Source organism: Streptomyces sp. NPDC046881, from assembly GCF_040645015.1.
Taxonomy (GTDB): domain Bacteria; phylum Actinomycetota; class Actinomycetes; order Streptomycetales; family Streptomycetaceae; genus Streptomyces.
Map to the genome: position 1 here is coordinate 1 of NZ_JBEYXJ010000042.1, position 56981 is coordinate 56981.

General features: G+C 73.2%; 46 protein-coding genes and 2 pseudogenes (1 of these 48 running past the window's edge). 31 read left to right on the top strand and 17 right to left on the bottom strand.

Annotated features, from left to right (window positions below; translation table 11 throughout):
- The coding region (locus tag ABZ923_RS20860; RefSeq protein ID WP_361473773.1) for a hypothetical protein at nt 1–764 on the top strand (764 nt) is incomplete at its 5' end.
- A 139-nt stretch (nt 765–903) separates the two neighbouring features.
- Here the strand turns inward: ABZ923_RS20860 and ABZ923_RS20865 are convergent.
- Nucleotides 904–1086, bottom strand: a complete 183-nt coding sequence (locus tag ABZ923_RS20865) for a hypothetical protein (protein WP_030340126.1) — start codon at nt 1084–1086, stop codon at nt 904–906.
- Between the two features lie 242 nt (nt 1087–1328).
- On the opposite strand from ABZ923_RS20865, the gene ABZ923_RS20870 reads away from it, so the two are divergent.
- From ABZ923_RS20870 to ABZ923_RS20880, 3 genes are all read left to right on the top strand, one after another.
- A complete protein-coding gene (locus tag ABZ923_RS20870; RefSeq protein ID WP_361473902.1) occupies nt 1329–4190 on the top strand; it encodes a DEAD/DEAH box helicase in 2862 nt (953 codons plus the stop codon).
- Entirely contained in the window at nt 4190–5467 is a 1278-nt protein-coding gene (locus ABZ923_RS20875; protein ID WP_361473776.1) for an SWF or SNF family helicase, read from the top strand. Before ABZ923_RS20870 ends, ABZ923_RS20875 begins: the two co-directional genes overlap by 1 nt.
- A gap of 130 nt (nt 5468–5597) precedes the next feature.
- Nucleotides 5598–6938: an esterase-like activity of phytase family protein gene (locus ABZ923_RS20880; protein ID WP_361473779.1), complete on the top strand. Its 1341-nt coding sequence runs from the start codon at nt 5598–5600 to the stop codon at nt 6936–6938.
- 83 nt (nt 6939–7021) lie between these two features.
- On the opposite strand, the gene xylA is transcribed toward ABZ923_RS20880, so the two are convergent.
- Entirely contained in the window at nt 7022–8188 is a 1167-nt protein-coding gene (xylA, locus tag ABZ923_RS20885; RefSeq protein ID WP_361473782.1) for a xylose isomerase, read from the bottom strand.
- Nucleotides 8189–8343: 155 nt separating this feature from the next.
- On the opposite strand from xylA, the gene xylB reads away from it, so the two are divergent.
- The 6 genes from xylB to ABZ923_RS20915 all read left to right on the top strand — a co-directional run bounded on the left by xylB (nt 8344) and on the right by ABZ923_RS20915 (nt 16185).
- On the top strand, nt 8344–9789 hold the full coding sequence (xylB, locus tag ABZ923_RS20890) for a xylulokinase (protein ID WP_361473785.1): 1446 nt from the start codon (nt 8344–8346) through the stop codon (nt 9787–9789).
- A gap of 51 nt (nt 9790–9840) precedes the next feature.
- Complete coding sequence (locus ABZ923_RS20895) at nt 9841–11049, top strand: ROK family transcriptional regulator (RefSeq protein ID WP_361473789.1); 1209 nt, start codon at nt 9841–9843, stop codon at nt 11047–11049.
- A 459-nt stretch (nt 11050–11508) separates the two neighbouring features.
- Nucleotides 11509–12522 carry an acetamidase/formamidase family protein gene (locus ABZ923_RS20900; protein WP_361473792.1) on the top strand — a complete coding sequence of 338 codons (1014 nt, stop codon included), beginning with the start codon at nt 11509–11511 and terminating at the stop codon, nt 12520–12522.
- Nucleotides 12523–12592: 70 nt separating this feature from the next.
- A complete protein-coding gene (locus ABZ923_RS20905; protein ID WP_361473905.1) occupies nt 12593–13192 on the top strand; it encodes an N-acetylmuramoyl-L-alanine amidase in 600 nt (199 codons plus the stop codon).
- Between the two features lie 105 nt (nt 13193–13297).
- Nucleotides 13298–14605, top strand: coding sequence for a GAF domain-containing protein (locus tag ABZ923_RS20910; RefSeq protein WP_361473795.1), 1308 nt, complete (start codon nt 13298–13300; stop codon nt 14603–14605).
- A 56-nt stretch (nt 14606–14661) separates the two neighbouring features.
- Entirely contained in the window at nt 14662–16185 is a 1524-nt protein-coding gene (locus ABZ923_RS20915) for an aldehyde dehydrogenase family protein (protein WP_361473798.1), read from the top strand.
- 84 nt (nt 16186–16269) lie between these two features.
- Here ABZ923_RS20915 and ABZ923_RS20920 read toward each other — a convergent pair whose 3' ends face one another.
- On the bottom strand, nt 16270–16869 hold the full coding sequence (locus tag ABZ923_RS20920; protein WP_361473801.1) for a hypothetical protein: 600 nt from the start codon (nt 16867–16869) through the stop codon (nt 16270–16272).
- An 89-nt stretch (nt 16870–16958) separates the two neighbouring features.
- Nucleotides 16959–17600 (bottom strand): L,D-transpeptidase, encoded by a 642-nt coding sequence (locus ABZ923_RS20925; RefSeq protein ID WP_361473804.1) that lies wholly within the window; start codon nt 17598–17600, stop codon nt 16959–16961.
- A 152-nt stretch (nt 17601–17752) separates the two neighbouring features.
- On the opposite strand from ABZ923_RS20925, the gene ABZ923_RS20930 reads away from it, so the two are divergent.
- From ABZ923_RS20930 to ABZ923_RS20955, 6 genes are all read left to right on the top strand, one after another.
- On the top strand, nt 17753–20596 hold the full coding sequence (locus ABZ923_RS20930) for a BTAD domain-containing putative transcriptional regulator (protein ID WP_361473807.1): 2844 nt from the start codon (nt 17753–17755) through the stop codon (nt 20594–20596).
- A gap of 581 nt (nt 20597–21177) precedes the next feature.
- Nucleotides 21178–21288 carry a keywimysin-related RiPP gene (locus ABZ923_RS20935; RefSeq protein ID WP_107047813.1) on the top strand — a complete coding sequence of 37 codons (111 nt, stop codon included), beginning with the start codon at nt 21178–21180 and terminating at the stop codon, nt 21286–21288.
- Between the two features lie 26 nt (nt 21289–21314).
- A complete protein-coding gene (locus ABZ923_RS20940) occupies nt 21315–23165 on the top strand; it encodes a lasso peptide isopeptide bond-forming cyclase (protein WP_361473810.1) in 1851 nt (616 codons plus the stop codon).
- A gap of 37 nt (nt 23166–23202) precedes the next feature.
- On the top strand, nt 23203–23457 hold the full coding sequence (locus ABZ923_RS20945; RefSeq protein ID WP_361473813.1) for a lasso peptide biosynthesis PqqD family chaperone: 255 nt from the start codon (nt 23203–23205) through the stop codon (nt 23455–23457).
- The gene (locus ABZ923_RS20950; RefSeq protein WP_361473815.1) at nt 23454–23891 is read left to right on the top strand and encodes a lasso peptide biosynthesis B2 protein; all 438 of its coding nucleotides are present in this window, start codon (nt 23454–23456) and stop codon (nt 23889–23891) included. Before ABZ923_RS20945 ends, ABZ923_RS20950 begins: the two co-directional genes overlap by 4 nt.
- A gap of 77 nt (nt 23892–23968) precedes the next feature.
- Complete coding sequence (locus ABZ923_RS20955; RefSeq protein ID WP_361473908.1) at nt 23969–25753, top strand: ABC transporter ATP-binding protein; 1785 nt, start codon at nt 23969–23971, stop codon at nt 25751–25753.
- Here ABZ923_RS20955 and ABZ923_RS20960 read toward each other — a convergent pair.
- The 5 genes and pseudogenes from ABZ923_RS20960 to ABZ923_RS20980 all read right to left on the bottom strand — a co-directional run.
- A complete protein-coding gene (locus ABZ923_RS20960; protein WP_361473911.1) occupies nt 25734–25844 on the bottom strand; it encodes an SHOCT domain-containing protein in 111 nt (36 codons plus the stop codon). The genes ABZ923_RS20955 and ABZ923_RS20960 overlap by 20 nt on opposite strands.
- A 128-nt stretch (nt 25845–25972) precedes the next feature.
- Complete coding sequence (locus ABZ923_RS20965) at nt 25973–28357, bottom strand: phosphoketolase family protein (protein WP_361473818.1); 2385 nt, start codon at nt 28355–28357, stop codon at nt 25973–25975.
- Between the two features lie 792 nt (nt 28358–29149).
- On the bottom strand, nt 29150–31900 hold the full coding sequence (locus ABZ923_RS20970) for an alkaline phosphatase family protein (protein ID WP_361473821.1): 2751 nt from the start codon (nt 31898–31900) through the stop codon (nt 29150–29152).
- 4 nt (nt 31901–31904) lie between these two features.
- Nucleotides 31905–33275 (bottom strand): ABC transporter permease, encoded by a 1371-nt coding sequence (locus ABZ923_RS20975; RefSeq protein WP_361473914.1) that lies wholly within the window; start codon nt 33273–33275, stop codon nt 31905–31907.
- Between the two features lie 81 nt (nt 33276–33356).
- Nucleotides 33357–33845, bottom strand: a pseudogene (locus ABZ923_RS20980) (ATP-binding cassette domain-containing protein); the annotation flags it as partial.
- Between the two features lie 384 nt (nt 33846–34229).
- Here ABZ923_RS20980 and ABZ923_RS20985 point away from each other — a divergent pair.
- The 4 genes and pseudogenes from ABZ923_RS20985 (at nt 34230) to ABZ923_RS21000 (ending at nt 38259) form a co-directional block, all read left to right on the top strand.
- The gene (locus tag ABZ923_RS20985) at nt 34230–34814 is read left to right on the top strand and encodes an SUKH-4 family immunity protein (RefSeq protein ID WP_361473824.1); all 585 of its coding nucleotides are present in this window, start codon (nt 34230–34232) and stop codon (nt 34812–34814) included.
- Between the two features lie 175 nt (nt 34815–34989).
- Nucleotides 34990–36501, top strand: a complete 1512-nt coding sequence (locus tag ABZ923_RS20990) for a glycoside hydrolase family 43 protein (RefSeq protein WP_361473827.1) — start codon at nt 34990–34992, stop codon at nt 36499–36501.
- A 308-nt stretch (nt 36502–36809) separates the two neighbouring features.
- Nucleotides 36810–37388: pseudogene (locus tag ABZ923_RS20995) on the top strand (X2-like carbohydrate binding domain-containing protein); the annotation flags it as partial.
- A gap of 232 nt (nt 37389–37620) precedes the next feature.
- Nucleotides 37621–38259 carry a DedA family protein gene (locus ABZ923_RS21000; RefSeq protein ID WP_361473830.1) on the top strand — a complete coding sequence of 213 codons (639 nt, stop codon included), beginning with the start codon at nt 37621–37623 and terminating at the stop codon, nt 38257–38259.
- A 161-nt stretch (nt 38260–38420) separates the two neighbouring features.
- On the opposite strand, the gene ABZ923_RS21005 is transcribed toward ABZ923_RS21000, so the two are convergent.
- Nucleotides 38421–40022, bottom strand: a complete 1602-nt coding sequence (locus ABZ923_RS21005) for a TROVE domain-containing protein (RefSeq protein WP_361473832.1) — start codon at nt 40020–40022, stop codon at nt 38421–38423.
- A 342-nt stretch (nt 40023–40364) separates the two neighbouring features.
- Between ABZ923_RS21005 and ABZ923_RS21010 the strand changes: the two genes are divergently transcribed.
- Both ABZ923_RS21010 and ABZ923_RS21015 read left to right on the top strand, forming a co-directional pair.
- Entirely contained in the window at nt 40365–40724 is a 360-nt protein-coding gene (locus tag ABZ923_RS21010) for a DUF779 domain-containing protein (protein ID WP_361473835.1), read from the top strand.
- A 141-nt stretch (nt 40725–40865) separates the two neighbouring features.
- Complete coding sequence (locus ABZ923_RS21015) at nt 40866–42038, top strand: phosphodiester glycosidase family protein (RefSeq protein WP_361473917.1); 1173 nt, start codon at nt 40866–40868, stop codon at nt 42036–42038.
- Between the two features lie 42 nt (nt 42039–42080).
- Here ABZ923_RS21015 and ABZ923_RS21020 read toward each other — a convergent pair whose 3' ends face one another.
- From ABZ923_RS21020 to ABZ923_RS21045, 6 genes are all read right to left on the bottom strand, one after another.
- Nucleotides 42081–42275 carry a hypothetical protein gene (locus ABZ923_RS21020; RefSeq protein ID WP_361473838.1) on the bottom strand — a complete coding sequence of 65 codons (195 nt, stop codon included), beginning with the start codon at nt 42273–42275 and terminating at the stop codon, nt 42081–42083.
- Nucleotides 42276–42378: 103 nt separating this feature from the next.
- Nucleotides 42379–43236, bottom strand: coding sequence for a phosphatidylinositol-specific phospholipase C/glycerophosphodiester phosphodiesterase family protein (locus ABZ923_RS21025; RefSeq protein WP_361473840.1), 858 nt, complete (start codon nt 43234–43236; stop codon nt 42379–42381).
- Between the two features lie 159 nt (nt 43237–43395).
- Nucleotides 43396–44469 (bottom strand): acyl-CoA dehydrogenase family protein, encoded by a 1074-nt coding sequence (locus tag ABZ923_RS21030; protein WP_361473843.1) that lies wholly within the window; start codon nt 44467–44469, stop codon nt 43396–43398.
- Nucleotides 44466–45647: an acyl-CoA dehydrogenase family protein gene (locus tag ABZ923_RS21035; RefSeq protein ID WP_361473846.1), complete on the bottom strand. Its 1182-nt coding sequence runs from the start codon at nt 45645–45647 to the stop codon at nt 44466–44468. The genes ABZ923_RS21030 and ABZ923_RS21035 overlap by 4 nt, the downstream gene beginning before the upstream one ends.
- Nucleotides 45644–46615, bottom strand: a complete 972-nt coding sequence (locus ABZ923_RS21040) for an NADPH:quinone oxidoreductase family protein (protein WP_361473849.1) — start codon at nt 46613–46615, stop codon at nt 45644–45646. The genes ABZ923_RS21035 and ABZ923_RS21040 overlap by 4 nt, the downstream gene beginning before the upstream one ends.
- Nucleotides 46616–46701: 86 nt before the next feature.
- The gene (locus tag ABZ923_RS21045; RefSeq protein ID WP_361473852.1) at nt 46702–47274 is read right to left on the bottom strand and encodes an XRE family transcriptional regulator; all 573 of its coding nucleotides are present in this window, start codon (nt 47272–47274) and stop codon (nt 46702–46704) included.
- A 65-nt stretch (nt 47275–47339) separates the two neighbouring features.
- On the opposite strand from ABZ923_RS21045, the gene ABZ923_RS21050 reads away from it, so the two are divergent.
- The 8 genes from ABZ923_RS21050 to ABZ923_RS21085 all read left to right on the top strand — a co-directional run bounded on the left by ABZ923_RS21050 (nt 47340) and on the right by ABZ923_RS21085 (nt 55132).
- Complete coding sequence (locus ABZ923_RS21050; protein WP_361473854.1) at nt 47340–48278, top strand: NAD(P)/FAD-dependent oxidoreductase; 939 nt, start codon at nt 47340–47342, stop codon at nt 48276–48278.
- A 115-nt stretch (nt 48279–48393) separates the two neighbouring features.
- A complete protein-coding gene (locus tag ABZ923_RS21055) occupies nt 48394–49932 on the top strand; it encodes an ATP-dependent DNA ligase (protein WP_361473857.1) in 1539 nt (512 codons plus the stop codon).
- On the top strand, nt 49929–50417 hold the full coding sequence (locus tag ABZ923_RS21060; protein ID WP_361473860.1) for an NUDIX domain-containing protein: 489 nt from the start codon (nt 49929–49931) through the stop codon (nt 50415–50417). The genes ABZ923_RS21055 and ABZ923_RS21060 overlap by 4 nt, the downstream gene beginning before the upstream one ends.
- 87 nt (nt 50418–50504) lie before the next feature.
- Complete coding sequence (locus ABZ923_RS21065; protein WP_361473863.1) at nt 50505–51890, top strand: NADP-dependent succinic semialdehyde dehydrogenase; 1386 nt, start codon at nt 50505–50507, stop codon at nt 51888–51890.
- Nucleotides 51891–51916: 26 nt separating this feature from the next.
- Nucleotides 51917–52150 (top strand): DUF6213 family protein, encoded by a 234-nt coding sequence (locus tag ABZ923_RS21070; protein WP_030340034.1) that lies wholly within the window; start codon nt 51917–51919, stop codon nt 52148–52150.
- A 174-nt stretch (nt 52151–52324) separates the two neighbouring features.
- Nucleotides 52325–53389 (top strand): type III polyketide synthase, encoded by a 1065-nt coding sequence (locus ABZ923_RS21075; protein WP_361473866.1) that lies wholly within the window; start codon nt 52325–52327, stop codon nt 53387–53389.
- Entirely contained in the window at nt 53386–54603 is a 1218-nt protein-coding gene (locus tag ABZ923_RS21080; RefSeq protein WP_361473869.1) for a cytochrome P450, read from the top strand. The genes ABZ923_RS21075 and ABZ923_RS21080 overlap by 4 nt, the downstream gene beginning before the upstream one ends.
- A gap of 7 nt (nt 54604–54610) precedes the next feature.
- Nucleotides 54611–55132, top strand: coding sequence for a cupin domain-containing protein (locus tag ABZ923_RS21085; protein ID WP_361473872.1), 522 nt, complete (start codon nt 54611–54613; stop codon nt 55130–55132).
- Between the two features lie 18 nt (nt 55133–55150).
- Here the strand turns inward: ABZ923_RS21085 and ABZ923_RS21090 are convergent, their stop codons facing one another.
- Nucleotides 55151–56374: an acyl-CoA dehydrogenase family protein gene (locus ABZ923_RS21090; protein ID WP_361473874.1), complete on the bottom strand. Its 1224-nt coding sequence runs from the start codon at nt 56372–56374 to the stop codon at nt 55151–55153.
- Nucleotides 56375–56544: 170 nt separating this feature from the next.
- Between ABZ923_RS21090 and ABZ923_RS21095 the strand changes: the two genes are divergently transcribed.
- Nucleotides 56545–56981 carry the 5' portion of a TetR family transcriptional regulator gene (locus ABZ923_RS21095; protein WP_361473877.1) on the top strand. Its footprint extends 208 nt past the window's final position, so only the first 437 of its 645 coding nucleotides appear in the window; its start codon is at nt 56545–56547; its stop codon lies beyond the right edge, outside the window.

The window sequence follows — 56981 nt, forward strand, 5'->3', positions numbered from 1 at the left end:
CGGCGCTGTTTCCGTGCGGGCTGGGCGACCACTCCCCGGGGGCGTGCGCGGGGGTGGATCTCGCGCCGCGCGCCGACGGGTACGGCCTGGTGCTGGGCCAGGACGGGGAGGGCGCTCGCTGGACGGTCGTCATCGACGACGTCTCGCTGGTCGCCGTGGCGATCGCCTCCTGGGACTGCGGCATGGAGTACGAGCTGTCGCCGGACGAGCGCGCGGTCGTGACCGCCCTGCCGGGGTGGCCCCTGGCCGTCGCCGTCGCGGCACCCGGCGTGCCCGCTCCGCACGACCCCGCTCCGGAGGAGGCGGGCCGGCCGGCGCTCAGCCCGCCGGACACCGGCTCCTGGGGGCCCGCGCAGCGCCGTCTCGGTGCCGACGAGATCGCGTTGCAGTGGGCCGCCTGGCGGGAGCAGATCGACGACGCCGACTTCCCCGCGCCGGGTGGGCGGGCGGAGGCCACGGAGTCCGCGCCGAAGACCGATGGGGCTTCGTCCGGCGGGCACACCGGTGTCCGCCGGGTGCTCTCGGAGGCGCGCGCCTATGTCGACTCCCCGCCGCCGCTCGGCCGGGTGCGCTCGTCGTTCGCCCCGGGCGAGGCCCGGACCCTGCGCGCCGACGGCCCCGGCTGGTCGATCGTGGCCCGCACCGACGACATCGCCTTCGTCCTGCTCGACGAGGAGCCCGGTGAGGTCCTGCCGGTGGGCCGGGGCCCGGAACTGCCGGGACTGCTGGAGGCGCTCGACAAGATGGCCGTACGGCCCCTGTGAGCCGTGGCGGCCGGGCGGTGCCTCCCGTGCCGCCGCAGGAACCGTGCCGCGGGTGGCGGCGCGGCCCCCGACGGCTCGGCCGGCCCGCGCGGGCGCCCCGGCGACCGGTCCCGCGCCGTGCGCCGGTGCCTCAGCTGCCTCAGCGGCCGAGTTCCTTGCGGGTGACCCGGCGCAGCCTGCGCCGCTGCGAGGGGTCCAGGGCGAGGTACGCGGCCACTGGGACACCCACGACGATCAGGAATGCCACCCACCAGGGCAGCCATATCAGCAGGATCAGCCCGACCGCCACGCCACCTGCGGCGATCTTCGCGTTCATCGACATGAGCGTCGCCTCCTTCGCGGCCACTGCCGCTCTCTGATCTGAGAACGGCCTCCCCCTTCCCGCGGTTCCACGCCCCGCCCCTGAGACATCCCTGAGACCCGCCCCTAGGAGCTTCTGCCCCGTCGTACCGGGCCCCCGCTCACCCCCGCACTCGACAGCGGCAGCGGCAGCGGTCATCGTGCTGTACCCTCGGCGACTCCGTCCGAGTAGTCAAATTTGAGGAGTGCGGCAGAGCTGTGCAGATGATCCCCTCGGCACCACCCTCCGACCTGTCCGAACTGGCCCAGTGCTGCATGGTTTTCCTGCCGTCCGACCCTGCGCGGGCGGGCCGGATCGGGTTCTGGCAACCGGACGGCGGGACCCCGCCCACGCCCGCGGACGGCTCCCTGACCGATCTGGAGCCGGCGTTGCCCTCGGCGGACGGCGGCGTCGAGCGCGTTCCGGTACCCGCCCTCCTGCTGCCGGTCCGCGACGCCCTTCCGGTGCTCACGCGCGCGCGTGCGCTGCCGCGGGAGCACCGGAGCGCGGCCTTCTGGCGGACCGCCTACGAACTCGCCCTGGGGTTCCTGGCGCGCGGTCAGCTCCTGCCCGGCCTGTCCCCCGGCGACCACGACACCTGGCGCGTGGGTCCGCTGTCGGCACGCGATGCGGAGCTGGTCCGGGAACTGGCCGCCGCCATGCCTCCCGAGGCTCATGCCGTGCCGCTCCCGGGGGACGGACCGCCGCTGCTGCCCGACCCGGAACGGCTGCTGCGCGCCTTCCTCGACGCGGTCGCCGACGTGCTCCCCCGCTCCCCCGCCGCGCCGCTGGTGACCGGTGGCCCCGCGTACGCGGCACCCGAGCCGCGGCGTCTGCCCGCACTGCGCGCGTGGGCCGACGACATCGCCGCCGCCCACGACGCGGGAGTGCGGCTGTCGCTGCGCGTGGAGGCGTCCGGCCTCGACGACGCCATGCCCCGGGACGACGCTCCGGTCCGCTTCCGCGCGGTACTCCAGGTGCACGGCGGGAGCGGATCGGACGACGTCATGGATGCCGCCGGTCTGTGGACCGGTGCGGACGCCGGGAGCGCGGCGTCCGCTCCCCGCGCGCGTGCGGACGCCCTGCTGGCACTGCGGCGTGCCGCCCGGGCCTGGCCCCCGCTGACGCCCCTGCTCTCCGCCGCCGTGCCCGACGCGGTGGACCTCGCCGACGAGGAGATCGCCGAGTTGCTGGGTGAGGGCGCGCGGGCGCTGGCCGCCGTGGGAGTGGAGGTGCACTGGCCGAAGCACCTGGCGCGCGGCCTCACCGCGCACGCGGCCGTCGGCCCGCCGGACGACGGCGCCCCCTCACCCGGAGCGGCCCCGGCCCCGCCGTCGCTCCTCTCCACGGACACGAAGGTCACGTTCCGCTGGTGGTTCGACCTGGGCGGGCGGGAGTTGTCCCGGGAGGAGGTCGACCGGCTCGCGGAGGCCAAACGGCCGCTGGTGCGGCTGCGCGACGGCTGGGTCCTGGTCGATCCCCGGGAGGCGGAGCGGGCCCGGACCGAGCCGGATCGCTCCCTCGCTCCCGTCGAGGCGCTGGCCGCGGCGCTGACGGGTGCGACGGAGGTCGACGGCCGACGGGTCGACGTACGGCCCACGGGATGGCTCGCGGGGCTGCGCGAGCGGCTCACAGCCACCGAGCCGGTCCCCGGCGTGGCACAGCCGCCGGGCCTGGCCGCGACCCTGCGGGACTACCAGCTGCGCGGTCTCGACTGGCTGGCCCGCACGACCTCCCTCGGCCTGGGCTGCTGTCTGGCCGACGACATGGGTCTCGGCAAGACGGTCACGCTGATCGCGCTGCATCTGCACCGGCAGACGGCCCCTGCGGCGGCCGGTCCCACGCTCGTCGTCTGCCCGGCCTCGCTGCTCGGCAACTGGCAGCGTGAGATCGAGCGGTTCGCCCCCGGCGTGCCGGTGCTCCGTTTCCACGGACCCGGGCGCGACCTGGGGGTGCCGGCGGACGGGGAGTTCGTCCTGACGACGTACGGGACGATGCGCCTGGACGCGGCGCGGCTCGCCGGGGTGCCCTGGGGGATGGTCGTGGCCGACGAGGCCCAGCACGTGAAGAACCCTTACTCCGCGACCGCGCGGGCCCTGCGCTCGATCGGCGCACGCGCGCGCGTGGCGCTGACGGGCACCCCGGTGGAGAACAACCTCACCGAACTGTGGGCGATCCTCGACTGGACGACACCGGGCCTGCTCGGCGGTCTCGGCGGCTTCCGCGCGCGGTACGCGCAGCCCGTCGAGGGCGGCGGCGACCCCGCCGCCGCACAGCGGCTCGCCCGGCTCGCCGGACCGTTCCTGCTGCGGCGGCGCAAGTCCGATCCGGGCATCGCCCCGGAGCTTCCGCCGAAGACCGAGACCGATCATCCGGTGGCGCTCACTGCGGAACAGGCGGGTCTGTACGAGGCGTTGGTGCGCGAGACCCTGGCGGATCTCGCGACCGCCGACGACATGACCCGTCGGGGCCGGATCGTGCGGCTGCTGACCGGCCTGAAGCAGATCTGCAACCACCCGGCGCAGTTCCTGAAGGAGGAGGACGCGCGGCTCGCGGGTCGATCTGGGAAGCTGGAGCTGCTGGACGAACTGCTCGGCACCATCCTCGCGGAGGGCTCGGGCGTGCTGGTCTTCACCCAGTACGTGCGCATGGCCCGGCTGCTCGAACGGCACCTGGCGGACCGCGGGGTGCCCTCGCTGCTGCTGCACGGCGGGACGCCGGTCGCCCTGCGCGAGGAGCTGGTCCGGCGCTTCCAGGCGGGCGAGGCGCCGGTGTTCCTGCTGTCGCTCAAGGCCGCCGGGACGGGACTGAACCTCACCCGGGCCGAGCACGTCGTGCACTACGACCGCTGGTGGAATCCGGCGGTGGAGGCACAGGCCACCGACCGCGCGTACCGCATCGGGCAGACCCGTCCGGTGCAGGTGCACCGGCTGATCGCCGAGGGGACCCTCGAGGACCGGATCGCGCAGTTGCTGGGCCGCAAACGGGAGCTGGCCGAGGCCGTGCTCGGCAGCGGCGAGGCGGCCCTGACGGAACTGTCGGACGAGGAACTGGCCGCACTGGTGGAACTGCGCGGGGAGGCATGATGAGCCGCTACGACGACGAGCACGGCCGCGACGAGGAGCGCACGTTCGCCGCACTGCCGCCCGCGCGCGGGCGTGGCTTCGCCCGCAGCTGGTGGGGGCAGGCCTGGCTGCGGGCCCTGGAGGACGCGGCCCTGGAAGGGGCGGCGGTCAAGGCGGGACGCCGGCTCGCGCGCGCGGGCGCTGTGGGCGCGGTGACCGCGCGGCCGGGCCGGGTCACGGCCGTCGTACGCGATCCCGGAGGCGCGGCGCACCGGGCCGATGTGCTGCTGCCGGAGCTGTCCGACGCGGAGTGGGCGCGGTTCCAGGATCTCGCGGTGGAGCAGGCCGGGCACATGGCCGCGCTGCTCGACCGGGAGCTCCCGCCCCATCTGGTCGAGGACGCGGCGGTGGCGGGGATCGATCTGCTGCCGGGTCTCGGCGATCTGGAACCGGAGTGCGACTGCGGTGCCTGGGACCACTGCGGGCACACGGCCGCGCTGTGCCACCAGGTGGCGCGGCTGCTGGACGAGGATCCGTTTCTGCTCCTGCTGGTGCGTGGGCGGGAGAAGGACGCCTTCCTCGCCGAGCTGCACGTCCGCGGCACCGCGCAGCCGTCCGGGGAGGCGCCGGCGGCCGCGGGCGTGGACGCGGCCGAGGCGTGGGCGGCTGCCGACATCCTGCCGCCGCTGCCCGGACTGCCGGGGCTCCCGGAGGGCACCGGCACACCGCCGTCCCTGACGGCCGGGGCTGTCGAGGCGCCCGGGATCGACCCCGCGGCACTGGAGCACCTGGCCGGCCGTACCGCCGCGGAGGCTTACCGGCTGCTGGCGGCCGCCCGAGGCGTTGCCCCTGAGCCGTGCCGTGAGCTGACGGCCGCGCAGGACGCCGTACGGCTGGCCTGCGGGCCGGCGCCCGCCGTCGTCGCCGAGCGGCTCGCCGCGGGGTCGGGGCGTGGCCGTGCCGGGCTGGCGGCGGCCGTCCGCGCCTGGCGGCTGGGGGGTGCGGCGGCGCTGACCGTGCTGGATAAGGAACGGGAGGTGGAGGGCGTGGCACTCGCACGCGCGCGTGCCGCCCTGGAGGCGGCCTGGGACGCGGACGAGCGGCCGGAGTTCCACCGGAGCGGCAACCGGTGGACCATCCAGGGTGCGGGCGTCCAGCTGCGGGTCGACCGCGCGGGCCACTGGTGGCCGTACCGCGACGAGGCGGGCCGCTGGGTGCCGGCGGGCGGGGCGGACCCTGATCCCGCGACGGCCCTGGCCTCGGCACGGACCGGGGGAGGTGAGCCGGCAGACCTCTGAGTTCCGGTCCTCGCGAGACCGGCACGATCCGATGAGCCGCGGTCGCCGGCCGTTCACCGCGCGGTCGGCGGGCGTTCCCCCGGGGGCCCGAGGGTGGCCGCAGCCAACGACCTTGTTCCCAGGAGGCCCGATGTCCCCGCATGCCGCCGGACGGCGCCGCGTCCACCGTTCCGTCGCCACCGGTCTGCCGCTGGCCCTGGCCGCCGTCCTCGTGGCCGCGGGGACGGCCGCGGCGGCGCCGTCCGGGGACGCCCGCGTCGTCCGCACGGCGACCCTCGGCGAGATCCCGCTCGGCGCGTTCAGCAACGCGCTGCTGCCCGGCAGTGTGGCCGACGACCACGGGGTGAAGCTGGGCGGCATCGGCAGCGACATCTACCCGGCGGGCCGCAAGGGCGAGTACTGGACGGTGACCGACCGCGGCCCCAACGGTCAGATCAAGGTCGACGGCAAGAAGCGGCGCACCTTCCCGGTGCCCGGTTTCGACCCCGCGATCGTGAGGATCCGGGTCTCCGGCGACAGGGTCGAGGTCGTCGACGCGATCCCGCTGACCACCTCCTCCGGGAAGGCCGTCACCGGGCTGCCGAACCAGAAGGGCCGGGACGAGGCGCCGTACACCTATGACGCGAGCACGCCGCTCTCCTACGACCCGGACGGGCTGGACACCGAGGGCATCGTCCGGGCGGAGGACGGCAGCTTCTGGCTCGTGGACGAGTACGGGCCCTCCCTGGTGCACGTCTCCGCGCGCGGGAGGGTCCTCGCTCGCTATGTGCCCGAGGGGCTCGGTCTGACCGGTGCGGACTACCCGGTGGTGGAGGCGCTGCCGTCGGTCCTGCTGCACCGGAAGGCGAACCGGGGGTTCGAGGGGCTGGCGCTGCTTCCCGGCGGTGACCTGGTGATGGCTCTGCAGAGCCCGCTCTCGCTGCCGGACGCGGACGCGGGGGACGCCTCGCGCACCACGCGGCTGCTGCGCTTCTCACCGCGTCTGAAGGCCGTCACGGCCGAGTACGCCTACCGTTTCGACCCGGTCGGTGTGGTCGACCCAAGCGAGGACGACCCCTCCGAGCTGAAGATCTCGTCGGTGGTGGCGGTCGGCCGCGACCGGCTGCTGGTCGAGGAGCGCACGGACAAGGCGGCCCGGCTGCAGCTGGTCAGGCTGCGGAAGACGTCCGACATCCTCGGCGGCCCGTGGGACGACGACACGACGTCGCCCTCGCTGGAGCAGCTGGACGACCCGGCGACCGCGGGTGTGCCGGTGCTGTCCAAGCAGCTCGTCGTGGACCTGGGCAGGGTCGCCGGGGTGCCCGGGAAGATCGAGGGCATCGCGCGCGTGGATGACGACACGCTCGCGCTCGTCAACGACAACGACTTCGGGATGACGGACGGGGCGGGCGCGTTCGACGCCCGGGGCCGGCTGGTCGACAGCGGAATCAGGACGACCGTGACGTACGTGCGGCTGCCCGGGAAGCGGTGACACCGGCCTCGGGGCCGGGAGGGCCGGGGTGAGACGCTGCCGCTCGCCCCGGCCCTTCCGGGTTCGTCCCGGCCCTTCTCCGGTCAGCCCCGCGCGCCCAGCAGGTGGTCCATGGCCAGCTGGTCGAGGCGTTCGAAGGCCATCCCGCGCGCGGCGGCCGCCTCCACGTCGAAGTCCTCGAAGGCCGCGCGGTCGGCGAGCAGGGCCCGCAGGCCGTCGGCCGCGGTCGGCCGGGCCAGCTCGTCCAGCCGCGACGCGCCAAGCGCCTCCTGCACCTCCGGGTCGGCGCGGAAGGCGGCCGCGCGCTCCTTGAGGACGAGGTAGTTGCGCATGCAGCCCGCCGCCGACGCCCACACGCCGTCGAGGTCCTCGGTCCGCGGCGGCTTGAAGTCGAAGTGGCGCGGCCCGTCGTAGCCGGCGCTCTCCAGGAGGTCGACGAGCCAGAAGGCGGCCCGCAGGTCACCCGCGCCGAACCGCAGGTCCTGGTCGTACTTGATCCCGGACTGGCCGTTGAGGTCGATGTGGAAGAGCTTGCCCGCCCACAGGGCCTGCGCGATGCCGTGCGGGAAGTTCAGCCCGGCCATCTGCTCGTGGCCGACCTCCGGGTTGACGCCGTACAGCTCGGGCCGCTCCAGGCGCTCGATGAAGGCCAGCGCGTGCCCGACGGTGGGCAGCAGGATGTCGCCGCGGGGCTCGTTCGGCTTGGGCTCGATGGCGAACCTCAGGTCGTAGCCCTGGGAGGTGACGTACTCGCCGAGGAGGTCGAAGGCCTCCTTCATCCGGTCCAGGGCGGCGCGTACGTCCTTGGCGGCCCCGGACTCGGCGCCCTCGCGGCCGCCCCAGGCGACGTACGTCCTCGCGCCCAGTTCGGCCGCCAGGTCGATGTTGCGGATCGTCTTGCGCAGGGCGTAGCGGCGCACGTCGCGGTCGTTGGCGGTGAACGCGCCGTCCTTGAAGACGGGGTGCGTGAAGAGGTTCGTGGTGGCCATCGGGACGGTCATCCCGGTGGCGTCCAGGGCCTGCCGGAACCGCTTGACGTGCGACTCGCGCTCGGTGTCCGAGGAGCCGAAGGGGATCAGGTCGTCGTCGTGGAAGGTCACGCCGTAGGCGCCGAGCTCCGCCAGGCGCTGCACCGTCTCGACCGGGTCGAGGGCGCGGCGGGTGGCGTCACCGAACGGGTCCCTTCCCTGCCAGCCGACGGTCCACAGGCCGAAGGTGAACCTGTCCTCGGGGGTGGGCTGGTAGTTCATGCCGCGGCTCCTTGCTGCGTACGACTATTCGTCATGGCGGTTTACAAATTAGTATGCCGACGCACCGCTGGGAAGAGACAAGATGTCTTCGACAGCAAGGTGTCTTCGACAGCCCACCGCACATTCCCGCGGAGCCGCGGAAGAGGGAGAGCCCGATGTCAGCAGTCGAGGGTCCGCTCGTCGTCGGGGTGGACACGTCCACCCAGTCCACGAAGGCACTGGTCGTCGACGCGGCCACCGGGCAGGTGGTGGCGAGCGGCCAGGCCCCGCACACCGTGACCTCCGGGGCGGGCCGGGAGAGCGATCCGCGTCAGTGGTGGGACGCGCTGTGCGCGGCGCTGCGCCAGTGCGGTGACGCGGCGCACGAGGCGGCGGCGGTGTCGATCGGCGGCCAGCAGCACGGCCTGGTCACCCTGGACGAGCACGGCGAGCCGGTGCGCCCGGCGCTGCTGTGGAACGACGTCCGCTCCGCACCGCAGGCCCGCCGTCTGGTGGAGGAGCTGGGCGGGCCGAAGGCCTGGGCGGAGCGCACCGGCAGCGTGCCCGGGGCGTCCTTCACGGCCACCAAGTGGGCGTGGCTCGCCGAGCACGAGCCGGAGGCGGTCCGCGCGACCCGGGCGGTACGGCTCCCCCACGACTACCTCACCGAGCGCCTGACCGGGCAGGGCACGACCGACCGCGGCGACGCCTCGGGCACCGGCTGGTGGGCGTCCGGGACGGAGGCGTACGACGAGGAGACCCTGGCGCACATCGGTCTCGACCCGGCGCTGCTGCCCCGGGTGGTGCGGCCCGGCGAGGTGGCCGGCACCGTGCGGGACAGCCACGACCTGCCGTTCTCCAAGGGCACGCTGGTGGCCCCGGGCACCGGCGACAACGCGGCGGCGGCGCTGGGCCTCGGCCTCCGGCCCGGCACGCCGGTGCTGAGCCTGGGCACCTCCGGCACGGTCTACGCCGTCTCCCGGCGCCGCCCCACCGATCCCACCGGCACGGTGGCCGGCTTCGCCGACGCGCGCGGGGACTGGCTGCCGCTGGCCTGCACCCTGAACTGCACCCTCGCGGTGGACCGCGTCGCGGCCCTGCTGGGCCTGGACCGGGAGGCCGTGGAACCCGGCGGCTCGGTGACGCTGCTGCCCTACCTGGACGGCGAGCGCACCCCGAACCTCCCGCACGCCTCCGGACTGCTGCACGGGCTGCGCCACGACACCACCGCGGGTCAGCTGCTCCAGGCCGCGTACGACGGCGCGGTGCACGCCCTGCTCGGGGCGCTCGGCCTGGTCCTCGACGAGGACGCGGACCGCAGCGCCCCGCTGCTCCTGATCGGCGGCGGCGCCCGGGGCACGGCCTGGCAGCAGACGGTGCGCCGGCTCTCCGGGCGTCCTGTGCAGGTCCCGGAGGCCGGGGAACTGGTCGCCCTGGGCGCGGCGGCACAGGCGGCCGGACTGCTGACCGGCGAGGACCCCGCGGCGGTGGCCCGCCGCTGGAACACGGCCGCTGGCCCGGTCCTGGAGGCCGTGGAGCGGGACGGGTCGACGCTGGAACGGATCACCGGGGTACTCTCCGACGCGGCCCCGCTGCTGGAGCGGGAGACCCGCACCCAGTGACCGAGCCGCCCGCCCGCCGCCGGGCGGCAGACCCCGAGGATTGACGGAGGCATGACCGCACCGCAGCACGAGGCGCGCCCCCCGCGCGCCGGGCGCGCCCTGCCGGACACCCAGCAGGGCATGCGCCGGCGCAACCTCGCCCGGGTGATGCACGCCGTCAGCGCCGAGGGTTCGCTGTCCCGTGCGGCGGTCGCGTCCCGGATCGGGCTGACCCGGGCCGCGGTGTCCACGCTGGTGGACGAGCTGATCCGCTGGGGACTGCTGGAGGAACTGGGCCCCGAGCGGCCGGGCCGGGTCGGCCGGCCCGGGTCCGCGCTGGCGGTGAGCGGCCGTGGCCCGGCCGGGATCGGGGCGGAGATCGGCGTCGACCATCTCGCGGTGTGCGCGGTCGACCTGCGCGGCGAGGTCCGTGCCCGGGCCGTACGACGCGGCGCGAACCGGGGCCGCGCCCCCGGGCCCGTGACCGAGGAGCTGACGGCGCTGATCCACCGGGTCGTCGCGGAGGCGGAACGGGCGGAGCTCTGGCCCGCGGGGCTGGCGGTCGCCGTGCCCGGGCTGGTGGCCCGGGACGCACGGACGGTCGTACGCGCCCCGAACCTCGACTGGCACGACACCGACCTCGGGCGTCTGCTCCCCGGCGACTGGCCGCTGACCGTGGACAACGAGGCGAACTTCGGGGCCCTGGCCGAGCTGTGGCTCGGGGCCGGCACCCCCGGTGACTTCCTGCACGTGTCGGCCGAGATCGGCATCGGTGCCGCGGTCGTCGTCGACGGCCGGCTGCTGCGCGGGACCCGGGGATTCGCGGGCGAGCTGGGCCATGTTCCCGTGCGGCCGGACGGTCCCGCCTGCCCCTGCGGTAGCCGGGGCTGCCTGGAGCAGTACGCGGGTGAGGAGGCGGTCCTGCGCGCGGCCGGGCTGGAGCCGCGCGAGGATCTGGTGGGCCTGCTCGCGGAGCGCGCCGAGGCAGGCGACCCGGCCGTACAGGCCGCCCTGCGGGACGCCGGTACGGCGCTAGGCATCGCCCTGACCGGAGCGGTGAACCTGCTCGACCCGGAGACGGTGGTCCTGGGCGGCGCCCTGGCCGGCCTCTCCCCCTGGCTGCTGCCGTCCCTGGAGACGGAGCTGACGGGCCGTACGGCGGGCCCGGCCTGCCCGGTGACGGTGTCCCCGCTGGGGCCCCAGGGCCCGCTGCTGGGCGCCGCGCACTCGGTCGTCCGAGCGGTACTGGACGATCCGGCCGTGGTGGCGGAACACGCCTGACGCGGCTCCCCGGCCCCGCTTGTCCCCAGCCTCGCCCGATCGGGTGATCGAGTTGTCCACAAGCCGCGACTTGTCCACGGAACCGCGGCACGCCCTTCTGCCCAACCGGCCCGAGCCGTACCGTGAATTCACGCGAGGCACGGCCGACGGACCGTCATGAACGGTCCGCAGCCCGCGAGATGAGCGAGCCGCGCAGGCGGCAGGTGGCAGCGGACCGACAGGTATCGGGGGACACATGAACGGGGAGCCGATCGGGGCACTGCGGCGCGACGCCATCGGAGCGCGCGAGGTCCCGTTCCGGAGCAGCACGGCGAGAGCACCGGCCGCCGCGGTGGCCGCGCCGGTCCCGCCCGGCGCCGCCTTCGCGGGCGGCTGCCTTCCGCCGGCGGTGCCGGCCTCACCCCGGCCGGCCCGAGGCACCAGCCCGACGACCGCTGTGCGGAAGGGAGCCCAGCCACGATGACCGAGCCCCGGATCCTCACCGTGCGCCCCGAACCGGAGCAGTACGCCTGGACGTTCGGCGGGGCGGCTCCGTTGGCGCGGATCGCGCCCGGTACGGTCCTCGACCTGTACACCGAGGACTGCTTCGCCGGCCGGGTCCGCTCCGAGAAGGACCTCGTGTCCGAGGTGTGCGAGTTCCCCTACCTGAACCCGCAGACGGGCCCGTTCCACATCGAGGGCGCCGAACCCGGAGACACCGTGGCGGTGCACTTCGTGTCGATCGAACCGGCCCGCGACTGGGCGGCGTCCACGACGGTCCCCCTCTTCGGCGCGCTCACCTCCACCCGCACCACGGCCACGCTGCAGCCGCCGCTGCCGGAGCAGGTCTGGATCTGGCAGCTGGACCGGGACCGCCGGACCGCCCTGTTCCAGGCGCGGGACAGTGACCTCCGGCTGGAACTGCCCCTGGACCCGATGCACGGCACGGTGGGCGTGGCACCCGCCAACCTGGAGGTGCGCTCGGCCCTGGTGCCGGACGCGCACGGCGGGAACATGGACACGCCCGAGATGCGGGCCGGCGTCACCTGCTACCTGGGGGTCAACGTCGAGGGCGCCCTGCTCAGCCTCGGCGACGGGCACGCCCGGCAGGGAGAGGGCGAGACCTGCGGGGTGGCCGTGGAGTGCGCGATGAACACGGTGGTGGTCGTGGACCTCCTCAAGGACGTCGCCACACCGTGGCCCCGGCTGGAGTCGGACACGCACATCATCTCGACCGGCTCGGCCCGTCCGCTGGAGGACGCGTTCCGGATATCCCAGCTCGACCTGGTGCAGTGGCTGGTGCGCGACTACGGGTTCAGTGAGCTGGACGCCTACCAGTTCGCGGCCCAGGCGGTCGAATCACCGCTGGCCAACGTGTGCGACACGAACTACACGTGCGTGGCCAGGCTCCGCAAGGAGTGGCTGCCCGCGCGGGAGACGTACCGCGGCGTGCACGCGCGGCTGCGGGAGACCGCGCGAGCCCTGCGCGGCTGACGCGCTTGCCCGTAGCCCTGACTCCCGAACGGCCTTCCGAAGGCATCCCGAAAGGCATCCCGCCATGGACATGGACAGAGCCGAACCGCGGCTCAGCCGGCGACGGCTGCTGAAGGGCGCGGCGCTCGCCGCCGTCCCCTACGCGCTCCTCCCCGACCCGCGTGCCGGAGCGCAGACCGGGTTCGTCGACTACCCGCCGGCCGAGTGGCGGCCGGCGAGCGGCTCCAACTACACGGTGGCCGACCGCCCCGGCGACTACGTGATCGACCGGGTCGTCATCCACGTGACACAGGAGACGTACGCCGACACGCTGGCGATCTTCGGCAATCCGAACAAGCAGGTCTCCGCGCACTACGTGGTCCGCTCGGCGGACGGGCACGTCGCGCAGTGCGTGCATGAGGCCGACATCGCCTGGCACGCGGGCAACTGGACCTACAACACGCGCAGCATCGGCATCGAGCACGAGGGCTGGGTGGACCAGCCCGGCTACTTCACCAACGCCCTCTACGAGGAGTCGGCGAAGCTCACGGCGGCGATCTGCGCCACGTACGGCATCCCCCGCGACCGGAAGCACATCATCGGCCACTATCAGGTGCCCGGCACCGACCACGCCGACCCGGGGCCGTACTGGGACTGGGTGCGCTACATCAGACTGGTCAACTTCGCCTGACCCGGGCGGAGCCGCCGTCGCACCGGTTGTCCGCGCGAACACCGGGGGTGACGATGGTCCCAGCCGCCGAGGTACCGCCGTTCACCGTCCGCCGGGGAGGCCGAGTTGACCGATCCGTGGGTTGCCCTGGAGCCGGGGGCCGACCCCGCCGAGCGCGTCCGGGCGCTGCGCCGCGCGCACGAGACGTTCACCACGGCCGGGACTGTGCCGCGCCCGGTGCGGTCGGTGGTGGCGGAGTCGTGGCGGCGCAGCGCGCGGGCAGGGGTCGGGCCGGACGGCACCGCCAGCGTGGAGCTGACCGACGGCGACCTCGGCGCCTACCGCGCGCAGCATCCGCTGGCCCGGGTGATGCCGCTGTTCCGGGAACTGATGGGCACGTTCGCGGCCGACGGCGAGCATCTGCTGGCGGTGTGCGACGCGTACGGCAGGCTGTTGTGGGTGGAGGGGCATGCGGCGACCCGGCGCCGCGCGGACCGGATGAACTTCGTGCCCGGGGCCCGCTGGTCGGAGAGCGCGGTCGGCACCAACGCACCGGGTACGGCGGTCGCCGTGGGCCGGCCCGTGCAGGTGTTCGCCGCCGAGCACTTCATACGGCGGGTGCAGCCGTGGACGTGCGCCGCCGCTCCGGTGCACGATCCACGCACCGGACGGGTCCTGGGGGCCGTGGACATCACCGGCGGGGACGGGCTCGCCCATCCGCACAGCCTCGGATTCGTGCAGGCGGTGGCGCGGGCCGCCGAGGCACAGCTCGCCCTGCTCGCCCCGCCGCCCGCCGCCGGGGAGGGGCCGCTGCTGAGCGCGCTGGGCCGGGACGAGGCCGAACTCGTCCTGGACGGGCGGCGGATCAGGCTCAGCCGCCGGCACAGCGAGATCCTCGTGCTGCTCTCCCGGCGTCCCGAGGGCCTGAGCGGTGACGAGCTGCTGTGCGCGCTGTACGCGGACGAGTCGGTGACGCCGGTGACGTTGCGGGCCGAACTCGCCCGCCTGCGCAGGCTGCTGGGCCCGGCGCTGCTCGCCTCGCGGCCGTACCGGCTGACGGCCGCGGTCGAGTCGGACGCCACCGTGGTGGAGCGGCGGCTGGAGGCGGGTGCGCTCACCGCGGCGGCGGAGGCGTACACCGGACCGCTGCTGCCCGGATCGCAGGCCCCGGCGATCGTGCGGCTGCGGGAGCGGCTCGCGGGCGCGCTGCGCACGGCGCTGATCGCGCACCGCGATCCCGACCTGCTGGCGGACTGGACGCACGCCCCGTGGGGCGAGGACGACGTCGAGGTGTGGCGGGCGCTCGCGGCGGTGCGCCCGACGGCCCCGGTCCGCGCCCGGCTCGCCGCGCTGGAGACCGAGCTGGCGGCACCGGCCGGCCGGGCACCGGCGCGGACCTGCGGTGCAACGTACGTGCAACGTCCGCTTGCCTAGCCTCGCGCCGAGAGCTGCCCAACGGCGGGCAGCACTGCACCGGGAGGCAGACCAGCATGACTCGTTACGCGGCGCCGGGCACCGAAGGCGCGATCGTCTCCTACCAGGCACGCTACGACCACTTCATCGGCGGCGCCTATGTGCCGCCGGCGCGCGGGCAGTACTTCGAGAATCCGTCGCCGGTCAACGGGCAGCCGTTCACGGAGATCGCGCGCGGTACCGCGGAGGACGTCGAGCGGGCGCTGGACGCGGCGCACGAGGCGGCACCCGGGTGGGGCCGTACGCCGGTGGCGGAGCGCTCCGACGTCCTGCTGAAGATCGCCGACCGGATGGAGGCGTACCTGGAGCCGCTGGCGGTGGCCGAGAGCTGGGAGAACGGCAAGCCGGTGCGGGAGACGCTGGCCGCCGACATCCCGCTCGCGATCGACCACTTCCGCTACTTCGCGGGGGCGATCCGGGCGCAGGAGGGTTCGCTGGGCGAGGTGGACGACGACACGGTGGCCTACCACTTCCACGAGCCGCTCGGGGTCGTCGCGCAGATCATCCCGTGGAACTTCCCGATCCTGATGGCCGCCTGGAAGCTGGCGCCGGCGCTGGCCGCGGGGAACGCGGTGGTCCTCAAACCGGCCGAGCAGACCCCGGCCTCCATCCACTACTGGCTGAGCCTGGTCGCGGACCTGCTGCCGCCGGGCGTGCTGAACATCGTCAACGGCTTCGGTGTGGAGGCGGGCAAGCCGCTGGCGTCGAGCCCGCGGGTGGCGAAGGTCGCGTTCACCGGGGAGACCACGACCGGGCGGCTGATCATGCAGTACGCCTCGGAGAACATCAAGCCGGTCACCCTGGAGCTCGGCGGGAAGTCGCCGAACATCTTCTTCGACGACGTGTGGGCGCACGACGATGACTTCCGCGACAAGGCGCTCGAAGGCTTCACGATGTTCGCGCTCAACCAGGGCGAGGTCTGCACGTGCCCCTCCCGGGCGCTGATCCAGCGCGGTCACTACGCGGAGTTCCTGGAGGCGGCCGTCGAGCGCACCCGGCGCATCAAGCCGGGCCATCCGCTGGACACCGACACCATGATCGGCGCCCAGGCCTCCAACGACCAGCTGGAGAAGATCCTCTCCTACCTGGACATCGGCCGCCAGGAAGGCGCGAGGATCCTCACGGGCGGGGAACGGATCGAGCACGACGGCGAGTTGAAGGGCGGCTACTACGTCCAGCCGACCATCTTCGAGGGCGACAACCGCATGCGGATCTTCCAGGAGGAGATCTTCGGTCCGGTCGTCTCGGTGGCCTCCTTCGACGACTTCGACGACGCGATCAAGATCGCCAACGACACGCTGTACGGCCTGGGCGCGGGCGTGTGGACCCGGGACATCAACACCGCCTACCGCGCGGGCCGCGCGATCCAGGCGGGCCGGGTGTGGACCAACTGCTACCACGCCTACCCCGCGCACGCGGCGTTCGGCGGCTACAAGCAGTCCGGGATCGGCCGCGAGACCCACAAGATGATGCTGGAGCACTACCAGCAGACGAAGAACCTTCTGGTGTCGTACTCGCCGAAGAAGCTGGGCTTCTTCTAGAGGCACGAAGAGGCGCCTGAACTGGGCTTTTGCCCGCCAGGCGCCTTCCTCTCGGAGCTCCTCAGGCGTGGGCGCGTGCCCGCGTCACCACTGGCAGTGGACGTGAGTGCTGTGCCCGCTGTGGCCCGGCCCCAGTACGAGCTTGGCGCCGTACGACTTGCACGCCTTCATCAGACGCTTCGCCTTGGTCAGGCCGGGCCCACGGGTGGAGACGTACGAGCCGTTGACGATGTCGACGTCGAACGCCCGCCCCTTGTAGTGGGCCGAGTTCGGCGAGTGCTTGCTGCCGGCGATCGCCGTGACGCGGAAGGTGAACCGCTTCTTCGCGTTCAGCTGCTGCATGGCGTGGAGCATCTTCGCGTTCAGCGCGACCTTGGCGCCCCGCGGGTGGGCGTACCTGCTGGTGTACGCCTTCTTGCCGCGCGCGGCGTCCCTGATGTTGGCCTTCGCCGTCGAACGGGCGTCCTTCACCCCGCTGATGTGGTGGTTGAGCAGTGTGATTCCGTTGTTCTTGGCGATCTTCTTCGCCGACGCCTGGGCCGACGGTATGGCGATGGTCTCCGCGGCGGCGGCGGCCGCTGCGGTCGTGCGCGGTGCGGCGGGCTGAGCGACGGCGGGCAGGGCCGCGCCGGCCGTGAGCGACGATGCGAGGGCGGCGGAGGCCAGGAGCCTGGTGGGCTTCATGCGCTGGTTCCTTCCGGGTGTCCGGGTAGCCGAGTGGGGCGCAAGGAGCCGGACAGGGCGCACGCGCCCTGTCCGGACTTGGGCGGTGCTCAGTTGACGACCTTCAGCTGCTTCGGCCAGCCGTGCCTGTTCGCGGTGCGGAACAGCTCCTTGATGTCCTTGGGCGAGAGCTTGATGCAGCCCAGGGAGTGGTAGTCCCCGGCTCCGTCCCAGCGGTACGGGTTGTCTCCGTTCGTCTTCCTGCCCTGCTTGCCGTTGGGGAGCATCTCGCTGTGGATGAACAGCGCGTCGCGCACGACCTTGCGCTGGTCGGGCTTGGGCTTGCACCACTTGTTGGAGAGGGGGATGGCGTAGCCGTTGATGCCCTTCTCCCCGCCGTTCTTCCTCGTCGTCTGCTTGCCGACGTTGTACGTCCCGGTGGGCAGCCATCCCGCGTTCTTGGCGCACTCGTTCGTGCTGCCGTTGCCGGATCCGGCCCGCCAGTCGTCGATCTTCCGGTCCTTGCCCGGCTGGCTCTTCATGTAGTACAGCCGCGACTTGGTGGGGTCGGACCAGTTCTTGTTGAAGAGGAAGTAGTACTCGCTGGTCTTGCCGGCGGCCTTCGCGACGGCCGGTGCGTCGACGGCCACCACGCCGCCCGGCGCCGGCGCCGCCTGGGTGGGCTGTGCGACGGCCATGGCGCCGCCCGCCAGCAGCACACCTGTCAGGGCCGCACTCGTGAGTCGGTTCACTGTTCCGCTCCTTCAGGTCTCGGAAATCCCCCGCGTTCCTCGGGGAGCGGCTCGATCCTGAATGGCCGATCCTGTGCGAACCTTGGCGAATCCTTGGCCCGCTGGTCATGCCGTGCGCTGGCTAGCATGTGCGGCCGGGGGAGGAGAAACGGATGGACACTGAGTTGGGCGTGCTCGGCTCCGTCGAGGCACGCGTCGCCGGCAGACCGGTCGACCTCGGTCCCGCCCGCCAGCGGTGCGTCCTCGCGGTTCTGGTCGTCGAGGCCAACCACCACGTACCGGTCGACGAACTCACCTACCGGGTCTGGGGACACAGCCCTCCGCGCGAGCCCCGTAGCAGCCTGTACAGCTACCTCTCCCGATTACGCCGTGTCCTCGGCGACGCCGAGGACGTGCGCCTCGACCGACAGGCGGGCGGCTACCTGCTGACCGTGGATCCGGGCGCCGTGGATCTGCACCGTTTCCGTGACCTGATCGCGCGGGCGCGCGCCGCCACCGACGAGGCCGCCGCTGCGGTCCTGTTCGACGACGCGCTCGGACTGTGGCGGGGACCGGCCTTCGGCACCCTCGACACCCCGTGGCTCAGCGATCTGCGCGACGTCCTGGCCCAGGAGCGGGTCACCGCCCAGCTCGACCGCAACGACATCCAGCTGAGCCGGGGGCGCCACGCCGAACTGATCGCCGGTCTCCTCGCGCTGACGGCCGAGCACCCGCTGGACGAGCGCCTCGCCGGCCAGTACATGCTCGCCCTGTACCGAAGTGGCCGCCCGTCCAGCGCACTTGCCGTCTACCGAGACATCCACGACAGGCTTGCCGAGGAGCTCGGGACCAGTCCGCACCCGTCCCTGCAAAACCTCCACCAGGAGATCCTGCGGTCCTCCCCGTCCCTCGCCGTGTCGCCGGCCGCCCCCGCGTCCGCGCACGCACCGGACACGGCCGCGCCGCAGTCCCTCCCCGACCCGTCGCCCGGGCCCGTACCGCCGCCCGTGCCGGTGGCGCAGCAACTGCCGGCTCCGCCACCGGCCTTCGTCGGCAGAACCCGTGAAATCGGCTTGCTGGACCGGTTGGTGGACCGCGACGGCGAGGCGGAAACCACCGTCGGCATCGCGGCGATCACCGGCACGGGAGGCGTCGGCAAGACCTGCCTGGCCCTGCGGTGGGCCCACGACAACGTGGACAGGTTTCCCGACGGGCATCTCTACACCAACCTCCGGGGGTTCGACGCCACCGGTCGCCCCACGCCCCCCGACGAGGTGCTCCGCGCCTTCCTCGAAGCGCTCGGCACAGCCCCCGGCGCGGTCCCGGCCGGTACCGACGCGCAGGCCGGTCTCTACCGCACCCTGACCGCCGGCCGCAGGATGCTGATCCTGCTCGACAACGCCCACGACACCGACCAGGTACTGCCCCTCCTGCCTGGCGGCTCGTCCTGCACGGTCGTCGTGACCAGTCGCCGGCAGCTCACGGGGCTGACATGTGCGCACGGCGCACGGCCGCTCGCGTTGGACGCCCTCGCGCCCGACGAGGCCCGGCGGTTGTTCAGCCGCCACCTCGGATCCGAGCGCGTCGGCGCCGAACCCCGGGCCGCCACCCGGATCCTGGAACGCTGCGCCGGCCTGCCGCTGGCGATCAGCATCCTGGCCGCACGCGCCGCGGCCAACCCCTCGTTCCCGCTCCAGGCTCTCGCCTCCGAGCTGGACGCCGCCTGGGAGAGCCTCGACGCCTTCGACGGGGGCGACCGGTCGGCTGACCTGCGCGCCGTGTTCTCCTGGTCGTACGCGGCACTCGACACCGGCCCGCGCCGGCTCTTCCGGCTGCTCGGGACGCACCCGGGACCGGATATCGCCGTCCCCGCCGCTGCCGCCGTGGCGGGCCTCGGTCCGCGCGAGACACGGTCGCTGCTCGTGGAACTCGCCCGTGCCCACCTGGTGTCGGAACACGCTCCGGGCCGCTACACACTCCACGATCTGCTGCGCGAGTACGCCGTCGAGCTGTCCGCCGAAGACCCCGAAACGCCGCAGGCCCTCCTGCGCGGCGTCGACCATTCCCTGCACACGGCTCACGCCTGCGACCGACTGCTCTGGCCGCACCGTGATCCGATCACCCTGACGGCGACGGCCCCTGGTGCGGCGCCCGTGCAGCCCGCAGACGACCGGGAGGCACTGCAGTGGTTCGAGACCGAGCACGCCGTGCTCGCGGCCACGGTCGAGCAGACCCGCCGAGCCGGGCTGCACCGCCACACATGCCAACTGGCCTGGGCTCTGAGTACGTATCACGGCCGGAAGGCCAAATGGCACGACGTGATCGCGACCCAGACGGCCGCCCTCGAGGCCGCGACCGCCCTGGACGATCCCTCGGAGCAGGCACATGCCCATCGTGAACTCGGCTGCGCCTACAACGAGATCGGCCAGCACGAGGAGGCGGACGATCACCTCGCGCGTGCTCTGGAGCTCTACCACGCCCTGGAGGACCACACGGGCGAGGCCCAGACCCATCTCGTACTCGGCTGGATCTGCGACCGGTTCGGTGATCAACGGGAAGCCCTCCACCATGATCTTCTCGCCCTGGAGCTGTTCCAGGCGGCCGGCTACCTCGCCGGCCAGGCCAGGGCGCTCAACGCAGTCGGCTGGGACTACGCCCAGCTGAGCGAGTACGAGTCGGCGGCGGCCCACTGCCGGGAGGCCCTTGCCATCCAGCAGAAACTCGGGGACCGCCGCGGCGAGGCCAACACCTGGGACAGCCTGGGCTTCGCGTACCAGCACCTGGGCGATCACGAAGAGGCGATCGTGTGCTACCACTCCAGCCTCGCGCTGAACAAGGAGAACGGCCACAGGTTCAACCTCTTCGAGAACCTGGACCACCTCGGCGACGTCCACCGCGCCATGGGCGACGAGGAAGCGGCCCGCGACTACTGGCGGCAGTCGGTGAAGATTCTCAGGGAGCTGGGCAACTACGACGCCGACATCGACCGGATCACGGCCAAGATGCACTCAGCATGACGCTGTCACCCAGCCTGCCGCTGGTCGCCGGCTGACACCCTGCACTTCGAGCCCCGCAGCCCCGCCGAGACGTATCCAGGTGACTGACGCCCGGGGACCTTCGTGCTGGACGACAACAGCACGCGCAAGGAGGTTCTCGGATACCGAAAGCCCACTCGCTAGCACCACGTACCACTCATCAAGACCCGGAGGCGCCGGGGAGCACGTCGAGGGGATGATGCGCGCCCCGGCGGCGCCCGTCCGTGGCCGTCGTCGGACGCGTCCCGGCAGGTGCGGCGAGCAGTTGCCGGGCCGCACGTCGAAACGTTCATTCGAGCGGGTGTACAGCCGCGCCGCACAGCATCGCCCCGTCGCCGGTGCCACAACGGGAGCGGACGCACCGTTCGGATGATGCGGATTTTGCATATCATACGAGCTTTGCGAGGGCTCTTGCCCTGATCCCACGTGCTGCAGCTAGCTATTGCTGCGTCCGCTTCCCGGCCCGGGCTCCCGATGAGCCCGGTGCCGACCGACAGCCCATGGGCCGGTCCCGTGGGCCGCCGGTCAAGGGGGCGACGCGAACCTTCACGTGAGGAGTGGTCATGAAGAAGGCATACGAGGCACCGACGCTCGTCCGGCTCGGCACCTTCCGGAAGGAGACGGGGCTCCTTCAGCGCTCCGGCAACGACCGGCTGATCCTGAGCAAGAACTGACGACCGACGGTCCTTGACCCGACGTCATGACTGAACTGCACGAAAGTGCGGGGACGGGCCCCGGCGACGCGCACTTCGCGGTCTTCACGGACCGTGCGGACGCGGCCGCCGTGGCCCGCTCCTTCGCCCGCCCCGGAAGCCGGACCCTCGCGCACCCTTCGGGCCGGCCCTGGCTGGTCGGCCACTGGCACGACGACGAGGTCGTCACGGCGGGCGTCGGCGGCGCCGCCCTCGCCGTCGTCGGCTGCTGCCCGATCGACGCCGGGGAACTGCGGCGCCGGGCCGCCCGGTTGCGTGATCTCGCGGAGCTCGACGCACTGGCCCGCTCCCTTCCCGGCAGTTTCCACCTCGTCGGCGCCCTCGACGGACGGATCAGGGTGCAGGGCACCGCCTCCGGACTGCGACTCGTCTTCCACGCGGAGATCGACGGCGTGCGGGTGGCCGCGACCCGCGCCGACACGCTCGCCACCGCCCTGGGGCTGGACCCGGACGTGGAGGAACTGGCCGTGAGGCTGCTGTGGCCCGCCCCCTACCCGCTGTTCGAGGCTCCGATGTGGCGTGCGGTCACCGCCGTTCCCCCACAGGACGCCCTGGTCGTCGCCGCGGACGCGCGGACCGTACGACACACCCGGTGGTGGACACCGCCGGAGCCGGTCCGGCCGCTCGCCGCGGCGGCGCCCCTGATCCGGACGGCACTGGAGGAGGCCGTCGGCGCGCGCACCCGCCAGGGCGGCGTGGTGAGCTGCGACCTGTCCGGTGGTCTGGACTCCACCTCCGTCTGCTTCCTGGCCGACCGCTCCGCGGCCCGTGTGGTGGCCAGTACGTGGCCGGGACGGGATCCGGCGGACACCGACCTGTCCTGGGCGCTGCGGGCGATGGGGCACTTGCCGGACGTCGAGCACGTGGTGTGGGACGCCGACGCCTCCCCCCTGGTCTACGAGGACCTGCTCGGCATCGACGACCTTCTCGACGAACCCACCATCGGCGTCATGGACCGCTCCCGGGTCCTGCACCATCTGCCCGGCCTCGCCGCGCGCGGCAGCAGGCTGCACCTGACCGGCATCGGCGGCGACCACGTGGCCTGGTGCTCCGAGGCGTACTACCACCGGCTGCTGCGCACCCGTCCGCTGTTCGCCGTGCGCCAGTTGCGCGGGTTCCGGGCGCTGTGGCAATGGCCGCTCGGCGGCACGCTCCGCGCGCTCGCCGACGTCCGGCCGTACCGGACGTGGCTCGCCGACGCCGCCGACGACCTGCGCGGCACGCTGCCCCCGTCCGTCGCGACGGGTCTGGGCTGGGGCATGGCCCCGCGCCTGTTCGGCTGGGTGACTCCCGAGGCCGAGCGGATGGTCCGCCGGGCACTGCTCGACGCCGCGGCGACGGCCTCCCCGCTGCACCCGGACCGCGGGCTCCACACCGACCTGGAGCAGATCCGCTCGTGCGGCCGCGTCATCCGGCAGTGGGACCGGATGGCGGCCCGCGCCGGCCTGCCGATGGCCTCCCCCTTCCTCGACGACCGCGTCATCGAGGCGTGTCTCGCCGTACGTCCGGGCGAGCGCGTCACGCCCTGGCGGTACAAGCCCGTCCTGAGCGCCGCGATGCGCGGGATCGTGCCCGAGGAGTGCCTGCGACGCAGCAACAAGGCCGCGGCCTCCATGGACGCGTCCAACGGACTGCGTGAACACCGCGCCGACCTGCTGGCCCTGTGGGAGGACTCACGGCTGGCGGAGCTGGGCCTGGTGGACGACGCCGAGCTGCGCCGCCTCGCCCGGCGGCCCGCCTCCCCGGGGCTCTCCGACGCCATCCTCTACTCCACGATCGCCGCGGAGGTGTGGCTGCGCGGGCTCGCCCGCGGCCGCACCCGGGTCCCGCAGCCCTGACCGCATTCTCTTTCGCACACGACAGAAAGGCGCTCACATGCCCCTGCGCTTCGGCGGCAACGTCTCCGCGGCCGAGACCGACTACGGCACCGTGCTGCTGGACGAACAGGCTGGCGCGTACTGGGAGTTGAACCCGACGGCCACCTTGGTGGTACGGACGCTGCTGGACGGCGGCGAGGAGACGGAGGCGGCCGCCGCCCTGGTCCGGGAGTTCGACATCGACCAGGCCCAGGCCCTGCGGGACGTCGAGACGCTCGTACGGGAGCTGCGCGACTCGGGGCTCGTCTCATGACGACGCCCAGTGCGCTGGAGCGGCCCACGGGTGTGCCCCTGGCCCGACGCCTGACCGCCCGCCTCGTCCTGCTCCCGGCCATCGCCTTGGCCCTGCTGCCGCCCCGCCACCTCCGCACCGTGCTCGGTGTGCTGCGGCGCGGCGCCGCGCCGGCGACCACCGCACAGGCCCAGAACGCACGCGACGCCATGTGCGCCGCCAGTCTGCGCTGCGCCGGACCGAAGGGGTGCCTGCCGCGCTCCCTGGGAGCGGCACTGCTGTGCCGGCTCGGCGGAACATGGCCGTCCTGGTGCACCGGCGTACGGGTCACGCCGCCCTTCACCGCGCACGCCTGGATCGAGGCGGAGGGCCGTCCCGTCGGCGAGGGCGTCCCGCAGGGCTACTTCGCCCGGCTGGTGGCCGTCGATCCGCTGCCGCGGCCCACCGACCGGTGACCGGCGCGACGGCCCCGCACGACGGCCGGGCCGCGGTCGCCGGAGCCGGCAGGTCCACCCTGGCGGCGGTGGCCACGATGTACCGGCTCACCGCCGGGCACCGGAGCGCCATCGCCGTCGCCGGCGTACTGACCCTCGTCGGGTCCGCCCTGGGACTGGCCCAGCCACTGGTCGCCAAGCAGGTCGTGGACGCGAGCGGCCGCGGACAGGTCGTCTGGCCGCTGCTGCTGCTCCTGGGCGCGCTGTTCGTCGTCGAGGCGGCGACGGGCGCGGTGGGACGCTTCCTGCTGGAACGGATGGGTGAAGGCGTCGTACGGCAGCTCCGGCACGGGCTGGTGGGCCGGCTGCTGCGGCTGGAGATGAGGGAGTACGACCGCCACCGGGGCGGCGATCTCATCTCCCGGGTGACGGCCGACACCACCTTGCTGCGGGAGGTGGTCTCGCAGGCCCTGGTCGACCTCGTGACGGGAAGCCTGGTGGCCGCCGGGGCGATCGCCCTCATGGCGTGGCTGGACCTCCTGCTGCTGCTCCTGGTCGCCGCGACCGTGGCGGCCGCGGCGGTGGTGGTCGCCTCGCTGCTCACGGGCATCAGGGCCGCGTCCGAACGCGTGCAGGGCTCGGTCGGGGCCGTCGCCGCCGACCTGGAACGCGCCCTGAGCGCCCTGCCGATGGTCCGGGTGCACCGCGCCGAGGAGCGCGAGGCGGCCGGCATCGGCGCCCGCGTGGACGCGGCCTACGGCGCCGGGGTGCGTACCGCGAAGCTCGCCTCCGTGATGAGTTCCGCCGTCGAACTCGCCGTCCAGGGCTCCTTCCTGATCGTCCTGGTCGTCGGCGGCCTGCGCGTGGGCGGTCGTGCCGGCTCCCTCGGTGACCTCGTCGCGTTCCTCCTGTACGCCTCGTACCTGGTCCTGCCGCTGTCCTCCGTCTTCCGCGCCGTCGGCCTCGTCCAGCGCGGCATGGGCGCCTACCAGCGCATCGACGAGGCCCTCCGGCTCCCGGTGGAACCCACCGCGCCCCGGAACCCGGGAGGCCCGCCGTCGGCACCGCGGGCGACCGGACGGTCCGGCACCAGCGGACGGCCCGCTCTCGCCCTGCGGGACGTCCACTTCGGCTACGACCCGGAGCGGCCGGTCCTCCGCGGCGTCTCGTTCGCCGTCCCGCAGCGCGGGCACGTGGCCCTGGTGGGCCGGTCCGGCGCCGGCAAGAGCACGGTGTTCGCGCTGATCGCTCGGTTCTACGAGCCGGATGCGGGCACCCTGCTCTTCGACGGGCGGCCCGCGACCGAACTCTCTCGTGACGCCTGCCGCCGAGGTATCGCCGTGGTCGACCAGAACACCCATGTCGTCCACGGCACCCTGCGCGACAACGTCGCCTATGCCGTGCCCGACGCCACGGAGGCGGAGATCCGGCGCGTCGTCGAACTGGCCCGGCTCGAAGAGGTCGTCGACCGGCTGCCCGGGGGCCTGGCCGCCGTCATCGGTGAACGCGGCGGCACCCTCTCCGGCGGCGAACGTCAGCGTGTGGCCCTCGCCCGCGCCCTGCTGGCCCGTCCCTCGCTGCTCCTCCTGGACGAGCCCACCTCCCACCTCGACGCGATCAACGAAGCGGCGCTCACCACCGTCATGAGGGACATCGCCCAGGAGTGCGCACTGCTGGTCATCGCCCACCGGCTGTCCACCGTGCAGCACGCCGACCACGTCGTGGTGCTGCAGGACGGCCGCACGGCTGCCGGCGGACGCCACGAGGAGTTGCTGGTCGGCAACGACCTCTACCGCGAGCTGGCCGCGAGCCAGATGCTCCGGACGGGCGGGGAGGCCGGGATCGCCCGGCGGGGACGGTCGGCTACGGGGCCGACGGCTTGACCGGGTCCGTGGGTGAACCACGCAGGACGGCGAGACGCCGGTGGTACTCCTCGTCGTCGATCTCGCCGCGTGCGTACCGTCCGGCGAGGATCTGCCCGGGGTCGCCGCAGGAGGGTGCCGAGCGACATCGCGAACCAGCCCCAGCCGTTCATGCCGTGGTCGCTCGCCGCAGTGCGCGGGTGCGACGGGCCGGACGGCCCTGTTCCAGGGGCACCCGGCTCAGCCGTCCCACGTCCAGTCGGCGACCTCGGGCAGGTCCACGCCGTGTTCCCGGATCCAGGAGTGGTGGCGCTGCCTCGTGTCCGCCATGCGCTGGCGTACGCCCGCCGCGCGGACCGCGAGCCCCGGGACGCGGTCGATGACGTCCATGACCAGGCGGTAGCGGTCGAGGTCGTTGCGGACCACCATGTCGAACGGCGTGGTCGTGGTGCCGATCTCCTTGTAGCCGCGCACGTGCAGGTTGTGGTGCCCGGCACGACGGTAGGCCAGGCGGTGGATCAGCCACGGGTAACCGTGATACGCGAAGATCACCGGCTTGTCGGCGGTGAACAGGCCGTCGTACTCGAAGTCGTTCATTCCGTGCGGGTGTTCCTCGCCGGGCAGCAGCCGGGCGATGTCGACGACGTTGACCACCCGCACGGCCAGCTCGGGCAGGTGCCGGCGCAGCAGCCGGGCGGCGGCGAGCACTTCCTGGGTCGGGACGTCCCCCGCGCAGGCCAGCACCACGTCCGGTTCGCGGGAGCCGTCCTCGGTGCCCGCCCATTCCCAGATGCCGGCGCCGCGCGCGCAGTGGTCCTTCGCCTCCGCCATGGAGAGCCAGTCGAAGCAGGGTTGCTTGCCGGCCACGATCACGTTGACGTAGTCCCTGCTGCGCAGGGCGTGATCGGCCACCGACAGCAGCGTGTTGGCGTCCGGTGGCAGGTAGACCCGTACCGCCTCGGGGCTCTTGTTGAGGATGTGGTCGACGAAGCCGGGGTCCTGGTGGGAGAAGCCGTTGTGGTCCTGGCGCCACACGTGCGAGGTGAGCAGGTAGTTGAGCGAGGCGATGGGAGCGCGCCAGGGCAGGCGGCGGGTGGTGCGCAGCCACTTGATGTGCTGGTTGACCATCGAGTCGACGATGTGCACGAACGCCTCGTAGCAGGAGAACAGTCCGTGCCGGCCGGTGAGGAGGTAGCCCTCCAGCCAGCCCTGGCAGGTGTGTTCGGACAGGATCTCCATGACCCGGCCGTGACGCTCCAGGTGCTCGTCCACGGGGAGCACCTCGGCCTGCCAGGCCTTGCCGCTGGCCGCGTAGACGGCCTGGAGCCGGTTGGAGGCGGTCTCGTCGGGGCCGACGAGGCGGAAGTCGCGCCGCTCGCGCGTGGCGTGCATGACGTCCTGGAGCATGTCGCCGAGGACCCGGGTGGGTTCGTGCAACGTGGCGCCGGGCTTGTCGACCTCGACGGCGTACTTCTCCAGGGGCGGCAGGGGCAGCGCGCGCAGCAGCAGGCCCCCGTTGGCGTGGGGGTTGGCGCCCAGCCGGTGCCTGCCTTCGGGGACGCAGGCGAGCACGTCGGGGCGCGGGGCACCGTGCTCGTCGAACAGTTCCTCCGGCCGGTACGAGCGCATCCACTGCTCCAGCTGCCGCAGGTGCTCGGGGTTGTCCCGTACGGCGGCCAGCGGGACCTGGTGGGAGCGCCAGGTGCCTGCCACGGGCAGGCCGTCGACCTCGGCCGGGCCGGTCCAGCCCTTGGGGGTGCGCAGCACGATCACCGGCCAGTGCGGCCGCTCCGGCACGCCGTCCTCGCGGGCGCTGCGCTGGATGGCCGCGATGCGCCGCAGTGCGTCGTCCATCGCGGCGGCCATCGCCCGGTGGACGGTCATCGGGTCGTCGCCGGTGACGTGGAGGGGGGCGTGCCCGTAGCCGCGCAGCAGGTCGTCGAGTTCGTGCTCGGGCAGGCGGGACAGCACGCTCGGGTTGGCGATCTTGTAGCCGTTGAGGTGCAGGATCGGCAGGACGGCGCCGTCGTGGACCGGGTCGAGGAACTTGTTGGAGTGCCAGGACGCGGCCAGCGGACCGGTCTCCGCCTCGCCGTCGCCGATCACACAGGCCACGAGCAGGCCGGGATTGTCCAGTGCGGCGCCGTAGGCGTGGGAGAGCGCGTAGCCGAGTTCGCCGCCCTCGTGGATCGAGCCCGGCGTCTCCGGGGCGACATGGCTCGGTACCCCGCCGGGGAAGGAGAACTGCCGGAACAGCCGCGCCATGCCGGCCGCGTCCCGTGTGACGTCCGGGTACGTCTCGGCGTACGAGCCCTCCAGCCAGGAGTTGGCCAGTACTGCCGGGCCGCCGTGGCCGGGCCCCCAGATGCACACGGCGTCCAGGCCGCGGGCCTTGACGACACGGTTGAGGTGGGTGTGCACCAGGTTGAGACCGGGCGAGGTGCCCCAGTGGCCCAGCAGCCGCGGTTTGACATGCTCCGGGCGCAGCGGTTCGGTCAGCAGGGGATTGGCCATGAGGTAGATCTGGCCTACGGCGAGGTAGTTCGCGGCGCGCCAGTGGGCGTCCAGCGACCTCAGCTCGTCCTCCTCCAGCGGGGCGGGCGCCTGCTGCGTGTCGACGGACATCGGGGTTCCTTTCCGTGTCGGGACAGTGGCCGGGTACCGTACGTGCCGCTCTCTGCACCCCCATCCCAGCCTCCGGCGGCGCACGGGGTCGCCGACAGGGCCGTTCGGGCCACTCCTGCCGTGGCAGGGGAATCGGTCCTGCCGGCCCGGCTCGTCCGCGAACACGTCGGGCGCGTGCGGGACCGTGGCCCGCGTCCACGCCGCGGTGGCACGACGGGGCACCCCCGCCGCGCTTGCCCCGAGCGTCCCCGGGGCCGCTCCGGCTCGCAACTCGGCGGTACGCCGCCGGGACCGGGTGCGCCCTCAGTCCGCCGCGTCGGCGTCGGCTTCCTGGGTCGATCGGGCTCTCCGCCAGGCGCGGGCTCGCGTGCGGAGGCGCTCGGCCGCGGCCCCGGTCGTCGGGCCACGAGGTGGCGGAAGGGAACACCCCGCCGTCGCCGGACGGTCACCCCACGCCCGGCGGGCTTGAGGGGAGCGCGTGCCACAGGACCGGTCCCGGAATGGAACTGCCGACGGCCTCGGACGGCTCCCCGTACGGCGGCAGGACACCGGTGTCCGCCGGCAAGCGGTCCGGCTCCACGGTCAAAGCACGGAATGACACGCACGGGAGGCCGGACACCCGGCTGGCACACCCCTGCCGCCGGGCGGTCGGCGGCGCCCCGCCCGGCGGGGGACCGCTTGACCGTCGCCCTCCCCCCGCACGGGTCCCCTGCTCCCGCCGGCATCCTGCGCCGGCCGGGCTCGGCCGCCTTCGGCGACCCTGCCGCTGCCGGGCGGAGACGGCCTGCCGGGTCAGCCGTCGGACTCCGGTGACGGGAGGTAGGCGCCGGGCACGTCGTTCGGTGCGTGGATCTTCTTCTCGCCGGGGTAGGGCCGCGTCCAGTTGTGCGTCTGGTACCAGGTGAGGTGGTTCAGCTGCGCGGGGTTGGCGAAGTCGGGGACGGCGTGGGATCCGGTCAGGTGCTGCTTCGCCTTCCAGGTGTCCCACTCGGCCGCGAGGGACTTCTTGTCCGCCGGGACCTCGGCCGCCGGCACGGCCGCCGCCTTCGGGTCCTGTGCGGCGGGGGTGTCGAGCCCGCAGGAGGGCGGGGTCTTCAGGCCGTCGGTCAGCGGGACCTGGTTGGGCAGCGCGGTGAACGGCGTGTAGTCGGGGTGCCGGGTGAACACGCCCCGCATGGGGGTGGCCGCGCTGTCCTTCTGGTTCATCGGGTGGATCCCGAGGATCTGCTCGATGGTCCGGATCATCGTGATCTGCGTGTAGTAGTGGTCGTCCACGACACCGCGCCTGGCCCAGGGGCTGATGATCTGGATCGGGGCACGGTGGCCGTCGACGTGGTCCAGGCCCGCCTGGGAGTCGTCCTCCACGACGAAGATCGCCGAGTCCTTCCAGTACCGGCTGTGCGAGATCTCGTCGACGATCCTGCCGGTGGCGAGGTCGTTGTCGGCGACCTGGGCGGCCGGGCTCGCCGGACCACCGGTGTGGTCGCTGGAGAGCCAGAACATGTTCAGGTTCGCCGGGCCGTTCTTCTCGAAGTCCTGCTTCCAGACCTGGTAGCGGTAGACGTCCGGGACGCTGGTGTCGAACTTCGGGAAGCCGGGCACCGACACGCTGTTGAGCGACGGGATCGGCGACGAGGACTCCAGGGGGTAGGCGGTGCCCTGCCCGGTCGCGTCCATGTTCCTGGCGTCGCAGTACAGGTTCTGCCAGCTCGCCCCGGCGGGCTTGGTCAGGAACTGCTGGAACTCGCCGAAGTCCCGTACGGTCCTGCCGGCCGCCTGCGCGCCCGTCCACAGGAAGCCGGTCTTCTGGTGGCCGAGGGCGTCGTCCTCGGTGTCGTAGCTGCGCTTGTACTCGCCGGCCGAGGACTCGGTGTACTCGGGGTTGTCGGCCTGCATCAGCCAGTTGTGGCCCTCGGCGGAGTTGGTGCCGATGTCGTACGTGTTGTCGTACAGCCCGAACTGCTCGGCCAGCGCGTGCTGGTTCGGTGTGACGTTCTCGCCGAACTGCGTCAGCGACGGGTCGCCGTTGCCCTTGGCGACGTCGCCGAAGACCTGGTCGTAGGTGCGGTTCTCCTTGACGACGAGGAACACGTGCTTGATGGGCGACGGGTCGCCGATCCGCGCCGGGACCGGCTGCGGCCTGGTGCGGCTGCCGCGCTCGGCCAGCAGGACCGAGCCGGCGCTCCAGCCGTTCTGGCGGAAGACCCTGGCCGTCTGGGCGCGGATGACCCGGTCGCCGGGCAGGGTGAACTGCGTCAGGCTGGAGGTCGTGTCGTGGGTGCCGTGGCCGGCGCTGTCGGGGCGGCGCGCGTCGATGCCGCGGGTGTGGGAGACGACGACCTTCTCACCGACGGTGGCGATCTCGGCGGGGAAGTAGTCCGTCGGGAGCAGGCCGACGTAACCGACCGGCTCCTGCGGGGAGGTGTAGCGGTAGACGGCGACGGCGTTGGCGCGGCCGAGCGTGACCAGCAGGTGGCCGTCGTCGGTGAGGGTCACGGCGTCCGGCTCGTAGCCGACCGACGCCTCGGGCCAGGGCTGGGTGGAGATGGTCTGGACGACCTTGCCCTTGGCGGTGTCGATGACCGACACGTTGTTGTCGGCGGTGTTGGTGACGAACACCGCGCCGCGCCGCGCGTACACCGCGGTCGGGTGCAGTCCGACGTCGATGGTCCCGACGGCGGCGGACGGGTCGGCCAGGTGGATGACGCTGACCGTGCCGGTGGTGGTGGCGCCGGTCTCCGGGTCGGCCGGGACCTGGGTGCCGTAGGAGTTGAGCGTGGAGTCGCCGGCCTTCGCGGGCCGGCCGCCTTCGTTGCCGACATAGAGCGTGTCGCCGACCCGGGCCATGCCGCGCGGGGCGTTGCCCACCGCCCAGCTGCGCTCGACGGTCCCGGTCGCCGCGTCGAGGGCGACCACCCGGTTCTGGCCGTTGACCGCGGCGTACACGGTGGCGCCGTCGGCCGAGAACACCGCCGCGCCGACCAGGGCGTGCTTGCTGCCGTCGGCGGGGATGCGGACGGTCACCGGGTCGGCGAGGGTGCCGTCGGGCTGCACCGTGAACTTGGTGTAGCCGTCGGTCTGGGCCAGCCAGAGCTGCCTGCCGTCGGGTGAGTACGCGGGGGCTTCCTGGCCGACGGCGCCGCTGCCGATACGCAGGTCGTCCGCGGCGGAGGTGCCGACGCGCTGCTTCACCCGCCCGGTCGCGAGGTCCACCACGACCAGCGCGGCGTCGCCGTCGGCGACCGAGGCGGCGAGGTGGCCGTCGTCCGGGCTGACCGCCGACGACATGATCTTGCCGTCGTCGAGGACGAGGCGGTCGCCGTACGGGGCGATGTACTGGTCGGCGGAGACGACCCGGCCCCTGGCGGTGACCTGCCCGACCTGGTCGGTGCCGAACCGGTGGGTGTCGGCGAGGGCGGTGCCGGCTGCCAGGGCGGCCGTGGCGATGCATGCCGTGACCAGGGTCGCCCGGCGGCTGACGCGTCTGCCCAGCAGGACGTGGTACCGCTTCCCGGCCGGCCGGCGGCGGCGCGTTATCTGCATGGCCTCATCCCTTCGCGGAGGTGGAGAGCAGCCCGACGTCGCCGTCGAACTGCCACAGCGGGTTCGGCGCGTCGCCTGTCGGCGTCCGCACCAGGAAGTAGCCGTTCACTTCCTTCGGTCCGTCGCCGTCCGCGACGAACCGCCCGTCTGCCGTGATGTCGAGCTGGTACACGGCCGACCCGGTGGCCGCGACGCCCGGCAGGTGCCAGGAGACGACGCACCGCCAGTCGTTGCCCGGGCCCCGGGCGTCGTCCTGGACGCCCGCCTTGGAGCAGGCCGCCGCGGTCTTCAACCGGGCCTCGGTGACCGCGGGCCGGTGGAGCTGCCGGGTCTGCATGCGGTACAGGTGGGCGAACTCCGTGGCGAGCGAGCGCTCCACCTCGGTCTGCTCGATCCCGGAGCCCGTGGCCGTGGTCGTCGCCGCCACCACCGCCACCGTCACGCCGAGCAGTCCCGCGAGCGGCAGGGCACCGGCGGTGAGCGCGCGGCGCGCCGAGCCGTCGTCGGTGGGGTTGGTGAAGTCGCGCCGCAGGAACAGGACATGGGCCAGCGCTGTCGCGGTCACGGCCCACAGGAGGCTGACGGCGACGCCGATCAGCAGCGGGGTGAGCTGCGCGGGGCTGGTGAACAGGCCCTTCCAGGCGGTGAAGGCGTTGCCGGGCAGGGCGAGGCGGACGGCGACGGGGAGCGGCAGCGTCTGGGCGAGCTGCATCGCCAGCGCGACGAGCGCGGGCAGCAGCAGTCCCATCGGGGAACGCCCCAGTGCGACCGACCCGAGGAACCCGACGCCGGCCAGAGCCAGGGTCGGGGCGAGCACGCAGACCCAGGCGAGGAGGACGTCGACAGCCGCGTCCCCCGGCGCGAGCAGCCGGCCGTCCAGGCCGACCAGCGGCTGGTCGCCGACGGCCAGCAGCCCGCCGACGGTGCCGGAGACGGCCAGCCCGGACACGAGCAGCAGGATGACGGTGAGGCCGGCCAGTACCTTCGCCGCGAAGATCCGCCGGGGTGAGCGCACGACGACGAGCAGGTGACGCCAGGTGCCGAGCCGGTCCTCGGAGGCGAACACATCACCGGCGACGACGGAGGTGAGCAGCGGCAGCGCCCAGGTGCCGGCGAAACCGAGCGTCACCAGCGGCCCGGCCCACCCGGTGGCGTGCATCCAGCGGCCGAAGAGGGTGTCCGTGGGCAGCGTGCTCTGCTCGCTCACCCCGGCCACGAAGAGCGCCGGCGCGATCCAGCAGGCGAGGACCAGCAGGCGGATCCGCCACTGCGAGAGGAGTTTGACGACTTCGAAGCGATAGCCGCGGGCGACCGAGACACGGCCTGGAGCGGTGGTGTGACCGGGGGCGGCCTCGGCGGTCGGGGTCGCGGTCATCGGCCGGCCTCCTGAGCGTGGGCGGCGGTCTGCTGCGCGTCGGCGGGGCCGGCCTCCTGAGCGTGGGCGGCGGTCTGCTGCGTGCGACGGCTCGTCCAGGACGAGCAGCCGCGGCTCGGTGAGCAGGGCCGCGGCGAGGCCGAGCCGTTGGCGCATGCCCAGGGAGAAGCCGCGGGTGCGGTCGTCGGCGACGTCCGTGAGCCCGACTTGCGCGAGCGCGTCGTCGATCCGCGCCGACTGCGGGCCGTCGCCCCGCAGAGCGGCGAGCGCGGCGAGGTTCTGCCGGGCGGTGAGCGAGGGGTACAGCCCCGGTCCGTCCACGAATCCGGAGACACCGCCGGGGCCCTCGAACGCCCGGCCCACCGGCGTACCGAGGATCTCCAGACGGCCGCCGTCGGCCACGGCCAGGCCCAGCAGCAGGCCGAGCAGTGTCGTCTTGCCGGCGCCGTTCGGCCCGACCAGGCCGTGGATGTGCCCCTGCGTCACCTCCAGGTCGACACCGTCGAGCGCCACGACATCGCCGAAGGACTTGGTGATCCCGCGCGCCCGGATCGCGAACTGTGGGTCCATGAGCCCCTTCTTTCGAAAGCCTCATGGACCCTAGGGAGCGCACACGACACCGACAGGACGCGCCGGCTGAACGCTCAGGGAACGAAAGCCCAAACGGAGGTCAACCGGCGCGCCCGCCCGCGCCGACCGCCCACCCCTGACTGACCGTCACCAGCCGTACGGATGGCAGCGCGGGGTCAGAACACCGCCCGCACCTCCCCCACTTCCCGGCCCCCGCCAAGAACCGGGACCCGGCCGACGCGCTCCACGACCGGCGCCGTGACGCCGAGCAGCGACGGGCTGCGGCATCGGCAGAGCGAGGACGGGCCGGAACCCGCCTCCTCGCGCCGAGATTGAATGAGCCCTGCAACGACCGAACGACGAGGACCTCATGGGGGTTGTGTGATGCAGAGCGACGACACTCCGCTGCCGCCGGACGCGGTGTGGCTGGAGGAGCGGCTGGGCGAAGGCTCGCTCTGGCGGCCGGACGAGGCTGCCCTGCCGGCCGAGCTGACCCACGCCGGGACGCGGCAGTTCCTGCTCACGGTGGGCTTCCCCGCCGTTCACCTCGACGTCGTGGGGATCGATACGAGGCACGTGCGCGACGAGGACGGGCTGGAACCGTTCGACGCCGACGAGATCTACGGGGAGCGCTACCCGGACGACGACTCCCCGCCCACGAACTTCTGCTTCACCGTGGCCACGTGGTACGACCAGCACCTGATGCTCGACGCGGCCGACGGCGGCATCACCCACTACGACCCCAACGGCTGGGACCACGGGGCCGGCTGGAAGGGGCCGGCCGCCGACGACCTTCCCACGCTGGCCGTGCTCCTCGGGCTGATCGCCGAGTCGGGCGACGCCCTGGAGTCACCCGACGACGCCGTACGCGCGGCCGCCGTCGCCGCTCTGCGGGAACGCATCACCGGCCTCGACGCGTATACCGCCGACTCCGCGTTCTGGGACGAGATCTTCGAGCGCCTGGACTGAGCTTGGGACGACCCGCTATTGAAGCGCATCGACGCCGTGATCGTACCGACGCGGTGTCGATGACGCGGGCAGGCGAAAGTCTCTCAGGGCCCATGGGTCTTGTGCCGGAGGAACCGCGCCGTTGCCTTCCCCTGTCTAGTGAAGCGCTTCGACAATGATCGAAAGGACGCAAGGGGTGTCCCTTCCGCACCGGACCGCTCGCGCGGCCGACCCCGTGATCCCGGGCTTCCACCCCGATCCCAGCATCTGCCGCGTGGGCGAGGACTACTACCTCGCGTGCTCCAGCTTCGAGTACTTCCCGGGCGTACCCCTCTTCCACAGCCGCGACCTGGTGCACTGGACGCAGATCGGCAACGCCCTGGACCGGCCGAGCCAGTTGAGCCTGGCCGCGGACACGCCGTCCTCCGCCGGGATCTACGCCCCGACCCTGCGCCACCACGACGGACGTTTCTGGCTGATCGTCACCGATGTGCACGAGGGCGGCGGCAACCTGGTCGTCACCGCCACCGACCCCGCCGGGCCGTGGTCGGATCCCGTCCGGCTGCCCGGCGTGCCCGGCATCGACCCCGACCTGGCCTGGGACGAGGACGGCACCTGCTGGTGCACCGTCGCCGGAGTCGCGCAGGTCCGCATCGACCCGTCCACCGGGGAGACGTACGGGCCGCCGCACAAGGTCTGGTCCGGCACGCCCGGCGCCAAGGCCCCGGAGGCGCCGCACCTGTACCGGATCGGCGACTACTGGTACCTGCTCATCGCCGAGGGCGGCACCGAGCGCGGCCACGGAGTCTCGATCGCCCGCGGCCGTACCCCGAGCGGCCCGTTCGAGCCGTGTCCGGCCAACCCGGTCCTCACCCACCGCAGCACCGACCATCCCGTGCAGAACACCGGCCACGCGGACCTGGTCCAGGCTCCCGACGGCTCCTGGTGGATGGTGCTGCTCGGGGTACGGCCGCGCGGCGGCACCCCCGGCTGGCACGTGCTCGGCCGGGAGACCTTCCTCGCCCCGGTGACCTGGGAGGACGGCTGGCCGGTCGTCGGCGAGGTCGCCCTGGACCCGCCCGCGCTCCCCTGGCCGCTCGTCCCCGGCCCGGCCGCGGAACAGCGCGACGACTTCGACCTCGGCGAGCTGCGGCCGTACTGGATCTCGCTGCGGGACCGCCCCGCCGAGCACTGCACCACCAAGGAGCGTCCCGGCTGGCTGACGCTCCGCGCGCGGGGCGGTTCCCTGGACGAGCCCGACGTCGTCTTCACCGGCCGGCGCCAGCAGCACCCGTCCTGCCGGACGCGCACCCTGGTCGATGCCGCGGAGGGCCGCGGCGGTCTCGCCGTACGTCTCGACGAGCGGCACCACTACGCGATCGAGGCGTCGGGTACGCAGGTGCGGGTCATCGCGCGCGTCGGCGACCTGCGCGCGGTCGTGGCCACGCGGCCGGTGGCCGCCGGGCCGCTGGTCCTCGCCGTCACGGTCACGGAGCCGCCGCTCCCGCACGGGCCGCGTACCGGACCCGACGTCGTCTCCCTCGGCGTCGAGGAGCCGGACGGCACGTTCACCGCGCTCGCCGGGCTCGACGGCCGCTACCTGTCGACGGAGGTCGCCGGCGGCTTCACCGGCCGCGTCCTCGGCATGTACGCCGCGGCAGGCACCGTCCGCTTCGACTGGTTCGACTACGCGCCCCTCCCCGACTGAGCCGGGCGGAACGCGCCGCGCCGCCGGGTGGCCCGGATCCGATCCTCCACACGACCGACCGAAAGGGACGACACGTGAAGGACACTGCGCAGTCCGCGCTCCGCCGCAGCCGCGGCCCCGGCCGTCTGGCGGCCCTTCTGCTGGCGCTGCTCGTCACGCTCGGGCTGTCCGCCGGCAGCACGTTCGCGGCGGCCGGCGGCCACGGGAATCCGTCGCGGCCGACGGTACGGGTGCCGGCCGGCGCGACGGACGCCGTCGCGGCCATGCAGCCCGGCTGGAACCTGGGCAACACCCTGGACGCGATCCTGGTCTTCGTGCGCAAGTCGGCCCCGATCACGGCGCAGACGCTCACGCTGAACCCGAACGGCACGACGTTCCGGGGCCTGTGGCAGGGGAGCACACCGCTCGTCGCGGGCCGGGACTACACCCTCTCCGGCAACCAGCTCATCCTCACGGCCGACGCGCTCACCCGGCTGACCGGCAACCGCGCCTACGGGGTCGACGCGACGATCCAGGCCCGTTTCTCGCGCGGGCTGCCCTGGCAGATCAACGTGATCACGTACGACACCCCGGTGCTGTCGGACGCCTCCGGTACGACGGGTTCCTTCACCGTGCCCACGCAGTTCCGGGGTGACGCGCTGGCGACGATGGAGGCCGAGTACGCCGACGGCAGCAACGCCGGTCAGGCCGACTGGACGCCGTACCAGGAGTTCAACCGGGCCTTCTCCCCCGACTACCCCAACGGCAGGATCGTCCTCACCTCGGACTTCCTGGGCGCGCTGCACGACGGCGCGCCGGTGACGCTCACCTTCCACTTCTGGAGCGGCGCCACCGTCACGTACCACGTGACCAGGTCCGCAAGCACGGTGACCGGCACGGCGTCCTGACCGGCCGGCTCCCGCCCTGGGCGACCGCGGCGCCGACCCGGGCGGCGACGATCGGCGGCGGGAGCCGGCATCCTCCTCGTCCAAACCGACCGGCAGGACGCGACGTTCCGTGTCGGCCACTGACCCGCGCCGGGCGCCGGAGAAGCCGGGCTGTGCGACCGGCGCGCACCGGCGCGCCGGGCGCGCGATGCTGGGGAGCGGACGTCCCCGAGGAGGCCAGGAGGCTCGGCCGGTGATCGCCGTCAACCCGATGGACAGCGCCTCGGTGCTGGCCGCCTTCGGCGCGCTCGGGGTGCTGGTGGTGATCTTCGCCGAGTCGGGTCTGCTGGTCGTCGGCTTCTTCCTGCCCGGTGACACGCTGCTGTTCCCGGCCGGGGTGCTGTGTGCGGGCAGCGCCGGCCAGCCCCCGCGGCTGGCGCTGTGGCAGGTGCTGCTGTGCGCGGCCGTCGGGGCGGTGGCGGGCGGGCAGGTGGGCTACCTGATCGGTCGGCACGGCGGGCGCGCGCTGCTCGCGCGCACCTCCAGCGGCCGGGTGAAGGCCGCGGCGACGCGGGCCGAGCGGCTGCTGGCGCGCTACGGCCACGGCAAGGCGCTGGTGATCGGCCGGTTCGTGCCGCTGCTGCGCTCGGTGCTGCACCCGGTGGCCGGCGCCCTGGGCGTGCCGAGCGGCACCTTCACCCTCTGGCAGACGGTGGGTGGGTTGCTGTGGTCGCAGACGCTGGTCCTCGCCGGCTACACCCTGGGCGCCTCGGTCCCCCACATCGACGACTATCTGCTGCCGCTGGTCGCCCTGGTGGTCGTCGTGTCGCTGCTGCCCCTGCTCCCGGAGGCCCTCCGCGCCCGCCGCAGGCGCCGCGGCTCCCCCCGCTGAACCGGGCGCCCGCGCCCCGGCGGCCCGGTGTGCGGGGGGCGCCGGAGCGCCGGGCCCTCACGCTCGCCGGGGACACCCTCGCATCCGCCGGTGATCACAGCAGGGCCCGGCCCACCCCGCACCGGCCCACCCCGGTGCGCGCTCCCGGGGGCCCGGACCGATCAGATCGGCTCGGCGGTCCACGGCCAGGCGGCCTCGCGGCCGGCCTCGATGAGGCCGGCCATCCGGAACGCGGCGTCCGTGAGGCCGCCGAAGGTGTGCCGGTGGGGGCCCGTGGGGCCGTGGGCGGGCCGGTACCCCGCCAGGTTCCACGTGTAGACGGGGATGTCGGCCGGGACCGGGTCGGCCGGCCCGCCGGGGTCGTAGGGGGCGGCCTGTTCGTCGGTGACGATCAGGACCCGGTCGTGGTGCCGGTAATGCGTCCGCACGGCCTTCGAGGTGTAGGTGCCCCCGAGACTGCGGAACCGTTTCAGCACCTCCAGCACCGGCTCGCCCGGCTCGAACGGCACCCGCGCGCTGTTCCAGCCGAACTCCACCAGATCCGCCTGCTCGGCCCGCAGGGCCAGTGCGGTGCCGAACACGGCCGCCGCGTCCGCCCGGGTCAGTTTGGACCGCTCGGAGACGGTGTCCCAGAACATGGAGTCGGAGCGGTCCACCAGGATCAGGGTCCGGCCGGGCAGGGACGGCACGTTGGCCAGGGAGTGGCCGAGCGCCCGTTCCAGTGCCGCTGCCCAGCGCTGCGACGGCGCGTGTCGGTGGGCGGCCAGGTAGCGGAAGGGGAACTGACGGGACCGGGCGACCTCGGAGGGGTCCGAGAGCCGTGCGGCGACCCGGGCCGCGACCTCGTCCGAGACCCCCGCCTCGTCGAAGTTGCGCAGGTTCCGCAGCAGTGCCATCGGCGCCATCGTGGGGATCACCGCTTCCCACACGGCGGCGTCCATCGGTCCGTGGAGCCAGCCCGCCAGGGCCTCCCAGGTCATGCCCGCCGCGGCCAGCCGCTCGGGGCCGCCGGGACCGGTCACCACCGCCCGCCGCTCGTCCGGGGCCGACGCCATCAGCTCCCGGTGGGCGGTCAGCAGGCGGTCGCAGGCCGGCGGGACCGCCTGCTCCGGGTGGTGGCGGCGGTCCAGCGCGTACCGGAAGAGCGCACCCTGCCAGGGCTTGTCCGGGTCGGGCGAGGCGTGCACCAGGTTGAGCACGTCGCCGAAGCGGAAGCCCTTGGACGCGGTGTCGTACTTGAGCAGGGACCGGGACGTGTACAGCCGGCGTACGCCGTCGGCGATGCCCCGTTTCACGGGCTGCGGCACCTTGCGGCCGTACGCCGAGACCCAGTATGCGAGCAGTTCGCCGGGTTCGTCGGCGCGCTGGAGCACCGAGTCGATCACGGACCGGTTGGACGGCCCTCCGGACGCCCCGGCCCGGAGCCGGGCCCGCACGTACGCGGCGGCGCCCACCAGGGACGCCGTGCGCATGTTGCCCTCGGTGCGCAGCCAGCGCAGCAGGCCGGCCGTCCACTCCGGGTCCTGGACGGCGAGTTCACCGACGAGACGGGCGTACCGGTCGTCCCGCTCCTCGCCGCTCTCGTAAAAGGTCCGCTGGGAGACGAAGTTGCCGACCGCGAGGAGGAACAGCTCCTCGCGGGGCTCCCGCACGAAGGCCGGGCCGCCCTCGTAGGTACGCACGCCCGGCGCGGCGGGACTGTGCGGGAGCCGTGGCGGTTGCAGCGAGCGGGCGGCCGCCGAGACGTGCGGGGCCACGAGCATCTCGGGCCATATCTTGGAGACGCGTGGGGTGTGACGAGGCAGTGAATCCCCCCGGATTCAAAGGATGGGTCGGCCCCCGGCCGAAAGGCCCGACGGGGCGAAGACGGCCGCGCCTGCCGAGATCAAGGGGGCGGCGGCGTCACTTGGTTGTCAGAAGGAAGTAGCCGCAGCCGAGCGCATCGGAGGCGCGGTCGCGACCCCAACCTACAAGGACCCCCGGGCCGCGCACCAGCGATTAACGCGGGTCCCCTCGGCCGGGAGGAACGACGCGTTCTGGACGGGGCCATGACCGTCCGTGAGACTGGAGCGGACCCGAGGCCCCGGCTGTCCAGGACGGTGACCATGGAAGAGGAGACCCCGCGCGTCGAACTCACCGCGCAGGCCGCGCAGCTGGTGCGCCGCCTGCGCGCGGAGCACGGCCCGCTGATGTTCCACCAGTCCGGCGGCTGCTGCGACGGCAGCGCCCCGATGTGCTACCCGGACGGCGAGTTCCGCACCGGCGGCTCGGACGTGCTGCTGGCCGAGCTGGACGTCGCGGGCGTGCCCGAGCCCGTCACGTTCTGGATGTCGCGCAGCCAGTACCAGGCGTGGAGTCACACCCGGCTGATCGTGGACGTCGTACCGGGACGCGGCAGCGGTTTCTCGCTGGAAGCACCCGAGGGGGTGCGTTTTCTCACCCGATCCCGCGTCGTCGACGCCTAGTCGGCCACCCGGCCGCCCGACTCCTGGTGCACTGCCCCTGCGAGCAGATCGGCTGACGAGACATCAGGGGACAGCGTGACGAGACGTCGCAGGCGTTCGGCAGCGGGCAGAGCGGTTCTCACGACGGCCACGGCGTTCGGGGTGCTGGCCGGTGCGTCCCTGGCAGGTGCGGCACCGGCCGGGGCCGCACCCACGGGCAGCCGGCTCGCGCCGGGCGTCACCTACCGGCACTTCGACACCCCCGCGGCGGCGGGAACGGCCCGCGCCCACCTGGTCACGGTGGACCTGGCCGATCCGCACGTCCACGTCGGCCTGCTGTACCCGGGCACGGTGGCGGCCCGGGCGACGGTCTCCCGGCTGGCGGACTCGGCCGGGGCGGTCGCCGGGGTGAACGGGGACTTCTTCAACATCACCGAGACGCAGCACCCGGGCGTGGAGGCCACCGGCGCCCCCGTCGGACCGGCGGTGGCGGACGGGAAGGTGCTCAAGGCGGCGGTGCCGAAGGGCCAGCGGTTCGGACCCGCGCTGCCCCCGGGCGGCAGCACCCGGGACGTGTTCGGCGTGGGCACCGACGGGCGGGCCCGGCTGGACCGGCTCTCCCTCACCGGCTCGGTCGGCACACCGGACGGCAAGCTGCCGCTCAAGGGCCTCAACCAGTACGCGCTCCCGGTGGACTCCGTCGGCGCCTTCACCGCCCGCTGGGGCGGCGCCTCCCGGGTGCGGGCCGTGTGCGGCACCGACAGCCGGCGGTCGGCGCCGTGCAGCAGCGACACCTACGAGGTGAAAGTGCGCGACGGCCGGGTGGTCTCCGCCACCGACGCACCGGGCACCGGCACGATCCCGTCGGGCACCACGGTCCTGGTGGGCCGCGAGGCGGGCGCGCGGCAGCTGCGCAAGCTGTCGGTCGGCGACCCCGTGGACGTCACGCACACCCTGGTGGCGTCCTCGTCCGGGGTGCCGTACGCGTTCGCGATCGGCGGCTTCCCGGTGCTGCGCGCCGGCACCCCGCTGTCCGGCCTGGACACCGCGACCTCGGCGGTGCGCACGGCCGTCGGCTTCAAGGACGGCGGCCGGCAGCTGCTGCTCCTGGCGCTGGACGGCGCCGCGGCCTACCGCACCGGCCTGACCGTCGCCGAGGAGGCGCGGGCCATGCGGTCCCTGGGGGCGACCGACGCCTTCAACCTCGACGGCGGCGGTTCGACGGAGCTGGTCACCCGCGACTCCGGCGAGTCCTCCGTGTCGGTGCGCAACCACCCGAGCGGCGGCTCCGAACGACCGGTGCCCAACGGCATCGGTGTCTTCTCCTCCCCGTGAGCCCCGTCAGTCCCGTGAGCCCCGTGGGCCCGAGACCGGTGTTCAGGGCCGCAGACTGCCCACCAGCTCGGCGGTCGCGTGCAGCCCGCTGTGGATGGTGGGCGCCATGCTCGTGCTGGCGAGGTAGAAGCCGAGCAGCAGGCAGACCAGGGCGTGGGAGACCTTCAGCGAGCAGTTGCGAATGAAGATCACGGCCAGGATCAGAAGCAGCAGCACCACAGAGATGGAAATGGCCATCGGGAACCCTCCTCCGCCACGCCCCATGTGCGGCGTTCGGCCGCAAGTGTGGCGTAGCGGAGGGTTCGTCCGGGCTGTTGACATGTCCTCCGATCGTGTGGTCTTAGCCGGAGGGGTGGGCGTCGAGGAAGGCCTCCAGGCCGGCGAGGTCGTCGGTGTTGAGGTAGTCCACGCCGGCGGCGAGCAGTTCCGTCCACAGCGCGTCCCGGGCCGGGCCGGCGGTGTCGGGGGTGGCCCAGAACCGGACCTGCTGCCCGCACGCGTGGGCGGCTGCGGTGATGCTCCGCAGCTTCCGCCGCTCCGCGTCCGGGAACGTCCCCACGCCGGTCCAGGTGAAGTTCTGCGCCCAGTTGTCGCTGATCAGCGAGATGAGGGAGGCCGGGGCGGGGCCGCCGAGGTCGGTCAGCCGGCCGTCGTAGAAGGCGCGGCGCTCGGTCTGCGCCTCCATCGGGGTACGGGCCGCCCGGTCGCCGGAGACGACCGCGGTGACCGGGCCGGGGTGGACGCGGCCGTGCGCGTACCGGGTGAACAGGTGCGGGTGGCGGCGCAGCCGGCGGTCGAGTTCGAGGTAGGTCGAGGAGCCCTCGGTCTTGATGTCGATGAGCAGGCGCAGCGGCCGGCGCCACCCGCGGTAGACGGAGCCGTGGTGGGCCCTGACGCGGGCGGCGAGCGGTTCCAGGTAGAGGGATTCCAGGGTGCGGGAGGGGTCGAGGTCGGACGCCTCGTGGCCGACGAGGAGCTGGTCGCCGACGAGGAAGATGTCGGCTTCGACGCTGCCGAAGCGGTGGTCGAGGGCGTCGTACAGGGGCCGCGGGTGCGCGTAGTCGTTGTGGGCGTGGGCGTGCCACAGCGGGCGGGGCGTCCGGTCGCCGGCCGGCGCACGGCCGGCGGGCAGGGCGAGCGTTCCGGCGAGGGCGGCGCCGAGGGTGGTGAGGGCTCCGCGACGGGTGGTGAGGGCCATGCACTGCCTCCCTGGGGGGTGAGGGGACCGGGGAGAGTATGCGTGCACTCGGCGCTCAAAGGGCCCTGTCGTGACGGGAGTTGGCGTGCTGTTCACTTAGCCAGCGGGAGCGCGCGAAGAAGCCCGCCCCCGGGTGGGGCGGGCTTCACCGTCGGTGGGTCAGGGTGCCTGGAGGTCGACCAGCTCGGCCAGCGCCGCGCGGTGGGCGCCCGCCGTGCCGTAGGCGATCGAGTCCGCCTTGGCCCGCTTCAGGTACAGGTGGGCCGGGTGTTCCCAGGTCATGCCGATCCCGCCGTGCAGCTGCACCGCCTCCTCGGTGGCGCGTACGGCGACGGGGGCGGCGTAGGCCTGGGCGACGGCCACCGCGATGTCGGTGTCCTCGCCGGAGGCGAGCGCGTCGGCGGCGGCGCGGGCGGCGGCCCGGAGGTTGACGACCTCCAGCCACAGCTGGGCGAGCCGGTGCTTGAGCGCCTGGAAGCCGCCGACCGGCCGGTTGAACTGCTTGCGCTCCTTCAGGTACCGGACGGTCTCCGTCAATGCCCAGTCGGCGACGCCGAGTTGCTCGGAGGCGAGCAGTCCGGCGGCGGCCCGCAGGGCACGCCGTACGGCGGGTTCGGCGTCGCCGACGCGGCGGCCGGCCGCGCCGGTGAGGGTGACGGTGGCGAGCGGGCGGGTCAGGTCGAGGGAGACCTGCGGGGTGAGGGTGACGGCGTCGGCGGGGACGGCGTACAGGCCGCCGTCGTCGGCCGGGACGAGCAGCACGTCGGCGACGGCCGCGTCCGCGATCCCCGTCAACTCGCCGTGCAGGGTGCCGTTCTCGATCCGTGCGGTCCTGATGCCGGCGCCCGGGGCGGTGGCGAGGCCGACCGCGAGCACGCCGATGGTGCGCCCGGAGGCCAGCTGCGCCGACAGCTCCCGGTCGCCGCAGGCCAGCAGGGCCTCGGTGGCCACGACCGCGCTGGTCAGGTACGGCAGCGGCGCGACCGACCGGCCCAACTCCTCCAGCACGACGGCGACCTCGCGGTGGCTCGCGCCCTGGCCGCCCTGCTCCTCGGGCACCAGCAGGCCGGCCAGGCCCATGCCCTCGGCGAGGGACTTCCACAGGCCGCGGTCGAACGGGGCGCCCGACTCGCTGCGGGCGATCACGTCGGCCGGTGCGCAGTGGTCGGTGAGCAGGTCGCGGACGGCGGCCCGCAGCGCCTCTTCCTCCTCGGAGTACAGCAGATCCGTCATCGGGCGAGGTCCTTCCAGGCGACGTCCTTGTCGGTGCGCGGCTCGGCGGGCAGGCCCAGGACGCGCTCGGCGACGATGTTCAGCAGGACCTCGCTGGTCCCGCCCTCGATGCTGTTGCCCTTGGAGCGCAGATAGCGGTAGCCGGCGTTCCGGCCGGTGAAGTCGACGAGCTCCGGCCGGCGCATGGTCCAGTCGTCGTACAGCAGACCTTCTTCACCGAGGAGTTCGACCTCCAGGCCGCTGATCTCCTGGTTGAGGCGGGCGAAGGCGAGCTTCATGCCGGCGCCCTCGGGGCCGGGCTGGCCGACGGTGAGCTGCTGGCGCAGGCGTTCGGCGGTGAGCCGGGACACCTCGGCCTCGACCCACAGCTTCAGCAGCCGCTGGTGCAGGTCGTGGGTGCGCAGGTCCGGGCGTTCGCGCCAGGTCCGCGAGACCGGTCCGATCATGCCGCCCTCGCGGGGCAGGGCCATGCCGCCGATGGCGACGCGTTCGTTGTTCAGCGTGGTCTGGGCGACCCGCCAGCCGTCACCGACCTCGCCGAGGCGGCGGGAGTCGGGGATGCGGACGTCGGTGAGGAAGACCTCGTTGAACTCGGCCTCGCCGGTGATCTGGCGCAGCGGCCGGACCTCGACGCCCGGGTCGGTCATGTCGCAGACGAAGTAGGTGATGCCCTGGTGCTTGGGCACGTCCGGGTCGGTGCGGGCGATGAGGATGGCCCAGCGGGCGACATGGGCGCTGGAGGTCCACACCTTCTGCCCGTTGACCACCCAGTCGTCGCCTTCGCGTACGGCCCGGGTGCCGAGCGCGGCCAGGTCGGAGCCGGCGCCGGGTTCGCTGAACAGCTGGCACCAGACCTCCTCCCCGGTCCACAGCGGCCGCAGGTAGCGCCGCTTCTGCTCCTCGGTGCCGTACTTGAGGATCGTCGGGGCGGCCATGCCGAGGCCGATGCCGATGCGCCGGGGGTCGTTGCCGGGTGCGCCGGCGGCCTCCAGTTCGGCGTCCACGACGCCCTGGAGGGAGCGCGGGGCGCCGAGGCCGCCGAGGTGCTCGGGGTAGTGCACCCAGGCCAGGCCGGCGTCGAAGCGGGCCCGGAGGAAGTCCAGGCGGTCGGTGCTCGCGGGGGGATGCTGGGCGAGCAGGTCCCGGGTGCGGCGGCGCAGGTCCTCGGCGTCGGTCATGCGGCGGCTCCGTTCTCCAGCAGGACGGCGACCCGGCCGGTGGTCACGCCGTCGGCGACCCGCTGCACGGCACCGGCCGCGCCGGCGAGCGGCACGCGCTCGCTGACCAGCGGCTTGACGGCGCCCCGCGCGGCCAGTTCGGTGAGCTGTTCGTGGCAGTGTTGGACCAGCTTCGGGTTCTTGGTGTTGTACAGGCCCCAGTGCAGGCCGAGGATCGAGTAGTTCTTCACCAGGGCGTGGTTGAGGGCGGGACTCGGGATGGTGCCGCTGGCGAAGCCGACGACGACGATCCGGCCCTCGAAGGCGACCAGCTTCGCGGACTGGGCGTAGGCCGTGCCGCCGACGGGGTCGTAGATCACGTCGGCGCCCCGGCCGCCGGTGGCCTCCTTGACGGCGGCGACGACGTCCTCGGCGCGCCGGTCGACCACCACGTCGCAGCCCAGTTCACGGGCGACGGCGGCCTTGTCCGCGCCGCCCACGACACCGATCACCGTGGCGCCGGCGGCCTTGCCGAGCTGTACGGCGGCGCTGCCCACGCCACCGGCGGCGGCGTGCACCAGCAGGGTCTCGCCGGCCTCCAGGCGGGCGCGGCGGTGCAGGCCGAACCAGCCGGTCTGGTAGCCGATGTGCAGGGCGGCCGCCTCGGCGTCGTCCAGCGACTCGGGTGCGGGGAGCAGGGCGCGGGCGTCGGCGAGGGCGTACTCGGCGAATCCGCCGTGCGGCAGCACGGGGTTGGCGATCACCCGGCGACCGTCCTCGGTCTCGCCGCAGATCTCCACGCCCGGCGTGAAGGGCAGCGGCGGACGCACCTGGTACTCGCCCCGGCACAGCAGCGCGTCGGGGAAGTTGACATTGGCGGCGCGTACCCGCAGCAGCACCTGGCCGTCGGCGGGCGTGGGCCGCTCCGCCTCCGCCAGGCGCATCACCTCGGCGGGCTCGCCGTTCTCGTGCACTTGCCATGCCTGCATGCGGGGCCTCCACGGGACTGCTTCGTCTGACCGGGCTCGACGGCATACTAAGCGGTCGCTTGTCGATCAGGGAACAGTAGCGTGGGTCACGTCCGGGCGGGCCGCGCCCGGACGTGCATCCGCTCCCCCTGCGGCCCGAACAGGCTCAGGAACTCCACCGGCCCCTCCCCCGTCGACCCGAACCAGTGCGGCACCCGGGTGTCGAACTCGGCCGCCTCGCCCGCGGCCAGCACGACGTCGTGCTCGCCGAGGACCAGGCGGAGCCGGCCCGAGAGGACGTAGAGCCACTCGTAGCCCTCGTGGGTCCGCGGCTCGGGCTCCTGGCTGCGCTGGGGTTCGAGGACCTTGTAGGCCTGCAGGCCGCCGGGCTGGCGGGTCAGCGGCCAGTGGGTGCGCCCGCCGCGGACGATCGGCTTGGAGCGCACCCGCGGGTCCCCGACCGGCGGCGCGCCGACCAGCTCGTCCAGCGGCACCTGGTGGGCCTGGGCGATCGGCAGCAGCAGTTCGAGGCTGGGTCTGCGCAGGCCGGACTCCAGCCGGGAGAGCGTGCTCACCGAGATGCCGGTGGCCTCGGAGAGCGCGGCCAGGGTCACCTCCCGCTCCTTGCGGATGCGGCGCAGCCTCGGACCCACGTCCGCCAGTACGTCGTCGGTACTCATGACCCCTATTGCAGGAACGGCAAATACGTTTGTCAATGCCGCAGCGCTCCGGCGACCGTCGCCCCATGACCGAGAACCACGCATACGAAGTTGTCGTCGTCGGCGGCGGAGCGGCCGGGCTGTCCGCCGCCCTGGTCCTGGGCCGGTCCCGGCGCCGCACGCTGGTCGTCGACGCGGGCGAGCCGCGCAACGCGCCGTCCGCGCACCTGCAGGGCTATCTGTCCCGGGACGGCATGTCCCCGGCCGAGTTCCTGGCCGTGGGGCGCGCGGAGATCGCCCGGTACGGGGTGGAGCTGGTCCGGGACCGGGTGGTGGACGCGGCCGCGGCGGAGGGCGGGGACTTCACCGTCGTCCTGGCCGGCGGCCGGACCGTACGGGCCCGGCAGCTGGTGGTCGCGACCGGTCTGGCGGACGAGCTGCCGCCGCTCCCCGGCCTCGCCGAACGGTTCGGCCGGGACGTGGTCCACTGCCCCTACTGCCACGGCTGGGAGGTCCGCGACCTGCCCACCGGCGTCCTCGCCACCACACCGCTGAGCGTCCACCAGGCGCTCATGGTCACCCAGTGGTCCCAGGACGTACGGCTCTTCCTGCACGAGCTGAGCGAGGCGGACCTGACGGACCAGGACCTGCGCCGGCTGGCCACCGCCGGCGTCACGGTCGTCCCCGGCGAGGTGGCGGAGCTGGTGGTCGCCGACGACCGCCTCACCGGCATCCGGCTCATGGACGGCACGGTCCACGACCGCGCGGTCCTGTACGCCGCCCCGCGCGCCGTCCCGCACAACGATCTCCTGGTCCGGCTGGGCGCCGAGCTGCGCGAGACCCCGTTCGGCAGCTACCCCGTGATCGACGAACGGGGCCTGACCACCGTGCCCGGCCTGTGGGCGGCCGGCAACGCGAGCGGCTTCGCCGAGCAGGTGATCAACGCGGCGAGCAGGGGCTACCGGGCAGGGGCGGCGATCAACGGGGAACTGCTGATGGCCGACCTGGACGACGGCGCCCGGTGAGAAGCGCGGGACCGTGCCCGGTGTGCGGCCGCCGCCGCGCGGCCGCGATCGGCCCTCGGCCGCCCGAACGGAACGGAACCGCGCACCCGGCAGGGCGCTGAGGCACCATGGCGGCATGCTGCTGACCCGGTTGGCCCAGGTGTCCCGGGAGGTCGCCGCGACGGCGGCGCGGTCCCGGAAGGTCGCGCTGCTCGCGGAGCTGTTCCGGGACGCGGAGGCGGACGACGTGCCGATCGTCATCCCGTATCTCGCGGGACGCCTGCCGCAGGGGCGCCTCGGGGTCGGCTGGAAGGTGCTGGGCCGCCCGGTACCGCCGGCCGCCGGACCGTCCCTCACCGTGCGCGAGGTCGACGCCCGGCTGAGCGAGCTGGGCAAGGTGTCCGGGCCCGGTTCCCAGGCCGAGCGGACGCGGCTCGTCGGCGAGCTGATGGGCGCGGCCACCGAGGAGGAGCAGCGCTTCCTGCTCGGCCTGCTCACCGGCGAGGTCCGGCAGGGCGCCCTGGACGCGGTCGCGGTGGAGGGCCTCGCCCGGGCGACCGGCGCGGACCCGGCGGACGTACGGCGGGCCGTGATGCTCGCGGGCTCGCTGCAGACGGTGGCCCAGGCCCTGCTCGGCGAGGGGACCGGATCGCTGGAGCGGTTCCGGCTCACGGTCGGCCGACCCGTGCTGCCCATGCTGGCGCACAGCGCCTCCTCGGTCGCCGAGGCGGTGGAGAAGCTGGGCGCCTGCGCGGTGGAGGAGAAGCTGGACGGCATCCGGGTCCAGGTGCACCGGGACGGCGACACGGTCCGGATCCACACCCGCACCCTGGACGACATCACCGACCGGCTGCCCGAAGTGACCGCGGCCGCGCTGGAGTTGGGAGGCGAGCGGTTCATCCTGGACGGGGAGGTGATCTCCTTCGACGCGGCGGGCCGGCCCCGGTCCTTCCAGGAGACGGCGGGCCGGGTCGGCTCGCGCACCGACGTGGCGAGGGCCGCCGAGGAGACCCCGGTCTCGCCCGTCTTCTTCGACGCCCTCTCGGTCGACGGCCGTGACCTGCTCGACCTGCCGTTCACCGAGCGGCACGCGGAACTGGCCCGCCTGGTGCCCGAGCCGATGCGGGTGCGGCGCACGGTGGTGTCCGGCCCGGGGGACATCCCGGAGGCGGAACGGTTCCTCGCCGACACCCTGGCCCGCGGCCACGAGGGCGTGGTGGTCAAGGCGCTCGACGCGCCGTACAGCGCGGGCCGGCGCGGCGCCGCCTGGCTCAAGGTCAAGCCCGTGCACACCCTCGACCTGGTGGTGCTGGCCGCCGAGTGGGGCCACGGCCGCCGCACCGGCAAGCTGTCCAACCTGCACCTCGGCGCCCGCACCCAGGACGGCGGCTTCGCGATGCTCGGCAAGACCTTCAAGGGCATGACCGACGCGATGCTCGCCTGGCAGACCGGCAGACTCCGGGAACTGGCGGTCGAGGACGACGGCTGGGTGGTCCGGGTCCGCCCCGAACTCGTCGTGGAGATCGCCTACGACGGCCTCCAGCGCTCCTCCCGCTACCCGGCCGGCGTCACCCTCCGCTTCGCCCGCGTGGTCCGCTACCGCGAGGACAAGCGCCCCGAGGAGGCCGATACCGTGGAGGCCCTGCTGGCAGCCCACCCGGAGGTCAGGCCGTGACGGTGCGGACGACGAAGCGCAGCGCGGGACTGCTGTTGTTCCGGCACACCGACGAGGGGCTGGAGGTACTGCTCGGCCACATGGGCGGCCCGCTGTGGGCGAAGAAGGAGGCCGGCGCCTGGACGGTGCCGAAGGGCGAGTACGACCCGCAGGAACCGGCCTGGGAGGCGGCCCGGCGCGAGTTCCGGGAGGAGCTGGGGGTGGCGCCGCCCGACGGGGAGGCCGTACCGCTGGGCGAGGTCGTGCAGCGCAACGGCAAGATCGTCACGGCGTGGGCGGTGGCGGCGGACCTCGACCCGGAGACGATCACCCCGGGAACCTTCACGATGGAGTGGCCGCCGCGGTCCGGCCGGCGGCAGGAGTTCCCGGAGCTGGACCGGGTGGCGTGGTTCGGTCTGGACCGGGCCCGTGAGGTGATCGTCACGGCGCAGGCGGCGTTTCTCGACCGGCTGGCGGAGCACTCGGGCCGGGAGGGGCGCTCCTGAGAAGAAAGCGCCCGAGGGCCTGTCGCGTTGCGACTTGCGGGGCCGCGCGCGAAGGTCGAGACAAGCCCGCTCCCAGGGAGGTCAGCCATGCCCATCGCGACGGTGAACCCGGCGAACGGCGAGACGCTCAAGACGTACGAGCCCATGGACGAGGACGAGCTGGAACGCCGGCTCGAGCTCGCCGAGGCCACCTTCCGCACGTACCGGGCGACCTCGTTCGCCGACCGCGCCCGACTGCTGAACAAGGCCGCCGACCTGCTGGACGAGGACCAGCGGGAGATCGGCCGGATCATGACCACCGAGATGGGCAAGCCGGTCAAGCAGGCCCGCGCGGAGGCCGCGAAGTGTGCCAAGGCCATGCGCTGGTTCGCGGAACGCGCCGAGGGGCTGCTGGCCGACGAGGAGCCCCCCGAGCCGGACGTGCGCGACTCCGGTGCCTCCCGGGTGCAGGTCCGCTACCGGCCGCTCGGCCCGGTCCTCGCCGTGATGCCCTGGAACTTCCCCCTGTGGCAGGTGATCCGGTTCGCCGCGCCCGCGCTGATGGCGGGCAACGTGGGCCTGCTCAAGCACGCCTCCAACGTCCCGCAGACGGCTCTCTACCTGGAGGACCTGTTCCACCGGGCCGGCTTCCCGGAGGGCTGCTTCCAGACGCTGCTGATCGGCTCCGGCGCCGTGGACGACATCCTGCGCGACGAGCGCGTGAAGGCGGCCACCCTGACCGGCAGCGAGCCCGCGGGCCGGGCGGTCGCGTCCACCGCCAGCCAGATGATCAAGAAGACGGTGCTGGAGCTGGGCGGCAGCGACCCCTACGTCGTCATGCCCTCCGCCGACGTGGACCGCGCGGCCGAGGTCGCGGTGACGGCGCGCGTGCAGAACAACGGGCAGTCCTGCATCGCCGCCAAACGGTTCATCGTGCACACCGACGTCTACGACGCCTTCGCCGAGAAGTTCGTCGCGGGCATGCGGGCGCTGAAGATCGGCGACCCGCTGGCGGAGGACACCGAGATCGGGCCGCTCGCCAGCGAGCAGGGCAGGACCGACCTGGAGGAGCTGGTGGACGACGCGCGGCGCAGCGGGGCCGGGGTGCTGTGCGGCGGACAGCGGCCGGACGGGCCCGGCTGGTACTACCCGCCGACCGTCCTGTCCGGCATCACCCGGGAGATGCGCATCCACCGCGAGGAGGCGTTCGGACCGGTCGCCACGCTGTACCGTGCCGACGACCTGGACGAGGCCGTGCTGATCGCCAACGACACGCCGTTCGGGCTGAGTTCGAACGTGTGGACGCGGGACGAGAACGAGGTGGAGCGGTTCGCGCGGGACCTGGAGGCCGGCGCCGTGTACGTCAACGGGATGACCGCCTCCCATCCGGCGTTCCCGTTCGGCGGGGTCAAGCGGTCCGGGTACGGGCGTGAGCTGTCCGGGCACGGAATCCGGGAGTTCTGCAACATCACCACGGTTTGGCAGGGTGCGTGAGCGCCGCGCGGCTACCATCCCGTTTTGTGAACCGCGAAGTGACCCTGCCTCTGATCGTCGACGACCGCGGTACCTTGCAGGTGGCCGCGGCCGACGTGAGTAAGTTGTTGCGGACCGTGGGTGCGCGGTGGCTGCATCTGGTCGAGGCCGGGGAGCAGGTGCTGGACGAGGACACGGTCGCCGCGCTGACCATCGAGCTGGCGAAACTGGCGGACCGCATCGACGTCGCCTGCATCGCCCACAGCAGCGGGGCGCCGTAACGGTCGCTGCCGTGTTTTCCCTCGTCCGGCGGCATGAATCGCCCGTCGAGCCGGACACCGGGGTCCCCGGTTCGGAGTAATCCAGCGCGAGATCGTCGTCCTCCCGGGTGACGGTGGGTGGAGCACCCAAAAGGTGTGGACCACCTTCCGGACAGCGGAAAGCAGGGACGGTTCATGGCGACTTTGTGCAGACCCTCGGTGTCGGTCCCGGAGCACGTGATCACGATGGAGCAGACGCTGGAACTGGCGCGCTCCCGCCACCCGGACCACCCCCAACTGCCACTGGCGCTCAGGCTCATCGAGAACACCGGCGTCAGGACGCGGCACATCGTGCAGCCCATCGAGGAGACCCTGAAGCACCCGGGCTTCGAGGAGCGCAACAAGCTCTACGAGGCCGAGGCCAAGGCGCGGGTCCCCGCGGTCATCCAGCGCGCGCTGGACGACGCGGAGCTGCTGACCAGCGACATCGACGCGATCATCTACGTGTCGTGCACGGGCTTCATGATGCCCTCGCTGACGGCCTGGCTGATCAACGAGATGGACTTCGACAGCACCACCCGCCAGCTCCCGATCGCCCAGCTGGGCTGCGCGGCCGGCGGGGCGGCGATCAACCGGGCGCACGACTTCTGCTCGGCCTACCCGCACGCCAACGCGCTGATCGTGGCCTGCGAGTTCTGCTCCCTGTGCTACCAGCCCACCGACCTCGGTGTCGGCTCGCTGCTCTCCAACGGCCTCTTCGGCGACGGCATCGCCGCGGCGGTGGTGCGCGGGAGCGGCGGCACGGGCGTGCGGCTGGAGCGCAACGGCTCGTACCTGATCCCGAAGACGGAGGACTGGATCGCCTACGACGTCCGGGCCACCGGCTTCCACTTCCTGCTCGACAAGCGGGTGCCGACGACGATGGAGCCGCTCGCCCCGGCGCTGAAGGACCTGGCAGGCAGCCACGGCTGGGACGCGTCCGACCTGGACTTCTACATCATCCACGCGGGCGGCCCCCGCATACTCGACGACCTCAGCAAGTTCCTGCAGGTCGACCCGCACGCCTTCCGGTTCAGCCGGGCCACGCTCACCGAGTACGGCAACATCGCCAGCGCCGTCGTCCTGGACGCGCTGCGCCGGCTGTTCGACGAGGGCGGCGCCGAGGACCGCGCCCGTGGCCTGCTCGCCGGCTTCGGCCCCGGCATCACCGCCGAGATGACGGTGGGCCGCTGGGTCAACGCCGACGGGGACACCCGATGACCGAGCGGACCACGCTCACCCAGACCCGGCCCCCGGTCCGGCACTGGCCGGCGCTCGACCTCACCGGAACGGATTTCGATCCGGTGCTGGCGGAGCTGATGGCCGAGGGCCCGGTCACCCGGGTCCAGCTGCCCAACGGCGAGGGCTGGGCCTGGCTGGTCACCCGGTACGACGACGTACGCAGGGTGACCAACGACCCCGGCTTCAGCCGCGCGGCGGTCAGGGACCGGCAGGTCACCCGGCTCGCCCCGCACTTCATCCCCGACCGGGACGCGGTCGGCTTCCTCGACCCGCCCGACCACACCCGGCTGCGCCGCTCGGTCGCCGCCGCCTTCACGGCGAAAGGCGTCGAGCGGGTCCGCGCCCGGGCCCGCGCCGTGCTGGCCGAACTGGTCGACGACCTGCTCCGGGGCGGTCCGCCCGCGGATCTCACGGCGGCGGTCCTCGGCCCGTTCCCCATCGCGGTGATCTGTGAGCTGATGGGCGTCCCGGCCGGCGACCGGCACCGCATGCACACCTGGACCCAGCTGATCCTGTCCGCCGCGCACGGCAAGGACGTCAGCGAGACGGCCAAGCGGGAGATGAGCGCCTACTTCGCCGACCTGATCGCGCTGCGCGGGGACGGCGCCGGCGAGGACGTCGCCTCGCTCCTCGGCGCCGCCGTGGCCCGGGGCGAGGTCACGCCGGAGGAGGCCGTCGGTCTCGCCGTCCTGCTCCAGATCGGCGGCGAGGCGGTCACCAACAACAGCGGGCAGATGTTCTACCTGCTGCTGACCCGCCCCGGCCTGCTGAAGCGGCTGCGCGCGGAGCCGGGGCTGCGCCCGCGGGCGATCGACGAACTCCTGCGCTGGATCCCGCACCGCAACGCGGTCGGGCTGTCCCGGATCGCCCTGCGGGACGTGGACATCGGCGGCGTCCGCATCCGCGCCGGCGACCCGGTCTACGTCTCCTACCTGGCCGCCAACCGCGATCCGGCCGTCTTCACCGACCCGGACACCATCGACTTCTCCCGCGACCCGAACCCGCACGTGGCGTTCGGCTTCGGCCCGCACTACTGCCCCGGCGGCATGCTGGCCCGACTTGAGGAGGAACTCCTGATGGACGCCCTGCTGGACCGGACACCGACCCTGAGGCTGGCCGTGCCACCGGACCAAGTCACCTTTCGCAAGGGTGCGTTGATCCGGGGGCCCGAATCCCTTCCGGTGACCTGGTGAGACGCCCATGACCGAGACCGAGGGACTGTACGTGCCACCGGGCCAGGGCCGTGTCGTGGCGACCCCGGCCCAGCGGGTGACGTTCAAGGTCACCGGCACCCACTCGCGGATGGCCTCCACCTTCGAGGTGGAGGTCCCGCCGGGCTTCGACGTCGGCGCTCATGTGCACACGCGCAGCGAGGAGCTGTTCTACGTCCTCGAGGGCGAGCTGGACGTCCTCGCCTTCGAGCCGCGCGTCCGCACCCCCGACAACTGGCGGAAGTGGGAGTCGCGTTCGGGCAGCCGGGTGGTCCGCGCGACACCGGGCACGGTCATCGTCGTACCTCCGGGCTGTCCCCACGCCTTCGCCAATCCGACGGAGGCCCCGGCCAAGATGTTCTTCCAGGCCTCTCCCCCGCCGGACCACGAGCGCTACTTCGAGGAACTGCTGGAGATCCTGGCCGACGGCGGGCCGCCGGACCAGGAGGCGATCGAGGCGCTGCGGGCCAAGTACGACATCGAGCAGCTCACGCCCCTCAGACACCGGTGAGTGCCCCGCCGCCCGGAGCTACCGGATCGGCATCCCGGACAGGGTCCGCGCGATGACGAGCCGCTGGATCTCGCTGGTCCCCTCGAAGATCGTGTAGATCGCCGCGTCCCGGTGCATCCGCTCGACGGGGTACTCACGGGTGTATCCGTTGCCGCCGAGGATCTGTATCGCCTGGGCCGTGACCTTCTTGGCGGTCTCGCTGGCGAACAGCTTGGACATGGAGCCCTCGGCCGCGGTGAACGGCCTGCCGTTGACCGCCATCCACGAGGCCCGCCACACCAGCAGACGCGCGGCGTCGATCTGCGTCCGCATGTCCGCGAGCTGGAAGGCCACGCCCTGGTTGTCGATGATCGGCCGGCCGAACTGCTCCCGGGTCCCGGCGTACTCGAGGGCGACCTCGTACGCGGCCCGGGCGGTGCCGACCGCCATGGCGCCGACGGCCGGGCGGGACGCCTCGAACGTGGCCATCGCCGCGTTCTTGACCCGCTCGCCCGCCTTGGCCTTCTCCCGCGCCCGGGCCAGCCGCTCGTCCAGCTTCTCCTTGCCGCCGAGCAGGCAGGAGCCGGGCACCCGGACGTTGTCGAGGACGACCTCGGCGGTGTGCGAGGCGCGGATGCCGTGCTTCTTGAACTTCTGGCCCTGGGAGAGACCGGCGGTGCCCGGCGGGACGATGAAGGAGGCGTGGCCCTTGGAGCCCAGCTCCGGGTCGACCACGGCGACGACGACGTGGACGTTGGCGATGCCGCCGTTGGTCGCCCAGGTCTTCGTGCCGTTGATCACCCACTCGTCCTTGGCCTCGTCGTACACCGCACGCGTGCGCAGGGAGGCGACGTCGGAGCCGGCGTCCGGCTCGGAGGAGCAGAACGCGGCGACCTTGACGTCGTTCTGGTCGCCGTACATCTGGGGGATCCAGGTGCCGATCTGCTCCTCGGTCCCGTTGGCGAGGACGCCCACGGCGGCGAGGCCGGTGCCCACGATGGACAGGGCGATGCCCGCGTCGCCCCAGAACAGCTCCTCCATGGCCATCGGGATGCCGAGGCCGGTGGGGTCGAAGTACTGCTGCGCGTAGAAGTCGAGCGAGTAGATGCCGACCTTCGCGGCCTCCTGGATGACCGGCCAGGGCGTCTCCTCGCGCTCGTCCCACTCGGCCGCTGCGGGGCGGATCACATCCGCGGCGAAGCCATGGAGCCAGTCGCGTACTTCCCTCTGTTCCTCGTTCAGCTCCATGGTGAACTCGGCCATGTCCCCTCCAGCGGCGGTGGTGCAATGTTACTAGCGGTAACCCGAGTCTGTTACTGATCGGTAGGGAAAGTCAACCGGTGATGACACCTCGGCATCCCGTTCGATGTCGGGAGCGCGGTCAGTGTTAGTTTGCGCAGGCGTCACCGAATCAGCACGGGTGGGGAGAGCACATGGACACCACGCAGCGGACCGAGCAGCAGCGGTCCGCCGACCGCCGACGGCGCGAGCTGCTGGAGGCCGCCGACCGGGTGGTGCTGCGCGACGGCCCGCAGGCGTCGATGAACGCGATCGCGGCGGAAGCGGGCATCACGAAGCCCATCCTCTACCGGCACTTCGGCGACAAGGGCGGACTCTACGCAGCGCTGGCCAAGCGGCACACCGACGCGCTGCTCGACTCCCTGCGGGCGGCCCTCGACGCACCCGCCGAGCGGCGCGAGCGGGTCGAGTCGACGCTGGACACCTACCTCGCCGCCATCGAGGCGCGGCCCCAGGTGTACCGGTTCCTGATGCACCCGGCGGAGGGCAGCACCGGGGGCGACCAGGGCTTCGACGTCGGCAAGCACAGCGCCCCCCTGCTCCGGCGGATGGGCGAGGAGCTCGCCCAGGT

What these genes read in the sequence shown, in the direction of transcription:
- ABZ923_RS20865 (WP_030340126.1), bottom strand. Translation starts at nt 1,086, where the DNA reads ATGTCGATGAACGCGAAGATCGCCGCAGGTGGCGTGGCGGTCGGGCTG.
- ABZ923_RS20870 (WP_361473902.1), top strand. Translation starts at nt 1,329, where the DNA reads ATGATCCCCTCGGCACCACCCTCCGACCTGTCCGAACTGGCCCAGTGC.
- ABZ923_RS20875 (WP_361473776.1), top strand. Translation starts at nt 4,190, where the DNA reads ATGAGCCGCTACGACGACGAGCACGGCCGCGACGAGGAGCGCACGTTC.
- ABZ923_RS20880 (WP_361473779.1), top strand. Translation starts at nt 5,598, where the DNA reads ATGTCCCCGCATGCCGCCGGACGGCGCCGCGTCCACCGTTCCGTCGCC.
- xylA (WP_361473782.1), bottom strand. Translation starts at nt 8,188, where the DNA reads ATGAACTACCAGCCCACCCCCGAGGACAGGTTCACCTTCGGCCTGTGG.
- xylB (WP_361473785.1), top strand. Translation starts at nt 8,344, where the DNA reads ATGTCAGCAGTCGAGGGTCCGCTCGTCGTCGGGGTGGACACGTCCACC.
- ABZ923_RS20895 (WP_361473789.1), top strand. Translation starts at nt 9,841, where the DNA reads ATGACCGCACCGCAGCACGAGGCGCGCCCCCCGCGCGCCGGGCGCGCC.
- ABZ923_RS20900 (WP_361473792.1), top strand. Translation starts at nt 11,509, where the DNA reads ATGACCGAGCCCCGGATCCTCACCGTGCGCCCCGAACCGGAGCAGTAC.
- ABZ923_RS20905 (WP_361473905.1), top strand. Translation starts at nt 12,593, where the DNA reads ATGGACAGAGCCGAACCGCGGCTCAGCCGGCGACGGCTGCTGAAGGGC.
- ABZ923_RS20915 (WP_361473798.1), top strand. Translation starts at nt 14,662, where the DNA reads ATGACTCGTTACGCGGCGCCGGGCACCGAAGGCGCGATCGTCTCCTAC.
- ABZ923_RS20920 (WP_361473801.1), bottom strand. Translation starts at nt 16,869, where the DNA reads ATGAAGCCCACCAGGCTCCTGGCCTCCGCCGCCCTCGCATCGTCGCTC.
- ABZ923_RS20930 (WP_361473807.1), top strand. Translation starts at nt 17,753, where the DNA reads ATGGACACTGAGTTGGGCGTGCTCGGCTCCGTCGAGGCACGCGTCGCC.
- ABZ923_RS20935 (WP_107047813.1), top strand. Translation starts at nt 21,178, where the DNA reads ATGAAGAAGGCATACGAGGCACCGACGCTCGTCCGGCTCGGCACCTTC.
- ABZ923_RS20940 (WP_361473810.1), top strand. Translation starts at nt 21,315, where the DNA reads ATGACTGAACTGCACGAAAGTGCGGGGACGGGCCCCGGCGACGCGCAC.
- ABZ923_RS20945 (WP_361473813.1), top strand. Translation starts at nt 23,203, where the DNA reads ATGCCCCTGCGCTTCGGCGGCAACGTCTCCGCGGCCGAGACCGACTAC.
- ABZ923_RS20950 (WP_361473815.1), top strand. Translation starts at nt 23,454, where the DNA reads ATGACGACGCCCAGTGCGCTGGAGCGGCCCACGGGTGTGCCCCTGGCC.
- ABZ923_RS20955 (WP_361473908.1), top strand. Translation starts at nt 23,969, where the DNA reads ATGTACCGGCTCACCGCCGGGCACCGGAGCGCCATCGCCGTCGCCGGC.
- ABZ923_RS20965 (WP_361473818.1), bottom strand. Translation starts at nt 28,357, where the DNA reads ATGTCCGTCGACACGCAGCAGGCGCCCGCCCCGCTGGAGGAGGACGAG.
- ABZ923_RS20970 (WP_361473821.1), bottom strand. Translation starts at nt 31,900, where the DNA reads ATGCAGATAACGCGCCGCCGCCGGCCGGCCGGGAAGCGGTACCACGTC.
- ABZ923_RS20975 (WP_361473914.1), bottom strand. Translation starts at nt 33,275, where the DNA reads ATGACCGCGACCCCGACCGCCGAGGCCGCCCCCGGTCACACCACCGCT.
- ABZ923_RS20985 (WP_361473824.1), top strand. Translation starts at nt 34,230, where the DNA reads ATGCAGAGCGACGACACTCCGCTGCCGCCGGACGCGGTGTGGCTGGAG.
- ABZ923_RS21005 (WP_361473832.1), bottom strand. Translation starts at nt 40,022, where the DNA reads ATGCTCGTGGCCCCGCACGTCTCGGCGGCCGCCCGCTCGCTGCAACCG.
- ABZ923_RS21010 (WP_361473835.1), top strand. Translation starts at nt 40,365, where the DNA reads ATGGAAGAGGAGACCCCGCGCGTCGAACTCACCGCGCAGGCCGCGCAG.
- ABZ923_RS21020 (WP_361473838.1), bottom strand. Translation starts at nt 42,275, where the DNA reads ATGGCCATTTCCATCTCTGTGGTGCTGCTGCTTCTGATCCTGGCCGTG.
- ABZ923_RS21025 (WP_361473840.1), bottom strand. Translation starts at nt 43,236, where the DNA reads ATGGCCCTCACCACCCGTCGCGGAGCCCTCACCACCCTCGGCGCCGCC.
- ABZ923_RS21030 (WP_361473843.1), bottom strand. Translation starts at nt 44,469, where the DNA reads ATGACGGATCTGCTGTACTCCGAGGAGGAAGAGGCGCTGCGGGCCGCC.
- ABZ923_RS21035 (WP_361473846.1), bottom strand. Translation starts at nt 45,647, where the DNA reads ATGACCGACGCCGAGGACCTGCGCCGCCGCACCCGGGACCTGCTCGCC.
- ABZ923_RS21040 (WP_361473849.1), bottom strand. Translation starts at nt 46,615, where the DNA reads ATGCAGGCATGGCAAGTGCACGAGAACGGCGAGCCCGCCGAGGTGATG.
- ABZ923_RS21045 (WP_361473852.1), bottom strand. Translation starts at nt 47,274, where the DNA reads ATGAGTACCGACGACGTACTGGCGGACGTGGGTCCGAGGCTGCGCCGC.
- ABZ923_RS21050 (WP_361473854.1), top strand. Translation starts at nt 47,340, where the DNA reads ATGACCGAGAACCACGCATACGAAGTTGTCGTCGTCGGCGGCGGAGCG.
- ABZ923_RS21055 (WP_361473857.1), top strand. Translation starts at nt 48,394, where the DNA reads ATGCTGCTGACCCGGTTGGCCCAGGTGTCCCGGGAGGTCGCCGCGACG.
- ABZ923_RS21065 (WP_361473863.1), top strand. Translation starts at nt 50,505, where the DNA reads ATGCCCATCGCGACGGTGAACCCGGCGAACGGCGAGACGCTCAAGACG.
- ABZ923_RS21075 (WP_361473866.1), top strand. Translation starts at nt 52,325, where the DNA reads ATGGCGACTTTGTGCAGACCCTCGGTGTCGGTCCCGGAGCACGTGATC.
- ABZ923_RS21080 (WP_361473869.1), top strand. Translation starts at nt 53,386, where the DNA reads ATGACCGAGCGGACCACGCTCACCCAGACCCGGCCCCCGGTCCGGCAC.
- ABZ923_RS21085 (WP_361473872.1), top strand. Translation starts at nt 54,611, where the DNA reads ATGACCGAGACCGAGGGACTGTACGTGCCACCGGGCCAGGGCCGTGTC.
- ABZ923_RS21090 (WP_361473874.1), bottom strand. Translation starts at nt 56,374, where the DNA reads ATGGCCGAGTTCACCATGGAGCTGAACGAGGAACAGAGGGAAGTACGC.